57 protein-coding genes and 2 other annotated features (1 of these 59 running past the window's edge) are annotated in these 57671 nt (G+C 34.2%); of the genes, 8 read left to right on the plus strand and 49 right to left on the minus strand.

Going from position 1 to position 57671, the window contains the following annotated elements; translation table 11 throughout:
* The first annotated feature begins 126 nt into the window (after window positions 1-126).
* Window positions 127-978, plus strand: a complete 852-nt coding sequence (locus tag AC3WJF_RS12535; RefSeq protein ID WP_492452642.1) for a VOC family protein — start codon at window positions 127-129, stop codon at window positions 976-978.
* A gap of 131 nt (window positions 979-1109) precedes the next feature.
* On the opposite strand, the gene AC3WJF_RS12540 is transcribed toward AC3WJF_RS12535, so the two are convergent.
* The 11 genes from AC3WJF_RS12540 to AC3WJF_RS12590 all read right to left on the minus strand — a co-directional run bounded on the left by AC3WJF_RS12540 (window position 1110) and on the right by AC3WJF_RS12590 (window position 10173).
* Complete coding sequence (locus AC3WJF_RS12540; RefSeq protein ID WP_492452644.1) at window positions 1110-1373, minus strand: hypothetical protein; 264 nt, start codon at window positions 1371-1373, stop codon at window positions 1110-1112.
* Window positions 1374-1968: 595 nt separating this feature from the next.
* Window positions 1969-2691, minus strand: coding sequence for a DUF4386 domain-containing protein (locus AC3WJF_RS12545; RefSeq protein ID WP_492452646.1), 723 nt, complete (start codon window positions 2689-2691; stop codon window positions 1969-1971).
* A gap of 58 nt (window positions 2692-2749) precedes the next feature.
* Window positions 2750-2974: a helix-turn-helix transcriptional regulator gene (locus tag AC3WJF_RS12550; RefSeq protein ID WP_492452648.1), complete on the minus strand. Its 225-nt coding sequence runs from the start codon at window positions 2972-2974 to the stop codon at window positions 2750-2752.
* Between the two features lie 2 nt (window positions 2975-2976).
* Window positions 2977-3423, minus strand: a complete 447-nt coding sequence (locus tag AC3WJF_RS12555) for a hypothetical protein (RefSeq protein WP_492452650.1) — start codon at window positions 3421-3423, stop codon at window positions 2977-2979.
* A gap of 230 nt (window positions 3424-3653) precedes the next feature.
* A complete protein-coding gene (locus AC3WJF_RS12560; protein WP_492452652.1) occupies window positions 3654-4070 on the minus strand; it encodes a VOC family protein in 417 nt (138 codons plus the stop codon).
* A 49-nt stretch (window positions 4071-4119) separates the two neighbouring features.
* On the minus strand, window positions 4120-4482 hold the full coding sequence (locus AC3WJF_RS12565; protein ID WP_492452654.1) for a VOC family protein: 363 nt from the start codon (window positions 4480-4482) through the stop codon (window positions 4120-4122).
* 57 nt (window positions 4483-4539) lie between these two features.
* The gene (locus tag AC3WJF_RS12570; protein WP_492452656.1) at window positions 4540-5193 is read right to left on the minus strand and encodes an RNA polymerase sigma factor; all 654 of its coding nucleotides are present in this window, start codon (window positions 5191-5193) and stop codon (window positions 4540-4542) included.
* Between the two features lie 43 nt (window positions 5194-5236).
* The gene (locus tag AC3WJF_RS12575; RefSeq protein WP_492452658.1) at window positions 5237-6118 is read right to left on the minus strand and encodes a GNAT family N-acetyltransferase; all 882 of its coding nucleotides are present in this window, start codon (window positions 6116-6118) and stop codon (window positions 5237-5239) included.
* 30 nt (window positions 6119-6148) lie between these two features.
* The gene (locus AC3WJF_RS12580) at window positions 6149-7021 is read right to left on the minus strand and encodes an alpha/beta hydrolase (protein WP_492452660.1); all 873 of its coding nucleotides are present in this window, start codon (window positions 7019-7021) and stop codon (window positions 6149-6151) included.
* Window positions 7022-7365: 344 nt separating this feature from the next.
* The gene (gene metG / locus AC3WJF_RS12585) at window positions 7366-9000 is read right to left on the minus strand and encodes a methionine--tRNA ligase (protein WP_492452662.1); all 1635 of its coding nucleotides are present in this window, start codon (window positions 8998-9000) and stop codon (window positions 7366-7368) included.
* Window positions 9001-9406: 406 nt separating this feature from the next.
* Window positions 9407-9680: a binding site (T-box leader), on the minus strand.
* Between the two features lie 67 nt (window positions 9681-9747).
* Window positions 9748-10173: a DUF1801 domain-containing protein gene (locus AC3WJF_RS12590; RefSeq protein ID WP_492452664.1), complete on the minus strand. Its 426-nt coding sequence runs from the start codon at window positions 10171-10173 to the stop codon at window positions 9748-9750.
* Window positions 10174-10681: 508 nt separating this feature from the next.
* Here AC3WJF_RS12590 and AC3WJF_RS12595 point away from each other — a divergent pair.
* Window positions 10682-11497, plus strand: coding sequence for a pentapeptide repeat-containing protein (locus tag AC3WJF_RS12595; RefSeq protein ID WP_492452666.1), 816 nt, complete (start codon window positions 10682-10684; stop codon window positions 11495-11497).
* 162 nt (window positions 11498-11659) lie between these two features.
* Here AC3WJF_RS12595 and AC3WJF_RS12600 read toward each other — a convergent pair whose 3' ends face one another.
* From AC3WJF_RS12600 to AC3WJF_RS12670, 15 genes are all read right to left on the minus strand, one after another.
* Entirely contained in the window at window positions 11660-12217 is a 558-nt protein-coding gene (locus tag AC3WJF_RS12600; protein WP_492452668.1) for a GNAT family N-acetyltransferase, read from the minus strand.
* A gap of 204 nt (window positions 12218-12421) precedes the next feature.
* Window positions 12422-13975 (minus strand): lysine--tRNA ligase, encoded by a 1554-nt coding sequence (lysS, locus tag AC3WJF_RS12605; protein WP_492452670.1) that lies wholly within the window; start codon window positions 13973-13975, stop codon window positions 12422-12424.
* Window positions 13976-14240: 265 nt separating this feature from the next.
* Window positions 14241-14494: a binding site (T-box leader), on the minus strand.
* 90 nt (window positions 14495-14584) lie between these two features.
* Complete coding sequence (locus tag AC3WJF_RS12610) at window positions 14585-15112, minus strand: DinB family protein (RefSeq protein WP_492452672.1); 528 nt, start codon at window positions 15110-15112, stop codon at window positions 14585-14587.
* A 25-nt stretch (window positions 15113-15137) separates the two neighbouring features.
* Window positions 15138-15344, minus strand: coding sequence for a DUF5316 family protein (locus tag AC3WJF_RS12615; RefSeq protein ID WP_492452674.1), 207 nt, complete (start codon window positions 15342-15344; stop codon window positions 15138-15140).
* A 113-nt stretch (window positions 15345-15457) separates the two neighbouring features.
* Window positions 15458-16738: a histidine--tRNA ligase gene (locus AC3WJF_RS12620; protein WP_492452676.1), complete on the minus strand. Its 1281-nt coding sequence runs from the start codon at window positions 16736-16738 to the stop codon at window positions 15458-15460.
* A gap of 276 nt (window positions 16739-17014) precedes the next feature.
* Complete coding sequence (locus AC3WJF_RS12625; RefSeq protein WP_492452678.1) at window positions 17015-17824, minus strand: class I SAM-dependent methyltransferase; 810 nt, start codon at window positions 17822-17824, stop codon at window positions 17015-17017.
* 20 nt (window positions 17825-17844) lie between these two features.
* Window positions 17845-18252, minus strand: coding sequence for an NUDIX hydrolase (locus AC3WJF_RS12630; RefSeq protein ID WP_492452680.1), 408 nt, complete (start codon window positions 18250-18252; stop codon window positions 17845-17847).
* Window positions 18253-18297: 45 nt separating this feature from the next.
* The gene (locus AC3WJF_RS12635; RefSeq protein WP_492452763.1) at window positions 18298-18915 is read right to left on the minus strand and encodes an NUDIX hydrolase; all 618 of its coding nucleotides are present in this window, start codon (window positions 18913-18915) and stop codon (window positions 18298-18300) included.
* Complete coding sequence (gene murA / locus AC3WJF_RS12640) at window positions 18905-20212, minus strand: UDP-N-acetylglucosamine 1-carboxyvinyltransferase (protein ID WP_492452682.1); 1308 nt, start codon at window positions 20210-20212, stop codon at window positions 18905-18907. Before murA ends, AC3WJF_RS12635 begins: the two co-directional genes overlap by 11 nt.
* The gene (locus tag AC3WJF_RS12645; protein WP_492452684.1) at window positions 20199-21011 is read right to left on the minus strand and encodes a DeoR/GlpR family DNA-binding transcription regulator; all 813 of its coding nucleotides are present in this window, start codon (window positions 21009-21011) and stop codon (window positions 20199-20201) included. The genes murA and AC3WJF_RS12645 overlap by 14 nt, the downstream gene beginning before the upstream one ends.
* 412 nt (window positions 21012-21423) lie before the next feature.
* On the minus strand, window positions 21424-22062 hold the full coding sequence (locus AC3WJF_RS12650) for a FusB/FusC family EF-G-binding protein (RefSeq protein ID WP_492452686.1): 639 nt from the start codon (window positions 22060-22062) through the stop codon (window positions 21424-21426).
* A 105-nt stretch (window positions 22063-22167) separates the two neighbouring features.
* Entirely contained in the window at window positions 22168-22434 is a 267-nt protein-coding gene (locus AC3WJF_RS12655; protein ID WP_492452688.1) for a CD3324 family protein, read from the minus strand.
* 259 nt (window positions 22435-22693) lie between these two features.
* A complete protein-coding gene (locus AC3WJF_RS12660) occupies window positions 22694-23530 on the minus strand; it encodes a DUF2935 domain-containing protein (RefSeq protein WP_492452690.1) in 837 nt (278 codons plus the stop codon).
* Between the two features lie 163 nt (window positions 23531-23693).
* Window positions 23694-24347 carry a type A chloramphenicol O-acetyltransferase gene (catA, locus tag AC3WJF_RS12665; protein ID WP_492452692.1) on the minus strand — a complete coding sequence of 218 codons (654 nt, stop codon included), beginning with the start codon at window positions 24345-24347 and terminating at the stop codon, window positions 23694-23696.
* Window positions 24348-24666: 319 nt separating this feature from the next.
* Window positions 24667-25743, minus strand: coding sequence for an ArsR/SmtB family transcription factor (locus tag AC3WJF_RS12670; RefSeq protein ID WP_492452694.1), 1077 nt, complete (start codon window positions 25741-25743; stop codon window positions 24667-24669).
* A 112-nt stretch (window positions 25744-25855) separates the two neighbouring features.
* On the opposite strand from AC3WJF_RS12670, the gene AC3WJF_RS12675 reads away from it, so the two are divergent.
* Window positions 25856-26791 carry an MBL fold metallo-hydrolase gene (locus AC3WJF_RS12675; RefSeq protein WP_492452696.1) on the plus strand — a complete coding sequence of 312 codons (936 nt, stop codon included), beginning with the start codon at window positions 25856-25858 and terminating at the stop codon, window positions 26789-26791.
* Window positions 26792-27344: 553 nt separating this feature from the next.
* On the opposite strand, the gene AC3WJF_RS12680 is transcribed toward AC3WJF_RS12675, so the two are convergent.
* The 4 genes from AC3WJF_RS12680 to pssA all read right to left on the minus strand — a co-directional run bounded on the left by AC3WJF_RS12680 (window position 27345) and on the right by pssA (window position 31538).
* On the minus strand, window positions 27345-28037 hold the full coding sequence (locus AC3WJF_RS12680; RefSeq protein WP_492452698.1) for an ABC transporter ATP-binding protein: 693 nt from the start codon (window positions 28035-28037) through the stop codon (window positions 27345-27347).
* A gap of 343 nt (window positions 28038-28380) precedes the next feature.
* A complete protein-coding gene (locus AC3WJF_RS12685; protein ID WP_492452700.1) occupies window positions 28381-29265 on the minus strand; it encodes a YitT family protein in 885 nt (294 codons plus the stop codon).
* Between the two features lie 732 nt (window positions 29266-29997).
* Window positions 29998-30951, minus strand: coding sequence for a 2-hydroxyacid dehydrogenase family protein (locus AC3WJF_RS12690; protein WP_492452702.1), 954 nt, complete (start codon window positions 30949-30951; stop codon window positions 29998-30000).
* Window positions 30952-31046: 95 nt separating this feature from the next.
* Complete coding sequence (gene pssA, locus AC3WJF_RS12695) at window positions 31047-31538, minus strand: CDP-diacylglycerol--serine O-phosphatidyltransferase (protein WP_492452704.1); 492 nt, start codon at window positions 31536-31538, stop codon at window positions 31047-31049.
* Window positions 31539-31678: 140 nt separating this feature from the next.
* On the opposite strand from pssA, the gene AC3WJF_RS12700 reads away from it, so the two are divergent.
* A complete protein-coding gene (locus AC3WJF_RS12700; protein ID WP_492452706.1) occupies window positions 31679-32641 on the plus strand; it encodes an FUSC family protein in 963 nt (320 codons plus the stop codon).
* A 42-nt stretch (window positions 32642-32683) separates the two neighbouring features.
* Here the strand turns inward: AC3WJF_RS12700 and AC3WJF_RS12705 are convergent, their stop codons facing one another.
* Window positions 32684-33790, minus strand: coding sequence for a toxic anion resistance protein (locus AC3WJF_RS12705; protein WP_492452708.1), 1107 nt, complete (start codon window positions 33788-33790; stop codon window positions 32684-32686).
* A gap of 17 nt (window positions 33791-33807) precedes the next feature.
* The gene (locus AC3WJF_RS12710; protein WP_492452709.1) at window positions 33808-35418 is read right to left on the minus strand and encodes a YceG family protein; all 1611 of its coding nucleotides are present in this window, start codon (window positions 35416-35418) and stop codon (window positions 33808-33810) included.
* A 123-nt stretch (window positions 35419-35541) separates the two neighbouring features.
* Between AC3WJF_RS12710 and AC3WJF_RS12715 the strand changes: the two genes are divergently transcribed.
* A complete protein-coding gene (locus AC3WJF_RS12715) occupies window positions 35542-35778 on the plus strand; it encodes a hypothetical protein (RefSeq protein ID WP_492452711.1) in 237 nt (78 codons plus the stop codon).
* Between the two features lie 6 nt (window positions 35779-35784).
* On the opposite strand, the gene AC3WJF_RS12720 is transcribed toward AC3WJF_RS12715, so the two are convergent.
* From AC3WJF_RS12720 to AC3WJF_RS12780, 13 genes are all read right to left on the minus strand, one after another.
* Entirely contained in the window at window positions 35785-36870 is a 1086-nt protein-coding gene (locus AC3WJF_RS12720; protein WP_492452764.1) for a cysteine protease StiP family protein, read from the minus strand.
* Window positions 36857-38245, minus strand: a complete 1389-nt coding sequence (locus AC3WJF_RS12725; protein ID WP_492452713.1) for a phosphoribosyltransferase family protein — start codon at window positions 38243-38245, stop codon at window positions 36857-36859. The genes AC3WJF_RS12720 and AC3WJF_RS12725 overlap by 14 nt, the downstream gene beginning before the upstream one ends.
* Window positions 38190-39380: an HpcH/HpaI aldolase/citrate lyase family protein gene (locus AC3WJF_RS12730; RefSeq protein ID WP_492452714.1), complete on the minus strand. Its 1191-nt coding sequence runs from the start codon at window positions 39378-39380 to the stop codon at window positions 38190-38192. Before AC3WJF_RS12730 ends, AC3WJF_RS12725 begins: the two co-directional genes overlap by 56 nt.
* Window positions 39381-39586: 206 nt before the next feature.
* Complete coding sequence (locus tag AC3WJF_RS12735) at window positions 39587-40321, minus strand: TerC family protein (RefSeq protein ID WP_492452716.1); 735 nt, start codon at window positions 40319-40321, stop codon at window positions 39587-39589.
* Window positions 40322-40370: 49 nt separating this feature from the next.
* Window positions 40371-40949: a TerD family protein gene (locus tag AC3WJF_RS12740; protein ID WP_492452718.1), complete on the minus strand. Its 579-nt coding sequence runs from the start codon at window positions 40947-40949 to the stop codon at window positions 40371-40373.
* A gap of 27 nt (window positions 40950-40976) precedes the next feature.
* A complete protein-coding gene (locus AC3WJF_RS12745; RefSeq protein WP_492452720.1) occupies window positions 40977-41558 on the minus strand; it encodes a TerD family protein in 582 nt (193 codons plus the stop codon).
* A gap of 48 nt (window positions 41559-41606) precedes the next feature.
* A complete protein-coding gene (locus tag AC3WJF_RS12750) occupies window positions 41607-42194 on the minus strand; it encodes a TerD family protein (protein ID WP_492452722.1) in 588 nt (195 codons plus the stop codon).
* 179 nt (window positions 42195-42373) lie between these two features.
* A complete protein-coding gene (gene fabF / locus AC3WJF_RS12755) occupies window positions 42374-43612 on the minus strand; it encodes a beta-ketoacyl-ACP synthase II (RefSeq protein ID WP_492452724.1) in 1239 nt (412 codons plus the stop codon).
* Between the two features lie 154 nt (window positions 43613-43766).
* The gene (locus tag AC3WJF_RS12760; protein ID WP_492452726.1) at window positions 43767-44474 is read right to left on the minus strand and encodes an ABC transporter ATP-binding protein; all 708 of its coding nucleotides are present in this window, start codon (window positions 44472-44474) and stop codon (window positions 43767-43769) included.
* The gene (locus AC3WJF_RS12765) at window positions 44474-45253 is read right to left on the minus strand and encodes an ABC transporter ATP-binding protein (RefSeq protein ID WP_492452728.1); all 780 of its coding nucleotides are present in this window, start codon (window positions 45251-45253) and stop codon (window positions 44474-44476) included. The genes AC3WJF_RS12760 and AC3WJF_RS12765 overlap by 1 nt, the downstream gene beginning before the upstream one ends.
* Window positions 45228-46199 (minus strand): branched-chain amino acid ABC transporter permease, encoded by a 972-nt coding sequence (locus AC3WJF_RS12770; RefSeq protein WP_492452730.1) that lies wholly within the window; start codon window positions 46197-46199, stop codon window positions 45228-45230. The genes AC3WJF_RS12765 and AC3WJF_RS12770 overlap by 26 nt, the downstream gene beginning before the upstream one ends.
* Before the next feature lie 15 nt (window positions 46200-46214).
* Complete coding sequence (locus tag AC3WJF_RS12775) at window positions 46215-47093, minus strand: branched-chain amino acid ABC transporter permease (RefSeq protein WP_492452732.1); 879 nt, start codon at window positions 47091-47093, stop codon at window positions 46215-46217.
* An 85-nt stretch (window positions 47094-47178) separates the two neighbouring features.
* A complete protein-coding gene (locus AC3WJF_RS12780; RefSeq protein ID WP_492452734.1) occupies window positions 47179-48354 on the minus strand; it encodes an ABC transporter substrate-binding protein in 1176 nt (391 codons plus the stop codon).
* A gap of 410 nt (window positions 48355-48764) precedes the next feature.
* On the opposite strand from AC3WJF_RS12780, the gene kynB reads away from it, so the two are divergent.
* From kynB to AC3WJF_RS12795, 3 genes are all read left to right on the plus strand, one after another.
* Window positions 48765-49388: an arylformamidase gene (gene kynB, locus AC3WJF_RS12785; protein WP_492452736.1), complete on the plus strand. Its 624-nt coding sequence runs from the start codon at window positions 48765-48767 to the stop codon at window positions 49386-49388.
* Between the two features lie 31 nt (window positions 49389-49419).
* Complete coding sequence (kynA, locus tag AC3WJF_RS12790) at window positions 49420-50250, plus strand: tryptophan 2,3-dioxygenase (RefSeq protein ID WP_492452738.1); 831 nt, start codon at window positions 49420-49422, stop codon at window positions 50248-50250.
* Window positions 50251-50358: 108 nt separating this feature from the next.
* On the plus strand, window positions 50359-51087 hold the full coding sequence (locus tag AC3WJF_RS12795) for a class I SAM-dependent methyltransferase (protein WP_492452740.1): 729 nt from the start codon (window positions 50359-50361) through the stop codon (window positions 51085-51087).
* Between the two features lie 58 nt (window positions 51088-51145).
* On the opposite strand, the gene selB is transcribed toward AC3WJF_RS12795, so the two are convergent.
* The 4 genes from selB to AC3WJF_RS12815 all read right to left on the minus strand — a co-directional run.
* A complete protein-coding gene (gene selB, locus AC3WJF_RS12800; protein WP_492452742.1) occupies window positions 51146-53029 on the minus strand; it encodes a selenocysteine-specific translation elongation factor in 1884 nt (627 codons plus the stop codon).
* Between the two features lie 17 nt (window positions 53030-53046).
* Window positions 53047-53241: a hypothetical protein gene (locus AC3WJF_RS12805; RefSeq protein ID WP_492452743.1), complete on the minus strand. Its 195-nt coding sequence runs from the start codon at window positions 53239-53241 to the stop codon at window positions 53047-53049.
* Between the two features lie 209 nt (window positions 53242-53450).
* Complete coding sequence (locus AC3WJF_RS12810) at window positions 53451-56585, minus strand: SbcC/MukB-like Walker B domain-containing protein (protein ID WP_492452745.1); 3135 nt, start codon at window positions 56583-56585, stop codon at window positions 53451-53453.
* Between the two features lie 4 nt (window positions 56586-56589).
* Window positions 56590-57671: the 3' portion of an exonuclease SbcCD subunit D gene (locus AC3WJF_RS12815; RefSeq protein WP_492452766.1), read on the minus strand. It continues 55 nt past the right edge of the window; only the last 1082 of its 1137 coding nucleotides appear in the window; the start codon falls outside the window, past its right edge; its stop codon occupies window positions 56590-56592.

Raw genomic sequence — 57671 nt, forward strand, 5'->3', positions numbered from 1 at the left:
GTATAGAGTTTTTCTGCTTGACGGAATATAATTATAGAAGTACAACTACTAACATATTGTAACTAACTTACTTATTTAAACTTAAAATTAATTTTACATGAAACTAAAAACATCAGGAGGACTAAAATGAATTTTCACCGTGAACCTAATACATTTGTAGAGCAAGTGAATTTAAATGTGCAAAATATTGATCGTTCATTAGCATTTTACAAAGAAATAATTGGTTTTAAAGTATTAGAGCAAACAGGAACAACCGCAAAATTGAGTGCGGATGGTAAAACAGTGTTATTAACACTTGAACAGCCGGAAAACGTATTACCGAAACAGCCGCGGACTACAGGGTTATATCATTTTGCTCTTTTATTACCAACAAGGCGAGACTTAGGAAAAATTCTATTTCAGTTTATTCAAATAGGCTTTCCTTTACAAGGAGCATCTGATCATCTCGTAAGTGAAGCTCTTTATTTAGCTGACCCGGATGGAAATGGAATTGAAATTTATTCAGACCGACCATCATCTACATGGGATTGGAAAAATAACGAAGTAATGATGTCAACAGATCCATTAGATGCACAAAGTCTTATAGATGAGGCTCAAGGAGAATCATGGAACGGTTTACCGTCTGGCACTGTTATGGGACATATTCATTTGCATGTATCTGAATTAAAAAAGACAGAAGAGTTTTATTCGAAGGGACTAGGATTTGATGTGGTCTGCCGATATGGAAATCAGGCACTGTTTATTTCTACAGGGAAATATCATCATCATATTGGCTTAAATACATGGAATGGCATTGGTGCACCTGAACCACCAGTAAATAGTGTCGGACTTGTCTCTTATACATTAAAATTTCCGAATGATGAAAAGAGAACAAATATTGTTCATCAATTAAAGGATATCGGGGCAACCGTAACTGAAGAGAATGATTATTTTGTTACGGTTGATCCATCCGGAAATCGAATTCTTTTACAAATTTAATAGTAAAAAGTAAAAAAAAGAGTTGCGAATATATCAAGTTAGGTAACAGTCAAAAAACACCGTAAATAAAACGGTGTTTTTTGACTGTCTAAATTAAGTAAATTAATAGTTGAATAATATGGGTTTTATATTCAATGTAACTTACTTTTTAAAATCCATTTCCCATTTTTATAAATAAAAATATAATGATGAGAGCCAACTCCAGTTGATGTTTTCGGGACAACTTCAAAGTCATACGTTCTTTGTTGGATGGATGTCATTTCTGCTTCGTTCCAATCTGCCATTCTACTCTTTGTTTTAAATTTCTTTACTTCCCCTTTTACTCCTGTATCCTTTTCGAAAAGAGTTAGGCAACGTTCTTCTAATTGATTGGTTGTTTCGGTTGAAAAATACATTCTTTTCTCCACAGGTTTATATAAATTATCAACCCCAATAACAACGATAATGAAACCTACTAGAGTAAAAGCTAATGCATTTATCGAAACTTAATATGAAAATTTAAAGTACCTTTGAAGAATATAAAAATAGAGTGCATAAGGCATACAAAAAATTAAAATTGGAAGCCCAAATGTAAAAATAGATAGCAATAACCAGTCATAAAAAAAACCGAGGATATACAATATATCCGATAGAAAAGCTAGTAAAACACTTAAAATAAAAGGTATGCTGTAAAGTAAGTATCCTTTAGCTGTCAGTTTCAAAACTCCCCTCATATCATTTGCCAGTTTTGTACATTATTCTATTCGTCTTAAATTATTTCCTTCTTTTACTAAGCAGCACTTTCTTAAAGCATTACTCCTGTTACTTCAAATGAATTAATTTATAAACATCAGAAAAGACGATACCAACTTTAGGTATCGCCAGTTTTTGTGCTATTCGTTTATCGTACTTATAAATTATCAAACATACTTGAAAGCTTCTACAACTTCAATCCATCTTAATATTCGTTACTTTATTAAGTTTGCTTTTATTGAATCGGCTCTCATTAACTCAAGTGGAGCTTCCAAACGTTTTCTTTATAGTAGACATGTTAGCAAGTGCAGTTTCATTGAATCCTTTAAAGATGAGCCAAACTGCTAAAATCATTTCATTAGCTGCTACTGGAAGCGCCAGTACAGCACCCAAAACTGAAAGTTGTTGGATTACCCCGAACATTTCTAACAATGCTGCCAAAAATATAAGAGTTGCTCCTGCCATACCCAAGATTGATATAAATCTTGGTACGAGCTTTGATTTAAAAAATATATAACTGTACATCATCGTATTAATGCCTAGCATGAAATTGGGACCAAGCAAAAATGTCCAGTCATGTACCGCTTTTAACAAAATTCCGGAAGTTTGATACGAGGCGATATCTGGAGCACCAGCTGCTACATATTCACGACTTAACGTTAATAGGGACAGCACGCTTATTACTCCAACCGTAATGATAATCGCTTCAAGAAATCTGAAACAAACATGCCAAAGTGCAATCGTTTCATTGTACTTTCTTAAAATAGGAAACATTGTTGTTGCTGTACCAACCGCTGAAACGACTAGAATTAACTCCATTATCGCTCCTGTTACCACCTGGTTGGAGTGTTCCGAACCATGAATCAAGTAATCTGAACCATTTAGGATAGGATTGTATAGCATTAGACCAATTACCGCAGTAACTGATGCAAGGATAAATAGTAACCCCACAATTTTTGCTGTTTTTTTATTTGAATTCATTTTTATCCCCTTCTCTTAATAAATTCAATAACGGTAAAGCAAAAAAACATCATAGATCTTACTTATTTGTATTTTCCCCATAGAAGAATACCTCTTCCAACGGTAAGTTAAAAGCGAGAGCAATGCGAAAGGCAAGTTCTAGCGATGGGGAATAGTTGCCCTTTTCGAGAGCAACGATGGTCTGTCTTGTTACTCCTACCTTGTCAGCCAGTTGCTGCTGTGTCATTTCATTATGATCGAATCGTAATCTTCTAATATGATTGCCGACAAGATTTTTGCCCATTATTAGACTCCTTTCCGATAGTGATAAAGTTTCGTAACGGATCCAGTCACATCGGAAATGAACCCTGAAATAATCAGGATAATGAACATCACCTGTGACGGGTGATAGAAAACCAGCGATCCCATTGCAAGTAGAAAGCCGATGATAAATATAAAAAAAGAATTTTGGTACGCTTTCAATTGAATTAACTTATCCAGTTCATCTACAAATTTTGGTTCCTTTTCACCAGTCGTGATTCTAAATATGATGTTAAAAAAAATGCTGATAATGATGTGGGCCACTATTGAAATCAAAGTCAGGATAAGGACGAATGAACCCCAATAATGAAAGGTTTCCAGCGACTCCAGCTCCCCTTTGGGATGCTGCGGGTACATATACAGCCAATAAATCCCGAAAATGAGTATGGCAGTGATCAATGTTACGATGCTTTTCTTTTCTTGATAGGTCATAATTTCCCCCCTTGTTTTTTTAATTTACATTTAGTAAAGTATCTTATACATAATGTAATATAAACTTGACATGAAGTAAAGTGTAAATTACAAAAAAGTTCAAATATTTTCAAATGGGTAGTGATTTGGGGGAATTTTGAAGTGAAGATACCCTAAATTACTCCATAAATCTGAAACACTCGCTCAAAATAAAAAAGACCGCCGCAGCGATCATTAGGTTTTATACAAATTTATTTAATTCCATACTTTTCCTTAAAGGTTGGACTTAACTCACTCCAAACATCAAATTTATTACCATCTATATCGTAAAAGACAAAATTATTACCAGGGTGTCCACGATCTTCGATATCACCTACAGATACTCCCTTGCCCATAAGAAATGAGTGGAAATTCCTTAATTGTTCTAATCCATTAACTTCAAAAGTCATGAAAAAATGCTCTTTCTCATACTGATCCAAAAACATCGCTCGTTCGTCTGTTTTAGCTTTAACTAGAAAGAAACTTTGATTAGCTAACTCTAATATAGCCTTATCCGAGTTTCGAAAATTCTCTTTCGCACCTAACTTCTTTTGATACCACAATGATGAATTTTCAGGGTCGTTTACAGGTATATATGTAGTCCCTACTCTTTCTATAAATGTTTTCATTTTCGTCTCCTCCATTATCTTTTTCCATTCCGTTCGTTTATTGTGTTTCTTAGAAAGTTACAATTCCAAGTCCATTTCCGTCAGGATCATAAAGGTCAAAGAATCGCATTCCGTCTCCACCATGAATTTCACTTACCTTGTAATTTTTATTGGTTAAGTATGAGTGGAAACCATCTACATCTTCGCAATAAAAGTTGAATGCAATATGACCAATCTCTGGCATTTTTTCAACTTTATATAGAGTTAACGCCGTTTTCATTTCTCCTTTTTCATCAAAGCGAAAACCAACATACTGACCGTCACTGCTTCGATATACCACTTTAAAAGGAAAAGTGCTCATATACCATTTTTCTGATCTTTGAAGATCAGTAACAGGTACAAAAACTGTATCAATTCGTTTCACTGATTTCATTACATTCACCTCCTCACTTAAATAACGGAATAAAACGAGGAATGGGTACGATTAATTTTATATTTTTTCTTTTATTAAAAAACGATTACCATCCGGATCGAATAATTCAAATACAAAAAATTCCTCAGCCTTATTTATTTTTACACCTCTTGTAACTAATAGGTGATATGTTGTTACCACTATTTTATAATCATTTCTTTTTAATCCGTTTAACAATCGATTTAGCAACGTGGGAATGGGTTCTTCAATATCGCTTTCACACTGACAAAATTTTGACAACGTGGATCTTCCTCTATTAATAGCAGCTTTTACCCCACCAGTAGTCATATTCAGCATGATTGCTATTTCCGGAGCAGTAAAACCAAAATATTCTTTTAGTAACAGGCTAGCTGCTTGCCTAAAAGGTAATAAAGAAATAAGAATTTCAATTGAATCTAGTAAACTAAAATCAGAAGAAAAGTTATCAATGTCACCGCTTAATCCTACAATCTCACGTTTTGTTTTTCTAATTGTGTCGTACCAATGATTAGATGCAATCTTAAAAATATATCCTTTAGGATTTGGATGTTCCGTTAGTTTAGAAGAATTCCTCATAATTTTAATAACGGTATCTTGAAATAAATCTTCTCCGTCCCAAGAGGTACCAGTAATCATATAACAATATCGTTTTAATTCTATGAGATAGGGATCTACTAAACCATCTATCTGCATTTGATCGACTCCTTATCGGAATTAACAAAAAAAATCCAGTTATTTAAAGCGGTTTTGGAATAACAACTGCATTGCATGCCTTTTCATAAAATTCAATTGGACCCGCTTCCCCTATCACAACATATTCATATCCAATGTCTTTCATCTCTTTTAAGCAACTGTGTACCAGCATATAGCCTATTCCCTGAGTACGGTTTGAAATAGCAGTCCCCATTGGGCCAAATAAGCCTTTCTTTTTCCGAACTACATCAAAGCATGCAAAACCATGAATTTTTCCGTTTTGAATTGCGATATAAATAGGAATTTTCTCTTCTTGAAGCCCATTCTCGATAGACTCCAGCCACCCTTTTCCAAACTCCTCTTCCACGAAGTCTTTTAAAGCAGTTGAATCTTCTAATGCAGCTTTCCTAATAGTTAGATTGTTTGGATTGAATTCCGGTATAGAGTAGTGTCTTAATGAAACAATCATATCTCTTGGAGATGATAAAATTTCTACTATCGGAGAAACTTTCACGCCTTCTAACAGGGCTTCTGTCATCCCATCATTTACATCAAAAATCGCTTTTATCAATAAACCCTCATTAATATAAACTTGTTTGTACCTCTTCATTCTATTGCTTGTATTCACTAATACCTGTGAGGTTGAATTGGTAATTCTCATATTAAAGAATTCATTATTAATACCTTGCTCTTGATCATTGAAATTTATATTTTCCACACGTTCTTTTAAGAAATTATAAAGTTTTGGGTAATGAAGAAAAAGCTCTGCACATACCCCAGTCCGTTCTTTAAAAATCCCCAATAGCAAATGAAATGGATATACGATATTAGTAGAGTTGTATGCTTCCATTTCTGCATATTTAAATATTCTTAATGTACGTTCCGAACATTTCATGTGATTTACATCTGTGTCAAAGCTTAACAACAAAGCATCCTCCTCTCCATGTATTAAACATTAAATTGAAATACTCTTTAAACAATCTATTACAATATCAGGTCTATCTATATGTATATTATGATCGCTTTTTTCAGCAATAATAAGCTTTCCTTTACTTGACATTTGTGATAATTCTATTTGTAAACCGCGCCATACATTTTCATAAAGTACTGCTTCCACATTCGGAATATTGTACTTTATGAAAGATTCCACGGATACATCTTTATCCCGTGCGATTACTATTAGAGGAATATTAGGGAAGTTTCCCAGTTTCTTTATCTCATCACTGCTATTTCCCCAATTTTTAAACTCATTTGCAATCGTTCTAAATAAATTTGGATCTGTAATGTAATCTTCAAATCCAATACCATCCTTTTCAGGTAACATCCTTTTATACTTAACAATCATATCTTTATATTTTTCTCTTAGTTCTTCTTTTGAATTTTTCGAAGTTCTTAAATTGTCTTCTACCATTTTTTCCACTGTAATAAAGGATTTCATTACTGGAATATCAAGATGATATAGTCTATTAAAATTATGAGATGTTGCATCTACAAGGATAAGACCTTTGAGGCTGCTTGGATACATTTTCGCGTAAGCCTGTGCACATAATCCTCCGTAGGAATGTCCCATTAATATAAAACGATCGGTTATTTCAAGTTTTGTTATTAATTTTTGAAGCTCCATTGCTATATTTTTTACTGTTCTTGGTTCAATAGAAACATGACTATTCCCATACCCGGCCCTATGATATAAAACTATTTTATAGTCTTTTTTAATTTTTTGAATAAATGGGTTCCAGTCATAAAAGGATCCACCAATACCCATTTCAATAATAAGGGTTGTTTCACCATTACCAACTACTCGATACTCTAATTCAATTTCATCCAAAAAAATATCCTCCAATAATTGAATCTCAAAGTGTTTAAGCTATTTTGCTTTTGTCTATTTATTCTATTTATGGATCACATATCCCTTCTACATTGAAAAAACTTTGTAATTTCTTGTCTGATAATTTCCCTGTAAAGGAAATCATTCTGTCCTCTTAAAGTTTCCTTTTAAACATCGCATATTAATTAGATGGATTCTTTTATGATTTTATTGGTAAATAAAAAACACCACTTCATGCGAAGTAATGTTTAGAAAATAATTCCTGTATATCCGACTCCTTTTTTAAAAAAAATCATAAAATTTTCCACCAATCATTCTTTATCCTTCTACTCACCATATCTAAGTTAAACACCGTGACGGTTTAACTTTTCCAACTCCTCTTCAATTCTTGAAAGATCTATTCTTTCAAATAATGGTTCCACTTTTGATAATTGTAAAGGATTAACATGAAATGCTTCCCATTCCATTTTGGATATTTCCAACATATCCTTGACCTTATAGCTCGAAATTGGAAGGAATGGCGTCAAGATATGTGCTAAATTAGCAATTAAATATACACAATCTGCCATAGTTTGTTTACAAGACTCGATATCTTCTTTTATTTCTATCCATGGCTTCCTTTCATCAAAGTATTTATTTGAATATCTAACAAGCTCGAATGCTTTTTCCAAGCCTCGTTTGAATGCAGCATTTTCAATACAATATCCAACTTCGCCGTATAAATGAATAATTTTTTCCTCAATTGCAGGGGTAATGATTTTGTCAGGAATGAGTCCATCAAACGATTTTAGAATAAATTTCAATGTCCGATTTACGAAATTTCCGTATCCCCCTAATAATTCACTATTTTGACTATAAATAAAATCTCTCCAAGAAAAATCGGCATCTCGGCTCTCAGGAGCATTTATAGTAAGGAAATACCGTATTGAATCTGGATCATATCTTTCTATGATATCAGGAACCCAGACAGCCCAGTTTTTACTGGTAGATAATTTCTTCTTTTCTAATGTTAAATATTCATTCGAAACGATATGTGTTGGTAATGGATTCTTCCCAATAGCTTCGAGAATTCCTGGCCAAATTATCGAGTGAAAAGGAATATTATCCTTCCCATGAACATAATAAGATTTTGCAGAGGAGCTCCAAAAAAAGGAGTCATCATTATTTGTTTCTTTTGCCCAAAGCTTACTTGCAGAGTAATAGCCTGAGACGGCTTCTATCCAAACATAGATTTTCTTTTCCTCATATCCAGCGACTGGAACGTTTACCCCAATAGGTAAATCCCTTGATACTGCTCTATCTTGCAGTCCTTCCTTTAAATAGCGCTTAGTAAGTGCAATAGCATTCTCTCTCCAAAGCTTCTTATTTTCTGCATCATGTACATAGTTCTCCAAAAAAGTCTGGAAAGAGCTTAGTGCAAAGTAAAAATGCTCAGTGAATTTTGTCATTGGCGGATGTCCACAAATTTTGCACTTTCGTTCAAGTAACTCAAGCGGTTCCAAAATAGCTGAACAATGATCACACTGATCCCCGCGCGCATGCTCTTTACATACCGGACAAAGTCCTTCTACAAAACGATCAGGCAAGAACTGTTCGCAATGTTCACAATAAGTTTGTTCCACTTCTCTTTTGTAAATCAGCCCCTTTTCAAGTAGTTCTAAAAATATCTCTTGTACAACTTTATGATGATGCTCTGTATCTGTTCTTGTATAAATATCATACGAAAATCCTAATCTTGAAAAGCAATCTGCAAATTCTTCATGATAGCGGTCTGTAATCTCTTTTGGAGAAACACCTTCCTGCCTTGCCCTAATCGTAATAGGTGTTCCATTACAATCACTTCCAGAAACATATAAAACCTTTTCTCCTTTTAAACGATAATATCTTGCTAAAATATCTCCCGGAAGCAAACTTGAAATATGCCCAAGATGCAAGGATCCATTTGCATAAGCCCACGCACCACCGATAAAAATACTCATTTTTTACAGCCTCCTTTATACCTCTTTGCCCTGTACTTTGAGCAATTACTTTGTCTTTTATTTCCTTTTAGATTTCTGTTTCTTGCACCTTCCTTACTTTTTGGTTACCCTAGTTCCTCTGCTACTCATGTTTCGGGCATCTAAACCGCTTTTTGATTACCCTGATTTCTCTTCTCTTCATGTTTCGGGCACCTAAACCGCCTTTTGCTTACCATGGTTCCTCCGATCTTCATGTTTCTGGCATCAAACCTGCCTTTTGCTTACCATGGTTCCTCCGATCTTCATGTTTCAGGCACCTAAACCGCCTTTTACTTACCCTAAACCCTCCTCTCCCTGTACTTTTGGTACTAATGTGTATTGCAATTTAATTACAAAAACAAAAAAACCCCGCCCTCAACTAAAAATAGTTAAGGACGAGGTTTGAATACCCACGTGATACCACCTTATTTCACAAATAGTTCACACTATTTGCCTCAGCAAGTACGGAGTAAAACTTTTACTCTTATACTGTGACTTTGATAACGAGAGTCAAAACTCGTCGCAGCCTACTAATACGAAATGTATGTTCAGTACGAAGCTCAGAGACCATTTTTCAAATGTTTGTTTTTGCTTCTTTTCAGCTACCGAAGCTCTCTTTCAAAAAACGAAATCATTTTACTTTTTCTCTTCATTGCCTTTATTTTTTATTAATCATAATTTATTAAATAATTTTCCTAATGTCAATACAAAAAAATTTTTCTATAAATTTTACTGTTCAGGATATGTTTCTTTTATAAATTGTATGGATTGCTTTAATAATGCAATTAGAACTTCAACTTTTATATCTGCTACTTTATTTATGTAAACGCACGCTTTCCCAGTTGTATGTTTTCCAATATCCTTTAATAATTCTTTTTGAGAACCATCTTCACATGGAGCCAAATATAAACTAATTTTCGCTTTTCGCGGTGAATAACCGACAAGTGGTGCATCGCCTTCATGACCAGATTTATATTTATAATGATAAGAACCAAAACCAATGATACTCGTTCCCCACATTTTCGCCTGATGACCAGTTGCCTCGGTAAAAATATCTAATAATGTATAAGCATCTTCCCGTTTCTTAGGGTTTTCAATTTTTTCAATAAAATCAATAACATTTTGATCGGTTTCTTTTGTTTTTAATTCATACATAATTTTTGACTCTCCCTTTTCATATATTTTTATAAGAACTTACATTTGATAAAAAACGAATCCATTCTAATTATTCCCATCATAAATAATAAATTAATTTTCGAATCGTTGACCTTGAGGGCTGCAATATCAGAATTACTTAATATTAAATATTTTATGAAAGTCACCTGATTAAAATGGGTATTATCAGTTTAAATAGATACCTATTATTTTAATTCTCTATCAATACCTAGTAGCAAGCTCATCTATGTAATAGCCTTCGCTATCCAAATGCTTTATAAGATAATTAGAATGCAGATCAACCTAATATTTGCATCGATGTTTTTTTTCATTCTGATATCTCCTTTCTCCAAAATAATTAATTTCATTATACACCAATTGGAAAATTTTTATTATTGAATAGATTCCCTATTCTTTTACAATTCATAATTTTGGTTTATAATATTTTTCATTGAAAATGTATTTATATTATATGAAATAAGGATTGCTATTGAAGGATGTGTAACTATTGTCCGCTGAAGCTTTAAATCACTTAAAACCAGATTGTGAACATTACTTTGGGCTATGCTGTGTTGCATTACCTTATGCTAAATCTGCGGATTTTCCTTTCGATAAAGATAGTGGAACTCCATGTAGAAACTTAAAGCCAAATTTCCAATGTAGCATCCATAATGATCTTAGAAATAAAGGATTTCGAGGATGTGTTGCATATGAATGTTTTGGTGCTGGACAAAAGGTATCTCAGGTAATTTATAAGGGTAATGATTGGCGCAATGACCCAAACCAAGCCAAGGAAATGTTTAATGTATTTCCTATTATTCAACAGCTGCACGAGATGCTTTGGTATTTACATGAAGCTCTGAACTTGAAAGCTGCCAAACCTATTCACCAAGAATTACAAACTATTTATGTTGAAACAGAATTCCTTACTAAACAAAGCCCGGAAATCATATTAAACATCGCTGTTCATGACCATCGAGAAAAAGTAAATTTATTGCTATTGCGTACAAGTGAACTGGTTCGATCAAAAACACTTAACAAAAAGTTTAAAAAGAAAATTCCGTATGACTTAATTAGTGCAAAACTTAGAGGTGCTGATTTGAAAGGTGCTAATTTAAGAGGAGTGCTGCTAATTGCTGCTGATTTAAGAGACGCAGACTTAAAAATGACAGACCTAATTGGGGCAGATTTAAGGGATGCCGATTTAAGTGGAGCTAATCTGACAGGTTGTATTTTTTTAACACAGGCACAAGTGAATGCTACTAAGGGTAATCAAAATACAAAATTACCACAATCTTTAAGAATTCCATCACATTGGAACTAAGTAATTGTAAATAAAATCGTTTATTACTTTCAATTAATCCTATATCTAATTTCAAAAGTAAAAAGCCCCTTACCATTAATTTAAGGGGTTCCATTACAGCTTAATTTTCCTTTAAATTATATAGAGTCATCGAATAATGCACTTGAATGACCCTATTGAACATCAAAACATAATTTCCATATCTATGGTCTGTCTTTTCCAAATCATATGATCGCTTCCCATATCCCAGTAATCTTTTAGCAAAAAATCCGGCTCTCCAAACTTTTTTTTCCATATCGTTTGTGCATTCGAATACCCACTATCTAAACAAAATTCCGTGATTCCTCTACTTTGCAGAGTTAGGAACATTACCTTTAAGAGTAGCGAACCAATACCCTGTTTCTGAAAATCTGGATGAACAAACACTGTACCAATTTCAACAATATCCTTTAATTCACCATCTGTGCAACTATGGATAAGCTCATTCGAAGCGCCGTACTCAATAGTACCGATAATCTTATTTACATTTTTATCAACAGCAATCCAAAAGAAGCACTTTTCCCCTTTGCTTTCAAAATCACATTCTAGCAATTTCTTCTTTTGAGCAATTTCATTATCTATATCATCCACTAATTCAGATAACCCCTCATTAGCAAAAGTTACATTAATGACGTTATGAAAAAAAAGATGTAGTTCTGCTCTGTCTTCCATTTTTGGTCTTCTTATTTCTATATTTCTCATTTGTATTAACTCCTTTTTTTAAATATACTTTTCAACTCTATATCCTTATGGACTTTCCACAAAATATAATACAGGCAGGCACTTTAATGTCCGTATGAAGCATATCCCATAAAAAATATACGCATTAACATAATATTTGTTTCATTTTTCCGCTTATTCACAAAAAAAATTGCCCCCACTTAAAGTAGAGGCTATTAGCATTATCTAAAATGTAAGTAATTCAATCACCTTTTCTCTTCCTATCGCACTAAAAAGTAAAGGTAAGCGTGGTCCATTGCTTTCGTTTAATAATAATTGATATACATCCTCAAATAATTTCTTTTGGCATTCTCGCATACTCTTTTTATTTTCCTGATGACATAAGGAATAAATTCTGTTCAGTAATGGGGTTCCAGACAAAGTTTGCTCTGTTGAAAGAAGCTTTGCTAACAGATCAATTTTTTCTTTTTGCTCATCCGATAAAGTCTTGTAATACCTTGTATTTCTCTCTTGGTTTATTTTTACTAAGCGATGTGGATTCCAATACTTAATCCAATAAGAAACTCTGTCACTTATTGGAGCAATCTCTACTATAGTAAAACTTTCGCCATTTTGTTTTAAAGATGTTTGTAATGCATTCATATTGAAATCAATTAGTGGGAAAATTCCTGCCACTTGATTAAAATTAGGGTGTCTTGTTATTGTTTTCAAACAAGCTATTTCCAATGAACTTTTAATATCCTCATCTAATAACGATCCTCTTTCATTAGACGTTAGATACCGATCAAACTCAGAATAATTTCGTAGTACGTCTTCATCTAACCCAATATTGAATGCAGAACTTGGTTTGTATTTTGCAAACATAAACAGGATAAGTTCAGGAGTATAAACCTTCAATAATTCTTTTGGTGTAATGACATTTCCGGATGAGCTTGACATTTTCTCATTAGTACCTTTTAATCCGATAAAATCATATGCAATATACTCTGGTGCTTCATATTGAAAAATTTCCTTCGCAATTATTTTGGAAACATTGTAGCTGCCTGTTGCAGATGAATGATCCCGTCCTCCTGGTTCAAATATTACATCTTCCACCATCCAACGCATAGCCCAATCGACTTTCCAATTAAGCTTCAGATTGTTTGAGTGGATCAAGTTCTGACTATCATTGTAACCGCAGGTACACTCGTACTCCAGATTACCTGAGATTTCATCATATGAAGTAATGGTCGTATTGTCTTTGTTACAATTTTGACAGTACAAACTGAGAGGATAAAACTTTTCTCTTTCCTCTATTGTTGGTTCCCCAGTTTTAAACCTCATAAGTATGTCATATATCTCTTTTCGCTTTTCCAAAGCTAGTTTTACATAAGGTAAATATCTTCCTGAACGATATTCTTTACACTGATAGATAAACTGTGGTTCAATTCCAAAGACTTGTAATGATTCTTCTAACTCTTTTTCAAAATATTGAGCGTATGAACCTTTTCCAAAGGGACTTGGTACTTCAGAATAAGGCATGCCAATGTATGATTCATACTTAGACTCTACATTTTGCGGAACTTTCCTCAGTCTGTCAAAATCATCCCACGAAAAAATAAATCTTGTTTTTTTGCCTAAACTTTCTAATGCTTTAACAACGAAGTATGTGGTTACGATTTCTCGAAAATTTCCAATATGAACAGAACCTGAAGGACTGATACCGGAAGCACAAGTAAAAACATTTTTGGACGGATACTTTTCTATTAGATTTTTTGCAACTTGAAATGCCCAATGCATTTTTCCACCTCATTTTAAATGTTTTTAAAGGCTCTTTTCTTAAACTTTGTGGCTTTTGTAAAAGAAAATCTTATAAACTTATTCTTTCGTCTTAAGAATAGGTATTTTTTTAAAAAGAAAAGATGCCTCGTAACTAAGTCTAATTTTTATATTTAAAACAAATTACGAAAAGCAATAGGTTAAAATCGGCTTTTGGATTTTAACAATCTATACGAAAACAGACTTTTAAAACAACAAAAAAACTCCCACCCCCAAGATTTTTAATCTTGAGGGCGAGAGTTTGACTTCGCGGTTCCACCTCAGTTTGCTCATTGATCACTCAATAAGCCTCATCAGGTACGGCTATTTTGCGATACCCTATCCCTGTAACGGAGGAAACCGTCGTAGCATCCCTAGTATGTACCTAGTTCCGTACGAAGCTCAGAGGCTTTTTTCAATTAGAATTTCCATCCCTCTTTTCACCAGCCGAGGGTCTCTGTAATGTTCCTTCTAATTTACTTGTCTCTTCATCGCTCAATAGTTATTAGAAATGATAATAACAAATTCATTTATCATTTTCAACGATAAAATTCAAATATATGAACTTTCTGGTTACAGTGGTGCTCAAATTCATTTCCTATTTAAGATTCCCAAATAAGCACTCCATGGTCCGACATCCACTCGATACCTTTCAGCCATTATACGTACAATTTGCCTGATATGCGTTAGATCATGAACTACCCATGTGGATAATAATTCACGTAATTTCACCTGACCGAATTCAGGATGTAGACCCTTTAATTCGAAATGTATTTCAGGATTAATTAGATTCTTTAGCTTTGTTATATTTTGAGTCCTGATGGATTTAAACTCCAGTAATATTTCTTCTAACGTCTTTTCCTTTTTATCATTTAAATGCGAAAAACGATCAAAAGGAGGAAATACTTGATCTTGACCTTCCTGAATAATCCATTCTAATCTTGGTATCCAGTTATTTTTTTCAGCTTCAATTAGATGTAGCACCACTTCCCTAGCATTCCAAGTATCTTTACCCTCATTACATTGCAACCATCCTTCAGACAAACCGGATAAAAAAAACTCTAACGTTTGTGGTGTTCGCTCCAATATTTCAATTGCCTCTTCAAAATTTAGATTCATAACTTATCCCCTTTTGTAAATTATTCTAATTAAAATAAATGATTCCTGCAATCACCAAAGCTAAAACTCCAACTAACCCAAATAGAAGACCACTATTCACTCTTTGATTTCTATTTTTTGGTGTTTCTGAATAAAAATTTGCTCGTTGTCTGTCTCCATCCGTCCATGCTCCTATGAAAATTCCAGAAATAAAAACACAAATGAGTCCTACAACTAGAAAAAAGTAAAACAAGCTAATCTCCTCCCCTTTTGTAGTCTTTTATAATGTATACGCAATGGGATTAACCTAGTTTCATATATAATCAAAAGGAAGATAACTTAAACAATAGAATTTTCTTTGTACTTCTAGTACTGAAAACTCTCCAATGTTTCTTCACCAGAAACCATATCTTTAACCTTGAAATGATTGTTTTTTACCTCGGTATCCCCGATGATAATCACATTGCGAATTTTTTCCTTGTTTGCCTTATCTAAAGCTTTGCCTAGCTTTTTGTTTCCCAATTCCAATTCAACTTTATAACCTTTATTTCTTAAATACGTAGCTACCAATAAGGCTTCTTTTTGGGTATTAATTGGAATGATGTAAAAATCAACATTGGAGTTTTCCAACACTTTTTCAGGGAACATATTCATTGCTGTATAAATGACATCTAGCCCAAATGATATTCCAACCGTAGAAAACCTTTTATCCGATCCGATTAATCCTCCAATAGCATTGTCATATCTTCCACCGCTACCAATACTTGATTTCATTGTTTTGTCTGATAAAAATATTTCATATATTGTCCCAGTATAGATTTCTAATCCTCTCGCCAAAAATGGATTGAATTCACATTGTTTATTGATTCCTAGGAAATCCAAATATGATTCAAGCTCAATTAGTTCTTGTAGTCCCTGCTTAACTTGATCATTTCGGCTAAAAAAAGGCTCAAAATAACGAATTTCCGTATTATTTTTATCAACTAAAAACTGTTTAATTAATTTGATAATATCAGATGGAATATTTAGATCGGATAGTTCTGCAATAACAGAATCCAAACCAACTTTTTCAAGCTTATCTAAGATTAATACGGTTCTATTCAACTTGTCTGCAGGGGTTTCAAAGGCTGCAAGCATACCCACCAACAGTTTTCTGTTGTTATATTGAATGGTTACATTTAAATCCAGTTTTTGAAAAGCATCTAATGCCATCATCATTAATTCCGCTTCAGCAATTTGTGATTCTACTCCAACCATATCGACATCGCATTGAGTAAATTCACGGAATCTTCCTGTTTTTATTGGACCATCCCTGAAAACTTTCCCAATTTCATATCTTTTAAAAGGCATCGCTAACGTTGGATTCATTGCAACTACTTTTGCAAATGGAATGGTAAGGTCATACCTTAATGCTAAATCTCTATTTCCTCTGTCTGTTAATGTATACATTTCCTCCAATATTTCTGCACCACCACCATACTTTGATGCCATTAAATCAGTATAGTTTAAAATAGGTGTTTCTAACGGCTTGCATCCGTATTGAATAAAAACGTCTTCCAAGGTTCTTCTAATTTTTCTTCGTACTGCTTCCTCATTTGGTAAATAATCCTGAGTTCCTTTAACATTTTGATAGTCCATTTTTTTCATTATTCTTACCTCCATTTTTTAAATATAAAAAACCGCATTTGATTAATTATCGAAAATTTAATCAATGCGGTTTCATGAGAAATAGCCTTCCAATATGACGATTTTTAAAAATCGAATAGCAAGGCTACTTGATATGATGATGAAATTGGGTCATGAATATATTAATACTTAGCATTTTTCCCACCTCTAATTTCCAATTAATGTAGCACAAAATGTAATGCTTTTCAATAGATTATTATTTTGGATACAAAAATTAGTAAAGAGAAAGTAGTCCTATTATTTTTTTCTGCCAATATATAATAAGTGAGAGGATATACCAAGTAGATACGGATCGTTTGCTTTTTGGATAAATAATTTTATCATTTTTTCCACTTCGTCTTCCCCATTATCACTCCAATACTTCCAGTTCTCATTATTTAAGATTGCCCCAATATTAGAACTTATTAATTCTAAACTTTCAAATCCATGTGATTCCATAAATGGCTGGATATCTGCAATATTAAAATAATAAGCTCCAGTAAACCGACCTTCATCCTGATGATTAAAGCAACCTGTTTGAGAAAAACGAAGAATATTCTCCATGTTGTCATTTGGTTTCCAATTTTCCGGATAAAGTAGCGAAGTTAATATGTGTCTAATTCTTGGCATAAAGACAACAAATACGAAACCATTCGTTTTGGTCACTCTATGTAATTCTTTTACCGCTTCATTTCGATCATGTTCATCTTGCAAATGATATAAAGGACCGAGCATTAAGGATGCATCAAATTGTTCATCCGAAAAAATAGAAAGATTACGGGCATCAGCTGTAAAAAACCCGTTAAATCGTTCTTTTAATCCTAGCTCCATTGCTTTTTTTTCAGCAATCTGAACTAGATTAGCAGTTAAATCTGTAAGTGTTACTTTATAACCGCTTTTAGCTAATTTCATAGAGTATTTTCCGGGTCCGGCACCATTATCAAGAATATTACCAGCTGGTGGCAAATATTTTTTAATAAAATGCCAATTTACAAGAAATTCAATCGGCTCCCTATCCAATCTTCCCCATTCATCAAATTGATTGTAATAGTTTATTATTTTATCCATGCCCTTCACTCTTTCTGCTTTTAAAATGTCACAAAAAAAGGATGCTCGCTTAAGTTTAAACTTTTCAAAATTCTATCTATAAAAGTCGGCCATGTTACCATCTTTAATGCTTCTTCAATCGTGAAGAAGCCAACCTCTAAGCTCTCACTGGAGGTTTGCAGTTCCCCACCAATGGCTCTACCTAGCCAACAAGTTGCACAAACATTTGCTTGTAAATTTTGATAGATGCCGCAAAACTTTGTTACTTCAATTTCGATCCCAGTTTCTTCCTTTACTTCCCTTTTTACCGCTACTTCTATGGATTCACCTATTTCAACTTGTCCACCCGGTTGCTCCCAACCCCTCTTTGGCCCGCGAATAAGCAAAATCTTCCCTTCATCGTTTAGAACAACTGCACTAGCCGACACAAAATGTTTAGATTCGCTCAAGTTTATCCATCCTTCCTTATAGGAATTGAAGAAGCGGGATTGAAATTAATCCATTATTGTTTCCTTATTCGGATTTCTCAAATACTCAAACATCATTTTGATTTGAGACTTTGTATTTCTTGCCACAGAAAGTTCTGGAAAATTGTCCTCATTGAAAAAGCGAATATCCTTGGTCTCAATGCCGGTTTTCGCCTTGCCGCCAATAATTTCACACTGAATAAAAATTTTATAATAATGAAATCCCAGGGGCGGATGCCCATGTTTTCTCATATCAAACAATGCAAGTAATTTGGTGGGTATAACGTTATAGCCTGCTTCTTCCTTAATTTCTTTTACAATATTTTCTTTAGCTGATAACCCTACTTCACAAAATCCTCCTGGCAAAGCCCATTTATCATCGATCTTTTCCCTAACCATCAGGATTTTATTATCATGAAACACAACTCCACGCACATCTACTTTCGGTGTAGGGTAACCTGTTTCATTTAAAAATATTTCCTTAACTTTCTCCATCTCATGATCTGTATACTTTTCTAATATTTCAGCACTGATATTACTTAATTCTTCATATCGTTCTTTATCAAATTCATTGGTAGAATAGGTTAGACCTGCTTGAGAAATTGCCTGTAATCTTTGTGCCCAATCCAGCCACTTATATTGAATGATAAACACCACCGTATTTCTCGACATCATTATGTGAAATGTTGGAATCCTGTAAAGCAATCCTTGCACCTAGTGATTGAAAGGCTTCTACTACATTTTCGTACCCGCGTTCTATATGATGTACACCAGTTATGGTTGTCTGACCTTCTGCCGCCAAACCTGCAAGAATCAAACAGATTCCTGCCCGAATATCAGATGCGTGAACCACAGAGCCTTTTAAAGAAGTTTTTCCTTTTATAAAGGCAACACCTGAACGTACTTTAATATCTGCTCCCATCCTTACTAATTGAGGAACATGATTAAAACGATTAGGATATATTTTTTCACTTACGATACTCTTCCCACTTGCTTGTGTGAGCAGAGCAGTCATTGGCTGCTGGATATCAGTTGGAAATCCAGGATACATAGCTGTTCGAATTCTAGTAGATTGAATGTTTCCATTTGAATATGAAGTAACAGAATTACCGTCAACCATGAATTCAAAACCAATCTCTTGTAATTTCGACATACAAGTCTTTAAGTGTTCTGGAACAACATCTTGTACTGTAACAGTTCCACCCGCAATTCCAGCAGAAATTAAAAAAGCTCCAGCAATCAAACGATCCGGTATAACCGTATGTGTACAGCCATTTAAATGAGAGACCCCAGTAATACGAATGGTATCTGTTCCGGCACCGCTAATTTTTGCTCCCATTTCATTTAGAAGCATTGCTGTATCCACTACCTCTGGATCACGTGCCGAGTTTAATAATGTTGTAGTCCCTTTTGCGCGAACAGCTGCTAACATGCTGTTGATGGTTGCCCCGGACGTAATAGTGTCGAAATAGATGGTGCTACCTGTTAATTCTGCTGCTTCCACTTCATAATAATCCTCATGAAAAGTAAATTTCGCACCCATTTTTTCTAATGCCTTTACATGTTGATCAATTGGCCTGCTGACAAAATTATCCCCGCCTGGATAGCCAAGTGAGACTTTTCCGAATTTGGAAAGTAATGCACCAATAAAATAATACGCCGTCCTGAAGTCAGATGACTTTTTGGGATCTAAGCATGTATGTACCATTCTATCTGACTTGATATGAACGGCATCTAATGAATCTCGATATATTTCAAGTCCCATTTCTTCACCTATCTCACAAATCACTCGATAATCCCCTATATTCGGAATCCCTATTAATTTAACTGGTTCATCAGCTATGCAAGCTGCAGCAAGCAAAGCTAGAGAGCTATTTTTGGATCCTGGTATTTTTACACTTCCCTGCAATTGTGGTGTTTGTTCTATTTTAAGCCATTTCATTATCTACACTCTCCGTTTCTTTTTCATCGGCAAAAACAATCTCTATATGTTTCCTTTTCATTTCTTGAATGGGTATATCCGGAGCACCTTGATCCGTAATCAATAAATCCATTGATTCTATGGGAACAGACGTGACAAACATTCTGTGCCCCAACTTTTCATGCGGAGCTAAGCAAATATTTTTACGTGAAGCTTCCGAAACCGCACGAATAAAGGAAGCTCCTTCTGGCGTCGACATACTGATGCCATCAGAGTCGATGCCACCACCTGTTAAAAAACTTATATCCAACGTAAATTTACGTATCATTTCAATTGCTAATGTATCAATCATGCTTCCAGCTGATTCATCTCTTAACTTCCCACCTATTAAGTAGGAGGTTATATTTTCTTGTTTCCTAATAAATTCAGCAATTTTTATGGAGTTTGTTATAACAGTAAACGGAAAATTAGATGGGAGATATTTTAACATTCCAAATTGAATTCCTGCTCCACCAATAAAAATCGTATCATGAATCTTAATAAATGAAGCAGCAAATTTCGAAATTGCATTTTGATGAGGCGATCCCGTACCGTACCTAGTTGATTCCGGTTGTGGCAGTGTACGGACCTTTGGAATTGGGGTATTTTCAATCGCACCACCATATGTTTTTTGAAGTAAGCCTTGTTCTTCCATAATGGTGAGATCTCTTCGGATAGTATCAATCGATATCTCAAACATCTCAGCAAGATCTTTGGCAATGATGCGACCTTCCTTTTGAATTATCTCTAATATCTTTTTTCTCCGTTCCTCTGCTAACATATTAACTTCCTTTCTGTCTATAAAGAAGCAATTATTAATTTTATCTTATTCTGTTTGATTCATTATTGTCAATTCAATATTGCATTATTTTTCGTTTTTGTTCATTATTCTTCGTCATCATTCCTAATTTTGCATATCGAACAACTTTATGTAAATTTTCTACACAAAAAATCGATTCCTCATACAAAGGAATCACGACTTATTCATTATTCATAATTTTATTTATGAAATAGAAAAATTTTCCGTAACAAATAGGAATATATGATCATCTACTACAACTCTATCAATTTCAACCAAAATATTGTACTCCATTTGGTCTTTAATTAATATTACGAAAACAAAATCATTTAGTTTCAATTATTCGTTCCTTTTAAAAAAAAAATGCAATCTGCTTTTACAGATTGCATAGTACCTATCCTTTCAGTAACGTTATAAAATCCTCTAATTTTGATAATGATATTAGATTTTCATTACATTTCATACTATCTTGACAAATATAATTGCCTCTTCTGATATAAGTTCCTTGAACAGCACCCTTTGTTTCTGACATAAATAAGCCTACTTGCGAATGGCGATTGCAAAGCATACAAACTCCTTTTTTAGATGTTGGAGTAAAATTTCCATGTAGCCCGATAAGTTTATCATGGTGTGGAGCAATCATAAATTTTTTATTAGTACCTTTATCATCCCATCCAAGATACGTTAATTCCTGGAAGTCAATATCCTTCAATGACGGCAACTTTAACTTTTTAGCTTTAGGAAATAATTTTTTCAGCGTTTGGTCGGTTACTTTTTTAAATGGTATGACGTAGGGCTTTAAGTTATCCAAATATAGTTCCGCATAAGCGGTGTCAACCACTTCGATGATGGATTGTATGAGCTGTTTTTGTTCAATGTTTATATCGGAAAAAAGATCGGACACTTTATCTAATGACAATGATTTAAGAGCACTCAGCACATGCATGTCGTTTACACTTTTATGCCCATTTAACAGAATTTGTGTTTGTGCTTTTATATAATGATACTGATCTACTCGAATAAATGGTTCCATCTTATATACCTCCTAACTACTCCTTTTACTTTAAGCGATCAGGTTGATAATATATATGTAGAGAATGATTGAAAAAATTTTTTACATAAAAAAGCGCTGAGGACCTCAGCGCTTTGAGTATACGATTTTTTTAATTGTTTCAACCGAGAGAAAATATTCATCTGCCAAATCTTGAACAGACTTTCCATAACCAAATGCGGCTTTAATCTCATCATTCCTCTTATCGATGATTTTTCTACCACCGGATTTAGTTCCCCATTTTTTTCGGGTAGATTCCGTTGTTGGGATATATATCGTTTCTCCCTGTATATATTTTTGAATTTCCATAATAAGCTTCTCCGGTAAAACCGTACTTGCTTTTACATATTTCAATTTAGCCAGCCCCTTATTTAATTTGTAGCAAATAAGGTGCAAAGCCTTTATAAAAATGGCGAAAATTATTTGTTTTGCCCCATGCAAAGAATCGCCTTTTCCATTATAGGCTTTGCATGAGTAGCTGAAGTATTAGGCAACAAGATTGTATTTGCCATTTATATACCTCCTTTGTTACCACTAATTTTAGTTACATTATTATTATACTTATAATTAATCTTAATTGCTATGTTTAGTTACCATTTATTCACAAGTATCCTTATTTGCTAGATAAGTATGTTGGTCTTCTAAGCGAACATTGACTTGCATGTTCCTGAATACTTGGATCAAAAAAGCTTAACTTTTTAATGAAATAGCAAGTTTCCGGAAAATGATGTTCTAAAAATCTCAAAGTTGTTTTATTTAAAATTTTATTTTCCTTATACTTTGTAACTATATTGTATATATATCGACACATATCCAAGGTTGTTTGCCCAACCTCATGCCCAAATTCTTGTTGCCATGCAAATCCAGGTTCTTTAAATCTTAAATAGCCTTTTAGATGGTGATTTTGAACAATGAATACTTGATATTTACTTATATATCCTTCTATTACCTTTATTGGAATAACTTCTATTGGATCGACTAAATTTCTAAATAAAACTGCATGACTTAATTGGTCTTCTAACCATAAATCCATAAGGTTTACTAAAGAAAGCGGTTCAGGCTCCACTCCTTGGACTAAGTAATTTAAAATACGTAAGTATTCCTGATTCTCAGCCAATGTTCCGTTTAAATACGTTGGGGATAAATTTAAATTAACATTATTATCGATTCTAAGAGATTGAAGCCTTCCTTCAAATTCAAAATATCCTCTAGAGACTTGCCAAGATTGCTTCGAGAACTCAATCATTAATTCATCTGCAGAGTTACGTGTTTTAGGAATATTTTTTAACATCCCAAGTAAATTTCCAAATAATTGAATATACTGTTGTGCCGTTTGCACATATTCAACCTCGCTCACGGATAGATGATCCCTTACAAAAAAAGCGTGATCCTGCAAAACCTCTAGCCAAAAAAAATGCTCCTCCCAAATAGATATCAACTTTTTAGTCACACCCTTATCCCTCCTTTGCCATTTATATAAAATACGATAACAAGAAGTAAGAAATGATTGATATTAAACAATCTCACATAACTGAAAGGATAATAGGAAAAATAATGAAGAAAAGCCCGTATCATAAGATAACGGGCTTTCTTATTGCAGTATAAAGAAACAATTAATTATGGAGCCATTCTTGACATTGAAAGGTTAACTGTTGCAGCTCTTTAACAAATACACCAGCATGATATCCATCACAAACAGCATGATGCAATTGCAGAGAAACTGGTAACCATATTTTGTCTTCCTGATAAAAATATTTTCCTCCAGTAATGATGGGCAATAAATAATCATTATCATGATGAATATTTAAATTGAAACCTGTAAAACTTACCCAAGGTATACTCGAAATATAGAATGTATTTTCAGGGGTGTTCTCCTTTGTTTCAAGTCCTTTTAAATCACCGTAATAATCAATATCAATTTGATAATTTTTATAAAAAGTAGAAAATTTATCGTTAAAGTTAGTCCAAATGCTTGAGAATGTTTTGCTATCCTGATGAAAAATGGTATAACTCGGAACCATTTGATCCCAATAACCCAAAACACCATATTCGTTAAAACAAGTTCGAAATTCTTTGTAAGAATTGACTGTTTTACTTATCATGTAAATAAAAGCAGGATATAGCTTTAACCCTTTATTACGCAGCTGTTCCAGTAATATCGTAATGTCAATATTTGCTGAAATACTATAATTGCATTTTTGATGTAAATAATGATCAAAATAGAGCTGTCTATCCCAGTTCTTTCGATCAATTGTATGAAATTTCATTTTTTAATACCTCCTAAAATTAATATATGATTTTAAGAGGCTAATTTATCTGCTTTCACCATTTATCTCACCCTTTCTTAAATAATTCTTTATTGGTAACACCGTATATTTATCTACCTATCTCATGAAATTTTCTTCTTGTCATCAACCATGTATCGTTCACTAGATAAGTTAGTCGTTTAGCAATTCTACTTTCAATATAGCTTACAGCAAATATACTTAACTCATATGTTCAAATAAATTGATTTATATCTGGCTTTGGAAATTTAAGCATTATTAATCTTTTCATTCTATTAAAACTGAACATTATCCTTTAATTTTATCTAAGAAATTGCATTAAACCATGTGGAAAGTCTCTAAATGGCTGTTCCAATAATTGATAGAAAACATAATAGCTATCACGTTTAGTCGTTATTACCCCTGCATCCCTAAGTTGTTTTAAATGTTTGGAGATTGCCCCCTCTGTCACTCCAATTAATCCAGCTAACTCACTAGTGGAACGTGGTTTCCCTGCTAAATATTTCAAAATTTGCAGTCTGGTGAAATCACCAACTGCCCGCAAAAATTTTATGAGGTCCTCAGGAGGAATTGGCATTGCTGCTTCAAGCTGATTTTCCATTATCGAATAATTAATACCTATTGGTTTATTACGTTTTACAAATAAATGTGGCCAAGCAAAATACGTAGGGGTTAAAAATAATTCGTCTGTTTCATCGAAATAAATGACATCTTTGGTTATTCTTCTTATTACTGCTTTATTTTCACTTGAATAAACATCGATTTCCGGAGAAAGGGTTGATAACAATTGCAATGGTCCATCCTTTAATAATGTCCGTCCCCTTAAAGATATGTCTTTTACAAAGAGTTCTTCTATCCTTGGCCATTCATCCTTCATACAGACGTTCCAAAATTCATCTAGCATTTTAATAAAACGCTTTCGGCTTTTCTCTGGATGATCCAAAAACTCATTTATCACATTTTCGGATTCAGGATACTTTTTCATGGCGATTTCAAAGAAAGCTTGTTCAGAATTTGAAATATTAAATTCATTCGCTACTTTATCGTTCATAATAATTCCAATTACTGTTCTAGAATAAAAGTCAATCGGTTTACGGACGAATTGATCAAGTTCACGTTCAAATGTAGTAAAAGAAGTATCGCCTTGATTGTCCCAAAATGTAACAATGGGTCTCTTGTAAAAAATACTAAACAATTCAATTTCTTCTTTCAGAGCTGAATTGACCTTTTTCCGTGCATTCAATACCCACGGAATATGTAAAGGATGGTGCTTGCAATCGACAAACACATGAAGAGCTAGAAGTGTTTCATGAGCAGCGGAATATCCAAAAGCAATTTGCTCCGCTGAAAAATTTGAAAAACGTAAAGTAAAGGACATCGTAAACACCTCGAACTGATTTACTTATTACTCAATAAGTAGTTTTGATTATTACCAACATCATATAATAGGTTCATATACTAAACAAATGAAAATTTAAGAGGGTGAATCAATGATGAAAATGGAATTCTCCAGTAAACATTTTACGCTTGAAGAAGTAAAAGATGGCATTTACACAGCGATAGCAAAGGACGGAGGAGGGGCTGTAGGCAATGCAGGTTTTATTGATTTAGGAGATCAAACAATTGTATTTGACACTTTTAACACACAACAAGCTGCGGAGGAATTAAAGCAAATTGCAAGAAAGATAACCGGCCAACCTATTACATGTGTGATCAATAGTCATTGGCATGGAGATCATATTCGTGGTAATCAAGTGTTCAAAGATAGCCGTATTTTTTCCAGCCATACAACATTTGAAAAAATGAAAGAGTTTCAACCTGAAAGAATTTCAAAGCAAAAAAAGGATATTGATGGTCTTTCACAATATATTATTTCATTAATAGAACAAAACTCTTCAGATGATGACATTCAGTTAGCGAATCAAATTAGCTTCTTAAAAGAAATCGAATTTTCATTGCCAACTTTAGAGCTAGTTCTGCCGCAGCAAACTTTCAAAGAGAAAATCACTTTTCATGGAACCAAAAGATGTGCAAAACTATTTACATTAGGTGGGGGACATTCCTTCTGTGATGCAATGCTTTATCTTCCCGACGATAAAGTGATTTTCATGGGGGATTTATTATTTGTTGATACACATCCATCACTATTTGAGGAATCTAATCCTGATAAATGGGTTCATATTTTAAACAAAATTACAAGCCTAGATATTGATATTGCCATTCCTGGACATGGACCAGTCGGAACAATGCACAATATTATTCAGTTAATAGATTATTTTAATAAAATACGTGAAGTTGCAACTGAAATAATTAATTTAGACGCCATAAATATACCTGCTAAATATCAAATGTGGTCTTCTCCGGATAGCTATAAACAGAGTGTAAAAATACTGAAAGATCGTTTTTTATCTATGGAGTCTAATTGATACGCAAATTTTTTATAAAAAATTCGTAATAAACGTATGAAGTCTATAATCCTTCATACGTTTTTGTACCTTTTTTTTATAACTAGACAATCTTAAAAATTAATTTTTATATCCTAATACTTTCCCAATAATATTAATTAATGCTATTTTCTTGGTTTAAACTTATACAAAACTAAAAACAAACCAATAATGAAACAAATAAATCCACCTAAACCAGCAGTTATCAATGAAAATTGTTTTGAAAAGAATAATTTCCCTATTGTTAGGAAAATTATAAACGCCCAACCAATAAGATTTATAATTCGCGTTTTTGTCATATTTTCCATTCCTGACTTTTTCTGATTTTTAATATCTTGTTAAACCTGCCTTGTTAGGAGTTACCGTTTATTTAACACATGTGATTTACTTCTTAAGAATCATAATTGCTGAGTCTATCTACCAAGCTTCCTGTTCACTCATAACCAACCAAATCCGCTAACCAAGTTAAAACCCAAATTAGGGCTACGATAACGCTATTTTCGATATTACTAGGACAGACCTTTCTACTAATGTATCACACACGCTCCCCATGCTTATCAAATAAAACAGTTCCATCCTTCATCGTAATCATTCGATTTGCCTTTGCAGCAAGCTTTGGGTCATGGGTTACGAAAAATACTCCACAACCTTCCTGTTGATTAAGCTCTTGAATCAATTCGAAGATTCTATCTCCTGTTTCTGAATCAAGATTTCCAGTAGGTTCATCAGCAAGAAGCCAATCTGGTTTGTGAACAATAGCGCGAGCAATAGCAATTCGCTGTTGCTGTCCACCCGAAAGCTGAGAAGGTAAAGAGTTTTCTTTATCAGCAAGGCCAACCTGTGCCAATACTTCTTTTGCGCGTTCCACTTTGTTATAGGAAACTTTTCGTGCAAATAATGGTGAGAGGACGTTTTCAAGGGCAGTTAAAGTAGGTAAGAGGTGAAATTGTTGAAAAATAAATCCTATATTTTCAAAACGAAAATCTGCGATACTTTTTTTATTTTTCACCATAATATCTTCCCCATCATACAAAATCTTCCCAGATGTAGGAGAATCAAGAGTTCCTAGTAAACTAAGTAATGTTGACTTGCCTGATCCAGATGGCCCAACAATCGAGGTAAACTCCCCTTTTGTAAAGTTTAAATTAATATTTTGGACAGCATTTGTCGTTATACCGTCACCTGCATAAGATTTTCCAACATCAAGACATTCTATTTTTGATGACATATTAGACCCCTCTATCTCTATAAATTTTAATTATCAATATATTCATAATATTACACAAATCAATAAATATTGTAAATATGTTACAGAGATGTTTGTAATAATGCTATTACCAATATTTGGGGATATACTTATAAAACTATCATAAGCTACCCATTACATCCTGCTAGATAAAAATTGGACGATCTTCTTCCACTTTGTTGTTATTCGGCATATCTAAGACTTGTAGAAATTTGAGGAGCTAATTTCACCTGTTCAAGAAGATCAATTGAAAATCTATTTTTAACACAAAAAAGCTCTACTCCATCATGAAGTAAAGCTTGTAGATTATTATTGTATATTCCCTTTAGTGAATATCCTTCTTTTTAAAATTCCCTCCGCGCACATCGGCAATATCTCCAAATGCCAAGAATGCTTTATCATCAAAATCCTCCACAATCGTTTTTAATTTCGCTTCTTCCAAACGGTTGATGATACAAAATATCACTTGTTTCTCATCTTCTGTAAAGGCACCTTCGCCTTTTAAATATGTAACCCCTCTTCCTAATCTCGCCAAGATGGCGTCACCAATTTCCTTATAATTATCGCTAATAATCCAAACTTGTTTCGATTGGTCCAGACCTTGAACGACGACATCAATTGTTTTCGTAGCAATAATATAGGCGATGATGGAATACATAGCCCGATTCCAGTCAAAAACAAATCCAGCAATTGCTAATATGAATACATTGACGAACATGATGATTTCTCCAACCGAAAATGGTAGCTTTTTGTTCACAAGGATAGCAAGTATTTCTGTTCCATCCATAGCACCACCAAAACGAATAACGATTCCTACTCCAGTACCAATAACCAACCCGCCAAATATGGTAGCTAATAAGATATCTTGCGTAAAAGCAGGTACTGGTGTAAATAAAGCTGTAAAAAATGATAATACTGCGATTCCGAATAAAGTGGAAATTGCGAACGTTTTTCCAATTTGTTTGCGGCCGATAAAAATGAAGGGGAGATTTAAAATGAATAAAAATACACCAAGAGGTATTCCTGTTATATGGGCTAACATAATAGAAATCCCTGTTATTCCGCCATCAATAACACTATTTGGAACTAGGAAAATTTCTAATCCAATTGCTGCAATAATTCCGCCAATTAGAATGGCGATACCACGTTGCAAAACCTTTCTTTTTTTCAATCTTTTGTGTGTATACTTCGATAATTCACTATTTGTCATTTACACTACTCCCTCTAATGATTTGGCTTTTTTCGTATAATTTGTTGTTTAAATTACATTCATATACAAACTGTTATCTGATCAACTTATGTATGTTTCATTTATAAAGATAGTATTTACTGTATAATTTTAATACTTAATACATCAAAGTATACGATAAGAGCCATTCTTATTTATTAAAATTATAACAAAAAATCCACAAACATAAAAAAATAAAGCCTTTTCCATATGAATGGAAAAGGGTTCTTACAATGGGAATCTTTCATTTAAAGATTTTCTATATTGACTAATAAGCGTTTGAATCGCCGCTTGAACTTCTTTATAACCGGTAATTCGGCATATATTGGATTTCATCCAGTCATCAATAGTCTCTTTATTTACTTGAGAAGCACTTGACTGTTTACAATAAGTCTAGGTGTACAAAAACCGCATTGGTACGCAGAGTGTGCGGTAAATCATCTAGTATTAGACTGTGGTGCAACCCTTCAATGATCATTATTTCTTTTTCGTTAATCTCAATCTCTTGTTTTTATCCAAACTGTCCTTTTGACTGCTTCTAAAGGACATTTTCTCTCTTTTTTTCCGAAACTGTCCTTTTGAACTCCTCTAAAGGACATCTTCTCTCATTATTTTCAAGAACTGTCCTTTTGAACACCTCTAAAGGACAGTTTTGACAACTATTCTATATAAACAGTCCTTTAACCAATCACATCTAGCAAAAATAACAATCTCTTAAAACACTGGTGTCAGTGGCTTTTCACCATTTAACACTTGTATGATATTTTTCGCTGTTAATTCTGCCATCGCATTTCGAGCTTCAATCGTTGCATTTCCGATATGAGGAGTCAGAACAACATTCTGCATTTGCTTTAGTTCCTCTGTAATGGACGGTTCAAATTCAAAAACGTCAAGTGCTGCACCTGCAATTATTTTATTTTGCAAAGCGGCAACAAGATCACATTCTTTAACAACAGCTCCGCGTGAAACATTTACAAGAAATGAATCCTTTTTCATCTTTTCCAATTGGCTTAACGTAATTAAGTGATGTGTGGATGCATTATATGGTACATGGATTGAAACAATGTCAGATTGGTGAAGCAGTTCATCCAACGAAACATAAGTTGCATCACATACGTCTTCTATTTCACGACTTTTGCTCCTTGGTGATGTATAAATAATATTCATTCCGAAAGCTTTTGCTCTTTTCGCAACAGCTTGTCCAATACTTCCAAGTCCAATAATTCCTAAAGTTTTATGTGATAATTCCCTTCCAAGAAAGAAAAGTGGTGCCCAGCCATTAAAACCTACAGTCCGGCAAAGTTGATCTCCTTCTGGTATTCTTCTCGTAACAGCTAAGATAATGCCTAGTGTCAATTCCGCTGTTGCCTCTGTCGATACTCCTGGTGCATTTGTAACCACAATATTGTTTTCTTTTGCATATGGAACATCAATATTATTAAATCCAGCTCCAAAGTTTGCAATGATTTTTAAGTTTTTTGCTTTTTCAAGGACAGTTCTTGTAACAGGAGTGGATAGCGGACAAAGAAGTGCATCTGCATACACTATTTTTTCTCCTAATTCTTCTTGCGTTATAAGCTCCGTTCCTTTGTAAATTTCAACTTCATGTTCTTTTAATAAATCATATCCGATTTTCGGTATTTCCCCTGATATATAAATTTTCACCATGTTCCACCCTTTTCTCATTAAAAAAACCGCAAAAAAATGCGGTATTTTTTAACTATAATAGTAACGTTTTCACAAATCCTTATCAATAAATTGTATTAGAACTTTTTCACTTTTATCGGGCTAATCATAAGAATAGCTAGAATTAAAACAATCCAGGTATTTGTATACATGAAAAACTCCATTCCTGCAACAATTAATCCTGCTAGTGTGATGGGGATGCCGATAAAATGGCCAACTGTAGGTTTTGCACTGAATCGAGCCAGTCTTAACGATCCAAATATTGGAAAAAGAATAAAAGCTATCTGAGTAAAAATAGAATGGGGTGTTATCGAATGAAAAATGATAGCTGGAGCTACTCCAAAGCTTACCACATCTGCAAGAGAATCAAGTTCAACTCCAAATTCACTGTTAACTTTAAGCTTGCGAGCTACTCGCCCATCAAATAAATCTAAAAATGCAGCCAAATAAATAACTAAAGCAGCTTCACTTGTAAACCCTTCCATATTCAAAGTGATTGCGCTGACTCCGCAAATTAAATTGCCTATCGTAAATAAATTTGGCAGCGACCTTAATATCAATTGAAACAAAACGGTACCACCTTTCCTACAAAACAGCTACGTACTACTATTGTTCTATGATGTTCAGTATTGTATTCACCAGCAAAATAAATTCGAATGATTTAAGTAACAATAAAAGTGTAAGAAATATTAAAAAGGGGTTCTTGTCTTTGGAGAAAAAAAATAAATTATTATCATCTGAAAAAATCCTCTTTATCCTTAAAATGGCATTAGGGTCCGGAATAGCTTGGCAAATCTCTGATTGGACAGGTTCGAAGTATCCTTATTTATCAACACTTTCCGTTATTTTATGTCTGCAAGCAACTATTCTTAATTCTGTCCGTTTCTCTGTATCACGAATGATTGGAACCATCTTTGGAGTGGCATTTACCATTTTCTTATATGCAGAATTGCCTTTGAATGGTTGGAGCATTGCATTTATCTTGTTAATTTGTACAGCGCTATCTCTTTTTTTTGGTGCAAATATCACATCAATTCATCAAATTGCCTTATCAACGATTCTCATTCTCGTATTTACTCCTAAATTACATGGGTATGGAATGTATCGTGTTTTCGATACAATTATTGGTATTATTGTAGCAATCCTTATTCACGCATTAATATTGCCGCCAAACTTTACTTCTATTGCTAATGAATCTTTTCAAACTGTGAAGAACTTGCTCGTCAAAAAATTAGAGGGGCTTGCTGTCTGGATAGAAAATGGGGTAAGTAACGATAATTTTTTTCAAGCAGAAATGAATGGTATGGTATGGAATCAACTTCAAGATGCTTTTCAAAATGTTAATAAGGCAGAAAATAGTTTGCGTTTTAACCTTTTTAAGAGAAATAGTAAAAGAGAACTTGAAATAATCAAAGCAAATCTAACTATTTTAAGGAAGGAATTCACAATTATTGAACAGTTTTATGAAAATATTCTGCAGTGGAATGCGCAGGAAACTATATCAAAACAAGATGCTCAGCATTGGGCAGCTAACTTTTTACAATTAGCTTGTTCTTTAAAAAAGTGGCAACCTGAGATTCATATAAATAATGTTAAATATTCGACTATTTACCATCAGATTCTTGAAATAGAAGCTAACAGATTTTTACAAAATATTAAAACAAGTGAATAAAAAAAAGCTAACACTTTGTAAGTGTCAGCTCATCCATCTTATTTAACTATTCGAAGCTTTATTTTTAAATTGTTCATAACTAGTTTGCAATTCTTGCAGACGGCGTTTTCCATCTTCACGATTGCGGACATTTTCTTCCTCGATGGAACGTGTTTCCTCCAACCCTTTCATTATTATGCTCCATGTCTCTTCAATCGTTTCTATTTTAATACTGGAACCTCCAGCAAGACGTGCAATTTCTGCAGATTGTGACGAAACATTTTGTGCATTTCTTATCAGCATTTCATTCGTTCTTCTATCTAACTCACTCATGGAATCTGCAACAAGTTTTTGTCGTTTTGCTGCTATAGCGTTAATTAACCCTGTTTTAAAAATAGGAATTGTCGTGACAAATGCGGAATTAATTTTTCCGATAAGCTTTGTATTCCCTCGTTGCAGCATCCTGATTTGTGGAGCTGATTGAAAGGCTACTTGCTTCGCCATTTCTAAATCGTAAGCACGCTGTTCCAATAGCTCAACAGCATTACGAACAGAATCTAATTCCATTTGAGCAAGCTGATCCATATTAGTAGCGCGGCTTTCCAGTTGTGGAAGTACGTTATTCCTGATATCCTCGATTTTCATTTCTGCAGCTACAATATACTTTTCCAACTGCATGTAATAATTAAAATTCTCTTCGTATAATTGTTCCAATGTTACGGTAGAATTTTTCATTTCAGTTTCATATTTTTTGATTTCTACATATACCTTGTCAATTTCGCCGCCCATAGTTTGATACTTCGCCATTATTTTCTCGATGAATTTTTTGCCTTTTCCAAACATCTTAGAGAAAAGACCCTTATCCTCTACAAAGTCCTTGCTGTCAAACTTGTCCATAATTTTGCCTAAGTGCTTTAACAAGGCGCTTGATTCTTCCATACTGCTTGATTTAATCGTGTTTAACACTCGACCGGAAAAGGCAGATATTTGATTTGCTGGTTCTTTTCCAAATTCTAGTAAGGCAAGCTGGTCTTTCGTGTCAATCTCTTGAGCTAAATGAAGGACCTCAGAATCATTCCGTAATTGTAATTTCAAATCGTTTGGATTTTGCAGTGCCTCTTCCTTTTTTTCGAGATTTAGAGCTTGTAATTCATTCACATTTACTGACATTCTATTTTCCCCTTTTTCTAAAATAATTTATGAATAAATTTTTTAATCATAGCACTTGGTTTATGACGATGCTTTTCAATATCCTCGTCAAAACTAACTCCCTCTAGCCAATGAGCATCAAAAAGAGACGAATCGATAAATAATTCGATATCATTTTGTCCAGTAGGATTATAAAGTAAAATATCTATTCCCAGCTCATTTAACAATAAAAGCATCGCTGCATCACTTCGGGATAGTTCTCCACTGTTTCCATTATTATATATCACGATTCTTGGAACCGTCTGTGAATAATCAAATTGTTGAAGCAGTTTTATTATTTCTTCAGGTAGCTCCATTACAGCAGAAAACATAAATAGTTTTAATTGTTCCTCTGTCTCATGCTCCAATTTGGTAAGTCTAGATTTATCTACATATCGCGAAATTGCTGAAGCCAGTCCAAGCTGTAGCCCCTCCGGCATTTGCTTGTATCTCCACCAATTCCCTTTTACCATTTTCATAGGGTCTAATTTCCCATCGGATAATGCATTTTGAAAATGATATAACTGATTTCCTTTTACCGGTTTTGTAATTGGAAAACTTGTATGTACAGATACTAACTCATAATCCGTTACTTCTTGCGCTCTGCTCCAATATTCCTTTTGATTAGTTGATATCCCTAATACTTTTGCAAAAATGCTGGGAATATAAACCGTTTCATTTTTCACTTCAAAGCTTGGCCGTATAAAAGCTTTTTCTCTCATAATAAGAAAAATTTCATCATACGTTGTTTTAAGTGTGATTGAATGCGGTTTATAGGAACGAAATTGCCATGGTCTGTATAATAATGAGTTATCTGAATGAAGCACCCTTTCCATTTCTTGAGAAGCTTTTTTGGCAACTGTTGATTTCCTTAACGGCTTCTCCTCCGGAAATGGCATTAACGGCTTAACAGAAGGATATGTATACACACTAATGGACTCATCTTTGAAATCCATTAAAACATCCTTTCCATCTGGATGAAAAAGCAACACATCATATCCTAATAAAATCAAAAAGTATAAAAAATAACTCTGGCTTTTAGTAGTATCCCCATACCACAAAATTCTCGGGACGCACCTTTTTAAATCCATGTCTTTAACCCACAGATTGATATGATTCCATGACCATTTTACAGTATCTACAATCAATCTGCGAAAATCAGGATGCAATAAATCAGGATGATTACTCTGGAATATTTGCAGAAGTTGAATGTAGGCAGACCTATAATGTCTGTACCAATCCCCTTTGTCTTTTAATGGAAGCAGTCTTTCCCCCTCCATGAATGCTACAAATCGGTTTATAGACAATCCTTTTTGATCATGATGAATATTCATGATCCTTTGGATAGATTGAAACATATCATTGGAGATAGCCTTGTCCAACTCCTTATCCAAATGATGAACTGGAGACTCCGATTCATGTACAAGCATATATAAAAATTCAAGATAATCCTCTTCATCCATAGGACAGCCCATAAATTTTCCCGTTACTTGTATATATTTGACTTGGTCGTCAGTGTCTAAATACTGACCTCTTTCAGATAAAGGGAGGCCAAATAAACTTTGCCAATCGTGTTGTTTAAGGTCAATCTTTATTGGATGAATGTTCACAGCAAGCCCATTCCTTTCAAAAAATCCATATATCAAATTAAAAATTTCAGTAGCATGTCTGTATAATACTTTTCATTTAGACGCATACTAATAAAATATAGACTATTTTGGAGGTCTATTTGTATGTTCAAATACAAAGTCAACCAGAAGATCACAGAAGAAGTAAAAGGATTGGTAAACGAAATGTTTCAATTTAAAATCCTTTTGTTTTTTGAGTTCGTCGGATTTTCCTTATTATTTTCATTTGTAACAGAAACATTGATTAGTCCAAAACCCAACTTCTTTCTTGTATTTTTCCCATTTCTCTTCACCGTTTCACTTCTATACTGGATTACGAAAACTATTAAAGTAAAAAAGTAACCTAGTTTAAATTACTGATTTTATGATCCCGCAGCAGGAGTAGGACATCTCTTGATACTCTTCAATCGGTACCCCACGTTCCTTTGCCAATAATAAAATATGGGTTACATTTTTATCCATTATATCACGAACAAGTATTTTCCAAGGTACCCTTCTTAACAAAACTCTCGTTGTTTCCCCTACTCCTGGTTTTATTAGATTCATATTCTCTATGTCAAACCATTTTTGAATATACTGTACATCCTTTAATCCCTTCCAATTTGATTCATCCATAATGCAAGTAGAAAGTGTTTCATTTCTTAAGATAGAATCAAATTGTTTCGAAATTTCATCTACATAATAATTTGAAACATCATGTTGATAAAGATTCTTATAAAATTTCGCACCGTGAAAATCAATATCGCTTAGAAGTTCTCGATTTAAAACTGTTCTGCTTATTAAGCCTGATACCGTTGCATTTAAACAAGCATTCGGAATTAGAAAATCTTCTCTCGTCCCATAAATATTGGCGCAATGCCCCGGGTCGGCTAAAACAGCTAAAGAAGTAGATATATTCGTTTGGTCGGCTTGATTGATTTTTTGTATCGATTTATCAAGTTCCAGTTTTATTGCTCCTTTACCAGTCCAGCCATCAATAAATTGAAATTCATAGTCAGGATAACTCTTTCTGAGGTACCTAATGGCATTTTCATCAATGCCACGCCCTCTAATAATCGAAATACTATAATGCGGTAATGAAATTCGGTACTTCGCAAAAATATATCTTTTCACTAATATCCCAATTGGTGTTCCTGCCCTTGCTAATGAAACCAAAAGAGTTGTCATCCCTTTTTCTCTTATGATTTGTTCCGCAATAATCTGTACAGCCCCGGCAATTTTCTCTTTATAAGCATGCAATGATGCTAAGAAGAGATTCTTATATTCCTTAGAAGGTTCATATTCAATTGGAAGCATTTCAGAATAATGCTTTCCACCCTGAATCTTTTCTTCCCTATCTAATGTGGATGTCTCATACATTTTATCGCTAATATCTTTAAGCAAAAAAATGACATCATCATTGGAGTAGGTTCCAAAAGGTTTAGTGTGAACCATTTGCATGAACAACATCATCCTTTCTTGTGCTTAAAGTAACAACAAAAACATTCGGTAAAAGAAGAGCTAATTGATTTATAAGCGGTGCCATTTCCCCTTCAACAAGCTCTCTTTCAAAAAAGACAAATACCTCACTATAAAGGTTCTGCTCAATTTGATAAAAATAATTTTGAATAGAATGATCTTCTGGACAAGGAAATGTGTATTTACTCTGTATCAAATAATCCTCGTTACGAGAAACAAATATCGGGCTTCTCGTTGTTGATTGAAAATAAACCTCTTTGCCCATTAGCGCTGCAATTTTCATAGGCAGATACATCAGTTCACCATTTCCTAAGCAAAGCGTTTTCCCACCGGACCGAAATGGAACTAGTTTTTGAGCAATTGAATGTATATATTGGTTAAACTCTTCATTTTCTGAACTATCCAATCCGAACCTTCCTGTTTGCCACAAATAATTTGCGGTTGATGAATAGTTATAAAATGGAGAGGAAGATGTATTTATATCAGATAAATCGATCGGAACAATCTTGCCAATTGTTTCTGATCGTAGTTTATGAAGTTCTTCCTTTATAGTTTCGTCTTTACAATCTACATATATCTCTCCGCTGATTAAGGATACTACATTAATCTCGATTCCTAATTTGTTTTCCATTCGATGAAATTGATCAATACTTTCTTGCTTTCGCCAATCTAATAAGGTAAGAATTGTATAGCTTTTACGAGGAAATTTATTTTGGATAGATTGAATAATGTTTAAAACGGTATTTCCAGTAGTAAGCTCATCATCAATGAATACAATAGGATTCTGATTTTCAATTTGGCCAGGTTCAATATAGCAATAGTGTGAGGTTGCATGTGAATGCTCCTCTTCAAAATGAATGATTGATTCCTTATTTTCGATCTTCTCTCTTGTAGTATGAATGAAAAAGGCATTTTGGAAGTTTTCAAATACACCATGTCCTAAAGCAGTAGCTGTTTCTGCAAATCCGATAAATATTGTTCTTTGTGGTAGCTCATAAGGTTTTATCTCAAATTTAGAATCAAATTGAGTGATAGATTTTAAAAAGCCATTTCGCTTCAACGCAAATTGTTCGTCCTCTATATGTAAAACTTCCTGCATATATTTACTAGCCAACAAGGAGCTGGCAAGTATAGGAGTTATCGGATTTACGGGAAGATGCTTGCCAAGGACCTTGCTGACAAATAAAAATGATCTTTTTTTATTAATTCTAGCAGCCATTTGGAATAAGGTTTCGGGAGATATTTCAAAATCATTCCTTGATATTTTTACATTTATGGATAAATTATTTAGTATTTTATAAGTGTACTCGTTCACTAAACTGGAGGAGTTGGATAAAACTTTGCTGCTCATGTAACACCCCGTATACTTTAGATTTCAACAATATTTTCTTCGCCCAATGATAATGTGGCTTTACTTCATTCATTTTGTTATGAAACTCGCTGGAAATAACCCCATTATGAGAATGCAAATTATTCAAAATGGAAACGGAATCCATGTACTCTTCATGTGTAACAACATTTAATGCATGGACTAGTTTAATATGTGAGGGATGAATAATTGTTTTTCCGACCATTCCGTTGCTTTTATCAAGGAGAATTTCCTGAATAAAAGCATCATGGTATTCATTATCGATAGGAAAGGAGAACTCTAATCGATTTCTGCCATTAGTATTATTGGGTTTCATATTGAGACCAGAAGATTGAAAATACTCCCAAACGGGGCCAGAAACAACATACTCTTGATCCATTCTTCCAAAAATATTAATAATATCTGCAATACAATCACGAATAACCGCAATATCATAAATTGCAGTATTACAGTCTCTCCTAATTCCAAAAAGACCAGAAAAATCGGTTGCACCTATCCTAATATTTAGAATCATTTCATCATATAAATCGAGCAATTTTTTTATATCTAGCAGTGTTTCCATTCTTGATTCTTTATAAATTACCTCTTTTGTCTCTAAAATTGGTAATGCATAAAGAGATAAACCATATGTATTATTTACCATTACGATTTGTTCAAGAAATTCCTTGCCATTTTCGATATTAAACTTTGGTAATACAAATCCACTTATAAGGGTAGAAGCTGCCCCAAGATCCTCTACAAGCTTTTTGATTTGCACTGGATTTCTAACCCGAATAAAAATAAGTGGAAGATGACATCGAGAAAATTGCATATTATGGATTGCTGTATAAAGCGTTTGCAATTGGACAACACTATTAACTTCCGCAAAAACAACCTCATGGTCGCTTATAGAATCTTCTAAGCAAATAATTATAGAAGTAAGTCCTGCATAATTTCCTCTCAAAAATTTACCAGTTAGGATATCATTAGAAATTTGTGTTCTTGTTCCAGGCATATATAGGGTTGCGCCAAGAGCGTTAGCCAGTATTTCCTTTGGTGAATCCTTTGTCCAACTTTCAGGAGAGACTTGAAAGATAGACTTGAATTGATCATCTGAAAGATATTGAAAATGTCTCAATGTAAACTCTCCTATTCTAGTAATATCCTCACTGGTAATAAGAAATCCGCTAGCCCATAGGCATTAGAACTAGACAAGACTAATCTTGTGGAATAATTAATATTTTAAATAACTTATTCTTTCATAATATTTAAATAAGGGATAAAATTTCTTTTATCCCTTTCAAATCTATCAAGGTTGTCTATTTCAAATTACTAAGAAAACAATTATTTGTTTTCCCCTTCTATTGGTTTTCTCTTAAGAAAATGCACAACAAATGTGGCAAGGAAAATGACAACAAGTATGCTAAAGAAGATGATTTCATTTACATCGAAACCAAATGCTGCAGCAACCATTTTGATACCAATAATGGCGATTAATACAAAGGCTGTAGTTTCAAATTCAGGAAATTTCTCAATTAATTTAAGGAATAATTGTGCGACTCCACGCATCATTAGTACTCCTAAAATTCCACCAAGGAATAATACCCATACTTTATTAGATAAACCAAAAGCAGCAATAACACTATCGATGCTGAAGGTAATATCCATTAATTCGACTAAAAGGACAGTCTTCCAAAATCCGTAGCCTTTGTTTTTGACTCCGTCTTCTTCCTCTTCCTTTTTGATTAAGTTCTTTAATGATAACCATAAAAGGTATAAACCACCTATAACCTTAATCCAAGTGAACTTAATAAGAAATACACCTAATCCGATGGAAATAAACCGGAAAAGATAAGCACCTAAGATACCATAAAATAATGCTTTCTTTTGTTGTTTCTTAGGCAAGTGTTTTACCATTACGGCGAGAACTAATGCATTATCTGCTGATAACAATCCTTCTAAAATAATTAAACTGAAAATAACCCCCCAACTAGCGGGATTAGAAAGTTCAGATGTTATGGCATGCAATGAAAAGAACTCACCGTAATTGTGAAATAAATCATGAAAAAATTGTGTCATTTATTTTTACTACTCCTCTGAAATACTTCCCTTATTTAAACTGCTGTTTTTAAACTGTTAAACCGTAGTTTCGGCATAATGCAGCTAATCCGCCTGAGAACCCGCTGCCAATGGCATTGAATTTCCATTCCCCTTGATGTTTATAAAGTTCACAAACCACTACGGCTGTTTCAATAGAGAAGTCCTCTCCTAAATCAAAGCGGAGAATTTCTTGATCATTTTCAGGATTTACAACCCTTACAAAGGCATTGGAAACTTGTCCGAAATTTTGACTGCGTTCTTCTGCCTCATGGATGGTAACAGTAATACCTATCTTTTCAACATGTTGTGACAGCTTTGGAAAATTGATGATAATTTGTTCATCATCTCCTTCACCCTCACCTGTACGGTTATCACCTGTATGCTCCACACCGCCATCAGGACTTTTCAGATTATTATAGAAAATAAAATCAAGGTCATTTATTACCTTTCCATCTGCATCGGCTAAAAATGCTGAAGCGTCAAGATCAAAATCATGACCTCCATTGTATTTATTTGTGTCCCAGCCTAATCCAATGATTGCTTTCGTAAGTCCTGGATTTGTTTTTGTTAAATCGATTCTTTGCCCTTTGGATAGTACGATTCCCATGATATCACCTCAAAAAGTTTAGTAGATTTATTGAACATCTAAGCCAAAATCTCTAACAAGCGCTGCCAATCCACCCTGGTAGCCGCTGCCAATAGCATTAAATTTCCACTCTCCATTATGACGATATAATTCCCCAACAACAACAGCAGTTTCAATAGAGAAATCTTCGCCTAAATCGTAGCGAATTAATTCTTCACCAGTTGCTTCATTTACGATACGTACAAACGCATTGGAAACCTGTCCAAAATTTTGGTTGCGCGCGTCTGCTTCATGGATGGTGATTGTAAATGCGATTTTATGAATATTGCTTGGTACTTGAACAAGATTAACGGAAATGGTCTCATCATCTCCTTCACCTGCTCCTGTACGATTATCTCCATTGTGAGTAACAGAACCATTGCCGCCTTTTAAATTATTAAAGAATACAAAATCTATTTCAGATGAGCATTTACCATCTGCATTAAGTAAAAAAACAGAGGCGTCCAAATCAAAATCATTGCCACCGTCATATTTGTTTACATCCCAGCCCAATCCTACAATAATGTTTTGAAGTCCTGGATTTGTTTTCGTTAAATCTACCTTCTGACCTTTTGCTAAGCTGATTGCCATTTCCATAACTTCCTTTCAATTATTAATCTATTATGTTTCGTAAAAACATTAAACAAGTTTATTTGCTATTTCACCAATGGAACCATCCCTTGTAGCTTGTCCAATCGCATTAAATTTCCATTCTCCATTATGGCGATAAATTTCTCCTGGAATAAGTGCTGTATATCCACTGTAATTCTCAGTTAAGTTAAAATGTGCAAGCTCTACATTTGTTTTATTATCTTCAATTCGAATAAATGCATTTTCAATCATTCCAAAGTCTTGTCTTTTTTGAACTGCTTGATATATATTAACGACAAATTGAAGAGAGTGAATTCTCGAAGGGATTTTATGTAAATCTATTAAAATTTGTTCATCATCACCATCGCCATCACCTGTAAGATTATCACCAGTATGGCGAATACTTCCACATTGACTTGTCAAGTTACCGAAATAGACAACATCATGTTTGCTTTCTAGTTTTCCTGCTTCATTTAACATTATTACAGATGCGTCACAATCAATATCTGGTGTTCTCATGCCAAAAAATCCTTTTTTCTTCACCGGATCCCAGCCAAGACCAATTAATAATGAACTTAAACCTACGTTTCCTTTTGTTAAATCAATTTTTTGACCTTTTGCTAAAGAAATAGCCAACAGAATCACTCCTTATGTACTTTTTTCGACATTATACTATTTATATTTTACTTTATTCATAGACAATTTCCAATTAAAATACCTTAATGAAAGATTTGGTATTTGTTTTGTTAGAAAAATTGGGTTTCCTGTATTTTTTATTACGAATATCAAGAATAAAAAGTTTCACATGTTCATTATTAATCTTTAACCGAACTAAAAATTAAGGCAGAATTATGTCCGCCAAAACCAAGTGCATTGCTAAGTACTTTTTTTACATCTTTTTTTCTAGCAATATTTGGAACATAATCTAAATCGCACTCTGGATCTTTATTTTCCAAATGAATCGTTGGTGGAATAATTCCGTTTCGAATCGTCATTAACGAGAAGATTGCCTCTACTGCTCCAGCTGCACCCATCATGTGACCAGTCATAGATTTTGTAGAACTTATCGGAATATTATAAGCGTTTTCTCCAAATAATTTTTTTATCGCAGCAGTTTCCGTTTTATCATTGTTTTTAGTACTTGTTCCATGTGCATTTATGTAATCAATTTCTTCTTTTCGTAATCTAGCGTCTTTTAATGCCAATTCCATTACCTTGATGCTCCCTTCTCCACCTGGAGCTGGGCTAGTTATATGGTGCGCATCGCTATTTGTGGCATATCCAATAATTTCTCCATAAATATCAGCATTCCTCTTTATTGCTGAATCAAGGGTTTCTAAGAGAAGAGCACCCGCACCCTCTCCCATTACAAGACCATCTCTATTAGCATCAAATGGTCGACAAGCAGATTCAGGGTCTGGATTGTTAGATATAGCCCCCATAGCACAGAAAGCTCCAATACCAAGCGGTGTAATAGATGCCTCAGCTCCGCCAACGATCATCATTTCTGCATCTCCTCTTTGAATGGCCCTATATCCGTCGCCAATCGCATTCGAACTTGATGCACATGAAAGAACCACACAATTATTATATCCTTTTGCACCAAGGGTAATGGCAACTTGACTAGAAGCCATATTACTAATCACCATCGTTGTAGAAAAAGGGTATAAGTTTTGATATCCACCAGTAATTAAACTCTGATAGCTTTCCTCAAAACTTTCGATGCCTCCTATCGCCGTACCAAAACATACTCCTATTTTTTCTGGTAAGACATCCTTTCCAATAGTCAAGTTCGCATTCTTTACAGCCATAATAGAAGAAGCAACTGCATATTTTGTAAAGCGATCCATTCGATGCCTTTCATTTACCTTCATATAATTGGATAAATCGAATTCTTTAACCTCTGCCGCAGTTTTTGCAGATAAATTAGTTGCATCAAATCTAGATAAATATCCAATCCCTGATTTACCATTTATTGCTGAATTCCATATTTCTTCTAGATGATTTCCTATAGGTGTAACTGCTCCTAATCCTGTTACAACAACCCTCTTCATAAATTTGCAGTCCTCCTGTCTATCATAATTCTTATTTTTTGTATAATTTCGACATATATTTGCAAAAACCTCCAATATTTACTAAATCACTTCGTAAAAAAATCCAAATTGACAACTCTGTCAATTTGGATTTTTTTCTTATTTACTGAAAATACTAGTGCCCGCCTAGATATGCACTTTTCACTTGATCACTTGAATTTAATTCTTCCGCTGTACCAGAAAGAACGACTCTCCCTGTTTCAATAACATATGCTCGGTTCGCAATCGATAATGCCATATTAGCATTTTGCTCTACTAGTAAAATAGTTGTACCAGCTTGGCTTATCTCCTCAATGATCCTAAAAATGGTTTTCACTAGTAATGGTGCTAATCCCATAGATGGTTCGTCCAATAACAGGAGGCGAGGTTTTGCCATTAGCGCCCTTCCCATCGCTAGCATTTGCTGCTCACCACCTGATAATGTTCCGGCAGACTGTTTCTTACGTTCATTAAGCCTTGGAAATAATTGATATACTTTTTCAAGATCTTTTCGTATGTCTACTTTATCTTTTCTTAAAAATGCCCCTAGTTCCAAATTTTCCATTACAGTCATATTAGCAAAAATCCGTCTACCTTCAGGTACATGAGAAATGCCTTGCTTCACAATTGCTTGAGCAGCCTTACCTTTTATGGATTTTTTCTCATATAATATTTCACCATTTTTGGGCTTTATTAAACCAGATATAGTTTTCAATAGAGTACTTTTTCCGGCACCATTTGCTCCAATTAATGTTACAATCTCCCCTTGATTAATTTCCAATGATACTCCTTTTAATGCATGAATATTCCCATAAAAGACATCTATATTTTCAACTTTTAGCATTATGAGACCTCCTCGCCTAGGTATGCTTCAATAACTTTTGGATTGTTTCTAATTTCAGACGGAGATCCCTCAGCAATCAGCTGTCCATGATCAAGTACATATATTCTTTCACAAACTCCCATAACTAGCTGCATGTCATGCTCAATTAGTAATACAGTTAAATCAAATTTTTCACGTATAAAGCCGATTAAATTCATTAATTCTTCTGTTTCATACGGATTCATGCCCGCAGCGGGCTCATCTAATAATAAAAGCTTAGGCTGAGTAGCAAGAGCACGTGCAATTTCCAATCGCCTCTGCTGCCCATAAGGTAAATTCTTTGCTTTTTCATGGATATATCTTTCAAGCTTAAATATTTTCAAAAAGTCAATCGCTTTTTCTTCCATTTCTTTTTCACCAGCAAAATAGGATGGGAGTCGAAAGATGGAACTTAGAATCCCATGTTTTGAATTGGCATGGTAGGCAACCTTGACATTATCAAGAACAGATAGCTCATTAAATAGACGGATATTTTGAAAGGTACGACTAATTCCTCTTCTAGTAATTTGATATGGTGCTTGACCATTTAATCTTTTTCCATCAAGAAAAATATTTCCTTCTGTAGGAATATACACACCTGTTAAAAGATTGAAAAATGTCGTTTTCCCAGCGCCATTAGGTCCAATTAGTCCTACTAATTCCCCTTTTTTAATCTCTACATTTGTATTTGAAACAGCTTTTAAGCCACCAAATTGTATCCCTACATTTTCAACCTTAAGCAACATTTTGTTTTCCATCATGCTTCCCTCCATTTGATGGCTTTCCTTTTTTGAAGAAGGAAGTAATCTCTTTTGTACCTAATAATCCTTGTGGACGGAAAAGCATCATTAGAATTAATACTAGAGAGTAAATAATCATTCTTGTTTCTGGGTAATCTTGAAGGAAAGTAGAAACTATGCTTAATAATATTGCCGCAATCACTGATCCTGATAAACTTCCTAAACCACCTAAAACGACAATAATTAAAATATCGAATGACTTCATGAATCCGAATGATCCAGGCGAAATTATATAAAAAGTATGGGCATATAATCCTCCGGCAGCACCAGCAAAAAAGGCGCCAATTACAAATGCCATTACTTTATAGTAAGTGGTGTTAATCCCCATTGCATCCGCCGCTATCTCATTTTCACGAATGGATATACATGCTCTGCCATGTGTAGAGTTAGTAAAATTAAGAATAACCAATATCGATATAACCATACACCAAAATGCCCATGGCCAAGTAGTTAAATTATCGACCATCATTCCACTTGCACCACCGACATACTTAATATTCAGTAAAGTGATGCGGACAATTTCTCCAAATCCAAGAGTGGCAATAGCTAAATAATCCCCTTTTAATCGTAAGCTGGGAATACCAATTATTAAACCGGCTATGGCAGCAGCAATTCCGCCAATTAATAATGAAAGTGCAAATGGTAAATGTAATTTCATCGTAATAATAGCTGCTGCGTATGCACCTATTGCAAGAAAACCGGCATGACCAATGGAAAACTGCCCCGTTATTCCAATTATTAAGTGTAGGCTGACAGCTAAAATAATATTAATGACGATAACATATAAGGTATTGATATAATAATCATTAATGAACTGGCCGGAAATTAAGAACTGTAAGATTGCAAAGACGATAATTGCTGCTATTATATTAATATAAAACCCTTTAAACTGTTTTACTTTCAGCATAAATACGTCTCCTTTCTATACTTTTTCCCTCATATTTTTACCAAATAATCCTGATGGACGGAAAATTAATATAAGAATTAAGACGATGAATGCAGCCCCATCTCGCCATAACGAAAATCCAAATGCACTGACAATTGCTTCAATTACTCCAAGCAAAATACCGCCAACCATTGCACCTGGAATGATACCTATGCCTCCGAGAACTGCTGCGACAAATGCTTTAATTCCCGGAATCATTCCCATTAATGGCTCAATTTTAATGTAATAAATACCAAATATAACACCTGCGGCACCTGCTAGTGCAGAACCAATAGCAAATGTTGCGGATATCGTTCTATCCACATTTATCCCCATCAATTTAGCTGCTTCCACATCAAGAGAGACGGCACGCATTGCTTTCCCTGTTTTTGTTTTATGAACAATAAATTGAAGAATAATCATAAGTACGATAGATGTAACAAGGATTAAAATAGATTGACTGCTAATACTTACTCCAAAAATGTCATATGTTTTATTAGGAAGTACGTTCTGTGGATATGCCTCAGGCTGTGCTCCGTGAATATAGACCATTCCATACTCAATAAATAAAGAAACACCAATTGCCGTAATTAAAGCAGCAATCCTCGTTGCATTACGTAATGGTTTGTAGGCAATTCGCTCAATTAAAACTCCAAAAATCGCACAAACAAGCATGGATAACAGCAATGCAGGCAGAAAACCTAAATGTAAAAATGTAATAGAATAAAAACCTATAAAGGAACCTACCATGAAAACATCCCCATGGGCAAAATTAATCAATTTAACGATTCCATACACCATCGTATAACCGAGCGCGATTAGCGCATATATACTTCCGAGAGATATACCATTTACTAATTGTTGTATGAATTCCATTTTCGCACTCTCCTTGTATATCATTTTCCACCAATGTGTTAAAACTTTAATAGGGGGACAAGTCCCCCTATTAAGCGGTATTTTCTTATGGATTTACTTTTGCTTTAAATTGTTGCTTTCCGTCAACATATTCAAGGATAACAGCAGATTTAACCGGGTTATGTTTATCGTCAAATGTAAATGTTCCGGTTACTAGCTGCAAATCTTTAGTCTCTTCAAGGGCTTTTTTAATTTTAACTGGATCGCCGCTACCTGCACGCTTAATAGCATCTGCAATTAAATAAAGGGAATCGTAACCAAGGGCGTTAAATCCGTCTGGTTCCCCGCCATATTTATCTTTAAATGCTTTTACGAAATCTTGTACCTTTTGATCTTCCGTATTTTCTGAAGAATAGTGATTAGTGATGAAGGTATTATTAAGTGCCTTTGCCCCAGCAATTTCCACTAATTTTGGAGAATCCCAACCATCACCACCCATAATTGGTACAGTAATACCTAGATCACGGGCTTGTTTTACAATTAGACCTACCTCTTCATAGTAACCAGGTACAAAGATTACTTCCGGATTTTTTGCTTTAATACGTGTAAGCTGTGCTCTAAAATCGGTATCTTTTGCTAAATATGCCTCTTCACTTACAACGGAACCGCCATTTTTGATGAAGGTATCTTTGAAGTTACTTGCAAGGCCCTTCGCATAGTCACTCGCACTGTCAATTAAGATTGCTCCATTTTTAGCGTTTAAATTGTTACTAGCGAAATTTGCTGATACAATCCCCTGAAAAGGATCGATGAAACAAGTTCTAAATACAAATTCGTTTAATTTTCCATTATCAAATGTTACATTTGAGGCAGTACCAGATGTTGTAATAAGTGGAACTTTCTTATCATCTACAATTTTAACTTGTGCCAATGTATCTCCACTTGTTGCGGCACCAATAATTGCAGACACTTTATTTTGACTTATTAATTTAAGTGCAGCACTTGTTGCTTCCTGTTGATCTGATTTATTATCGACTTTTACAATTTTTAACTTTTTCCCGTTAATACCTTTTTTATTGATTTCTTCGAGTGCAAGTGCAATCCCTTTGTCAGCTGATTGTCCATATGAAGCAACTTGCCCAGACAGCTCAAGATTTTCACCAATTAAGATCGTATTGGAATCTTTTCCAGATCCTCCCGATGTTGAGGTTCCACAGCCAGCAATGACACCTGTTGACAGCAATAATGACAACATAATTCCTGCAATTTTTTTGTTTTTCATCTTCTGCCCCCCACTTTTTTTAATAATAAACGATATAAAGTATTAACCTCTTTAAATATTATTATTTTCGACTATTTTGATAAACAATAATATTCTGAAAATATTGTACATAATATTTCATTTCCCGTCTATACTATCCGTAGAAAAAGTTCAAAAAATACTAAATTTATTAAAAATAATTCTATCTAATAATAAAAGACTATGATGAATGACCTCTTACAGATTTGTTATAGAAGTGTTTACATACCTAACTTCATTTCACTGTGATTCATTGAAAAAATATTGTATAGTCAAAGAGAGGGAACATTTTAATTATTGTAAATGTTCTTCCGTTTCATTTGCAATTTCTAAAAGTAATGAAATAATATTTTAAAATTTGAAAGCATTACTGTTAAATTAGGAGGAAAAAAATGAATTGGATAGATATATCACAACCATTAACAAATAATATTGCCGTTTGGCCAGGTGATACTCCATTTTCATATGTTGTTGAGGTTACAAAAGAACATAGTGGATCGGTAAATATAGGGAAGGTCACCATGAGCATTCATACTGGCACACATATTGACGCCCCTTTTCACTTTGATAATAACGGGGGAAAAGTGAAAGATTTAGATATATCTATTTATGTAGGAAATGCCAGAATCATAGATGTTACCCATCTACATACGATTGGAGCAAAAGAACTTGAACAGTATGACTTAGACGGAGTATGCAGGTTGCTGTTAAAAACAAAAACATTTACTACTCCAACCGTTTTTCCGAACAGCATTCCTTGTTTGAATACTAATCTAGGACCTTTTCTCAAACAAAAGGGAATCAAATTATTTGGTGTAGATGTACCTTCTGTTGATCCGCTCGATAGTAAGGAATTAGCAACCCACCATTCACTTTTTGAGAACGGGATCCATATTTTAGAAAACGTTGTTTTAGAAAATGTCGAACCCGGGGATTATCATTTAATTGCCCTACCATTAAAAATCGAAGATGCAGATGGCAGTCCTGTTCGTGCAATTATAAGACCAACAAAATGACTAAAAAAAAAGATTTTGAAGGAGTGGGAGTATGGAGGAAAAACAAATAAACGAAGGGATCTATACAGATTTTACAAATAAAATGACTTATGGAGAGTATTTAATGCTTGATGAGCTTCTTTCCAGTCAAAAAAGATTATCGGATCATCATGATGAAATGCTTTTCATAATTATTCATCAAGTAAGTGAGTTATGGATGAAGTTGATTCTCCATGAAGTCACTGCTGCTATTCATTCTATTCAATCAGGGGAACTGGCAGCTGCATTTAAAATGCTGGCAAGAGTTTCAAAAATACAAACACAAATTATACAGGCATGGGATGTCTTATCGACTTTAACTCCATCTGAATACATGGAATTCCGTGATAAATTAGGGCAAGCATCAGGATTTCAATCGTATCAATACCGCATGATAGAGTTTGCCCTAGGATATAAAACGAAACATATACTGGCAATCTATCAAAAGGATCCTGTTCTCCACACTGAACTAACGAAGGCAATAAAAGCACCAAGTTTATATGATGTTGCTATTATGGCACTCGCAAAAGAGGGCTTCTATATCGAACCTCAGATGTTAAAGAGAGATTTCTCAACCCTATATGAGGCTAATCATTCCGTCGAAGCTGCATGGCTAACGGTATACAAAAATGTCGATCAATATTGGGATTTATATCAATTAGCCGAAAAACTGGTAGATATAGAGGATTGGCTGCAGCAATGGCGTTTCCGTCATATGAAAACAGTAGAAAGGATTATCGGACATAAAACAGGAACTGGCGGATCAGCTGGAGTTAGCTACTTGAAAAAAGTTTTAGAACATCGATTCTTTCCAGAGCTATGGGATTTGCGTACTAAATTATAAGGTGAATATCACATTTTGAAAAACTAGGCAAAAACCCAGAGTTTGTCACATATTCACTCCAAATTCATATGATAGTTAAACTAAAAATTGATTTTAGGGGTGAAAAAATTGAAATCTACTTATCAAGATGCATTAGCATCTTATGGTATTGGAGGTGCACATCCTGGGGGATTGCATTTAACAAAGCAAATCTTACAAAACGAAAAAATCCTACCCAGTACAACGATATTAGATGCAGGATGTGGAACCGGGCAAACGTCAGCATATCTTGTCAATGCATATAGTTGTAATGTTACAGCCATTGACCATCATCCAATAATGGTAGAAAAGGCGAAGCAACGTTTTTTAAGAGAGGAGCTTCCCATTCAAGTAATCCAAGGAACCATAGAAGAATTACCTTTTCCCGACCAGTCCTTTGATATGGTTATTGCGGAGTCTGTAACTGCCTTCACCAATATTAATATAACGCTAAAGGAATATAATCGTGTCTTAAAACCGAACGGGATTCTATTAGATCTCGATATGACAGCAGAAGAACCGCTGAGTGACGAAGAAAAAGATACTATTTGTTCTGTTTACGGGATGGAAAATGTCTTAACAGAGGCTGAATGGACCACGCAAATGAAGGAATCGGGATTTTTTCCGATAGAGGTTGTGTCTGGAACATCGATTTTGTCCCACTTACAACAACCGCAACCATTTTCTGACCCAGAATTTAATATGTCCCCTAACGTTTCACCCGAATTAGTTGGAATCTTAATTGCGCATAATGAAGTAACCAATACTTATGGCCACTTAATCGGTTTCCGTGTATTTCGGGCATTAAAAAACTCATAAATAAATTGCCCATCGTTCTTGAAATGGATGGGCATTTGTTTATTTAATATTCTGGAGGTTATTTCCAAATCCTCCCTTTATCTATTCTTACGGTTATCTTTTCTTCATCTAAAGCTTCTAAAAACGGAACTAAATATTTTCTTGAAAAACCAAGAATCGCTTTTGCATCTTGCATTGTAAAAATAGAATTTGTTTGGAATTTTAATTGCTCCACATATTGTTGAAAGATATCCTTATGCCAGTAAATATCTGGTGTTAATGCAACAATATTCCCATTCTCAATCAAAAACTTAATAAGTTCTTCGACTTTACCGTGTTCTATACCAGCCTTTTCCGTATAGGTTAGAAAATTATTCACTTTCCAATTATCTTTTTTTAGAGATGATAGCATGGATTGAATTGGTTCTACCCATTTACTAGGAAGATGCGGGCGAAAATCCTTTTTTAACAAAAACGGTCCTTTCTGAACCCATTTGCCTGTATCTATTCCATTTTTAATACTGAACTCTATTAAGTGAATAGGATAATGTATTTGTATTTCCTGTAATAGTTCTGCTTTATATAGCCCTAATTGCAATGGGTAATTTTGATGAAAATGATTTAATTTATTTTCTATCTCTTTATTTAACCCTTCCAAGATAAAAGTATGAGTTAGGAAATCATTTTGATAGACTATCCATTCATCTTTATCAAAAATTTCTATTTCAAGCTCATCTAAGGAAATGGATAGTTCTTTTAATAAAAGACTTTTTCCTTTAGCTTTTTCTTTTTCTAGTAATGAAAATAGCCTTTCAGATAGACTGCCAGACATTTTCTTCTGTAAAAGCATTATCGTTTCTTTGCCAAATTTATATTTGTCCCCATTCGGATCAATAATCCATCCTCCACCGATCGTTTCATATGGGGAAGGTCTTCTAATAATAATACGGTCCCCGCGTTTTGCAACAATAGGTGAATCTAGTCTTAGTTGACAAAGTATTTCTTTTTCTTTCATTCTTACTTCATTACGATCAAAAAAAACAATTTTTCCTGTCACTTCGGTAGTTCCAATATAACATTTAATAGGCATACGTTGTTTGATGGGAAAATTCAAGTTCCTCACAATCCCTATATTGACATCCAATGTATCGGTAGTTATAAAGTATTTTGTACTAACAAGAGTACATCCTCTTTTAACTTTCTCTTTTGCCACTCCAGTTATGTTAATGGCTGCTCTCTGACCAGCAAAGGCTTTTTTCATTTGCAGATGATGAACTTGGATTTGCCTTACCTTTACTTCGAGATTATTAGGAAGCAGCATCAGCTTTTCCCCTTCCCTTACAATCCCATCATATATAGTTCCACGCACAATCGTTCCTTGCCCTTTCATCGTGAAAACCTGATCTATTGGCAAGCGAAAATCACCATTAACTAGACGCTCAGGTTGCGAAAGTACTTTTTCCATGATAGCAGATTTCAATGTTTCACGGCCTTCTCCAGTTGCATTACTTACCGGCAGAATTGAAACATCTGCAAACATCGTCCCTTTCAAAGTATCACGTATATCCTGTATTGCTAAATTTATTAACTCTCGGTCTACTTTGTCAATTTTTGTAAGTGCAATGATTCCATCTTTAATATTTAAAAAAGATAATATTTCAGCATGTTCCAGCGTTTGAGGCATTACTCCTTCATCAGCTGCAACAACTAGTACAACAAAATCAATGCCAGAGGCACCTGCAATCATTTTTCGAATAAATCGTTCATGCCCTGGAACATCAATGAGGGAGATTTGCATCCTCTCATCTTCATGAAGTGGTGCAAATCCTAACTCTATCGAAATTTGTCTTTCTTTTTCTTCTTTTAATCGATCCGTATCTACATTTGTTAAAGTTTTTGTTAGTGCAGTTTTACCATGATCAATATGTCCTGCCATGCCTACAGTAAAATACCTTTTCATCATAAATCACCCATCAAATACTATGCAGTTTTTCCCTTTTGAAACCATTTTCTTGCAAATACTATATTCATTAAAATAGCGGCAAGAAAAATGATGACAAAGATTATTCCAATCCAAGGATATTTTAAATAAAAAGAAACAATTGCAAAGCAAAAAATAGCCAATGCGATAAAACACCCAAATAAAAGGGTGGCAACATAATACGTTTTTTCCAATGAATAGCACCGCCAATGTAAAAATATACTATTATTATATTATACGCTGATTTCCCATTAATTGTTGCTTTCGTCATTTATTATACATCCTAAGTAAGCTCGGTTTCGGGGCATATTTTCATACCAAGTTTATTCATTTTTAGCCCAAATAACTTTATTACCTAGAATTTTGTTTATAAAAGCAACACAGATTAAGAAAAGAGCCTTTATTAACCTAAAAACTTGAATTCCGTGTAACTGCCATTTTGGGAAGCAATTACTTCTAATCTTGCATCGATTCTTTCCTTTAATTCAGGAACATGTGAAATAATTCCAACCAACCGACCGCTATTTTGAATGTCCATTAATGCTTCAATCGCATGATCCAAAGATTCAGGGTCAAGGGTCCCGAATCCCTCATCAATAAACATCGTCTCTAATGAAACACCACCTGCAAATGCTTGCACAACTTCAGTAAGTCCAAGCGCTAATGCCAATGCTGCTTTAAAGCTTTCACCACCTGATAATGTTTTAACATGTCTTTCTTGTCCAGTATACTGATCGAAAACTAAAAGTTCCAATCCACTTTGAATATTTCCCTTTGAACGATCTGTTTTTCGTAGCAATGAATAGCGCCCGCTAGTCATTTTTGTCAACCGCATATTTGCAACTAGTAAAATATCATCCAGGAAAGATGCGAGGACAAATCTTTCAAAGGTAACACGATACGTATTTTGACCTTTGGCAACATCGGACAGGTGTCCAATCAAATGAAACTGCTCTTCCGCACTTTTAATTTCTTTATTAATTTTGGTAACGCGTATCATGATCGTTTCATTATGTCCTATATTTACTTTTATCGTTGTTAGCGAATCTGATATTGCAGTAATTTCTTCTTCCAACTGAACAAATTCTTTTTGCAATTCTTCGATATTTGGTGGATTGACGGAAAGTAATCTTTCATTCATATCCTTAAGACGATCTGTGACAGAGCGATAATCCTCCCTGTATATCTGAACCTGGACTTCAAGTTCTTTTATCTGCTTTTCTGTACGTATCGACTCGGAAAATTGTTGGTAACCGCTAAAGCCATTTTCCTCTAACATTGCTTTAAATACATCCCGCTCCGTTTGCAGCTTTATCTCAGTATTATTTACTAAAGTATTTTGTTGAAGAATGGAAGCTTCCAATCCAGATAATTGCTCTTTTGCTGCTTGCCATTCATTTCTTGCGTTCACTAATGCCTCTTCCATTTGTTGTTTCATTGCCCCGGCATTGTGTAGCTTTTGTTCAAAATGACGGATGGAACGTAATTCTGCAGGTATTTTCTTCATTACTTGTTCGAACTTTGTTTTCTCTTCAATATATTGAGAGGAAAATTCTTTCTCCTCCTTAAGAAGTTCATCTAACTTAGTGATTTCTTCCTTTTCTTGCAGTTCAAGGATTTCAAATTCTTTTTCCAACTTAGGTAAAAGGGCAATATTATTCTTTTGTTCATTTAAAGCTTCTTGAAGTGTTTTTTGATCATCCCGGTATTGTTTTGCTACTAGAGTTAAATTCTCTATTGAGAAATCGGGAATACTCTCGACGATTTCCTCTACTTTCTCAGTTAGTGATGATTCTGCAGAAATATATTGGGATTTTGCTTCTAACCACTCTGATTCTGCAGCAAGCCTTTCTTTTTCTAAAGTTTCCAGATCCCGTTTTGCCAAATTCAATTCATTTTCTGTTGGAATTTGATTATTACTTTGTGCAGGCATTGGATGATGGTTTGATCCACAAACAGGACAAGGGCTGTTATCAACTAGCAATGTTGCTAAAATACTTGCCTGCCCATTTTGCCAATTTTGCTCTAATACGGCAACAGTGCTTTTTAAATCTTTTAAACGACTATTTGCTTTTTCATTTTTTTGCTGACTTTCAATATATTTCTTTTCTAATAATTTATTGTCTTGCAATAAAGAATAGATTTTTCTTAATTTGTTCAAGTCATCTGTTATTCTTAACAACTTTTTTTCGTTTTCAAATGCTTGGAGACGTACTGCTTCTAATTTTTTAATGTATTTCTTATGCTTAGTTACCTTGTCTGAAATACTTGTTATCTTTTCTTTCGAAGACTTTATATTATTTCCTAAATTATTGTTATCCACATCTAATTTGTCTACTTTTTGTTTACGTAATTGAAGTGAATAGACCTCTTCCTTTAAGTTTAAAAGATTTGTAATTTCTTCAGCTACACTTTCCCGTTCTGCCTTTTTTCCTTCTTGAAGTTGGTATTGCTTTTCAGCCTCCAATAGCTTATTTTTTGCAATTTCGATTTTTTTCTCCATTCCTATTAATTCTTGCTTATATTCATCATATTCCTTTCTTAAACGATGACATAAGCTGTCCTGTTGTTCTAATTTAATTGCTTTATATGCACGCTCAATTTCCAGTTGTTTATTTTTTATTTCATCGTGCTTAGATTCGAGCTCTTCCTTGCTCTTAATCATCATTTCCCGTTCTTTAAATTGCCTCATTAAAGCAGATGCTTCATCCAATTTTCTTTTTGCTTCATCTCTGTTTATTTTTGTATTTTCAAATTGAACGTTTACTTCTTGCAGTGTTTGATGCATTTCTTGAATTTGCTTATCTAATAATGGTAAAACCTTTAAGTCATTCGGGTTTTCTTCGGAAAGCAATTCCTGTAATTCCTCGTGATCAGAATATAGAATCCCTTTTAGATGTTGTGATCGTTCGTTCACTTTGGCTTCTACGACCTTTTTTAAGAGCCCTGATTCTTCTTTTAAACTATCTTCAACTCTTTTGTATAGTTCTGTATGAAATAATCTTTGTAAAATTATTTCTTTATCTTTACTTTCCGAAGTTAACAGTTTCCGAAATTCACCTTGTGGTATCATCAGAATTTGCCTAAATTGATTAGCATCTAATTGAACAATTTCCTTTATTTTTTCATCTGTTTCTCGAACATTTGAGGCAATGATTTTTTTCGTTCCATCCTCATCTAAAACATATAATTCTGCCTTCGCACCAACGACAGTAAATCCTTCACCACGTGATTTCTTTTTCTCCTGCTGTGGCGTTCGCCAAATATAATATGTCTTATTTCTTAACGAAAATTCCAGTGAGACTTCCGTTTGTATATCATCTTGTGCAAATTGACTGCGTAGATCACTGCCACCTCGATCTTCACCACTTGCCTTACCATAAATAGCAAAACTGATGCCATCAAATATAGTTGTTTTTCCGGAGCCGGTCTTTCCTGATATAACAAACATTGTTCTAGTACCAAGCTTTTTAAAATCAACTTCTTCCTTACCTGCATAAGGACCAAATGCTTGCATGATTAATTTTAAAGGTCTCATTGTTCTATACGGCTCCCTTCACCTTATCAATTATGGAAGTCATTAGCTCCTTTTTATCATCCGAAAATTCAAGTGTTGTCATTTCGCGGTAAAAATCTTCAAATAAGGTTAGTTCCGATTTCGTATTTCCTTTAATCGCCTGAAATGAATGCTTGGACACCTTATCAATCTTATCAATCTTTCTTTCTAAATGAAGAACATTAGGATATACTTTCCGAAGTTTATTAATTGGATCAATTAATGCTCCTTCATCCTTAAGGGTAATTTTCATATAGTCATCCAGTTTCTGACTTTGGTAAAAAGCAGGTTCCAATATTTCTTCTAAAAAACCTTCTATTTCTCGCAGGTCTTGCCGAGGCTTCAGTTCTCGTTCCTCAATAGCAATAGCCCCTTTTTCATCAATTGTAACAATGGAAACCGATTTTCGTTGTTTCGCTTCAGAAAAGGAATATTTCAAAAGAGAGCCAGAATATCGAATCCTATCATGGCGAATAGCATCAGGGCTGTGCAAATGTCCAAGTGCAGTATAGGTAAATGGGCTAAAGCATTCGCTTGACACACAACCAGATCCTCCAACTGATAATATCCTTTCCGAGTCAGATGTTTGCCCTCCTAATACAAAGGCATGTCCAATTAATACATTTGGTTCATTTGGATTTAGTGTTTTCTCTATTTCACCTACAATAGTTCTCATCGCATCATCATGGGATTGAATGGCTGGATTATCAAATATTTCACGAACTAAGCCTGGCTCTGTGTAAGGAACCAGATAAAAATTAACACCATTTATTTGAATGGGATCAAGGTTTCTAGATAATTTGCCTTTCATATAAAACTCGCTTTTACGATACCAGGAAGATCCAAATGACAATCGTTCAGCACTATCATGATTTCCTGAAATAGCTAGAATCGGAGTTTTTAACTCGACATTTATTTTATACAGTACATCATTTAATAATTCTACGGCTTCTGTTGGGGGAACAGAGCGATCGTATAAATCACCTGCAATGACAACAGCATCCGGCTTTTCTTCTTCAATCAAATGGACAAACTGCTCTAAAACAAATCTTTGTTCCTCTGTCATAT

Source organism: Heyndrickxia sp. FW510-T9 (genome assembly GCF_058781025.1).

What these genes read in the sequence shown, in the direction of transcription:
- AC3WJF_RS12535 (WP_492452642.1), top strand. Translation starts at nt 127, where the DNA reads ATGAATTTTCACCGTGAACCTAATACATTTGTAGAGCAAGTGAATTTA.
- AC3WJF_RS12540 (WP_492452644.1), bottom strand. Translation starts at nt 1,373, where the DNA reads ATGTATTTTTCAACCGAAACAACCAATCAATTAGAAGAACGTTGCCTA.
- AC3WJF_RS12545 (WP_492452646.1), bottom strand. Translation starts at nt 2,691, where the DNA reads ATGAATTCAAATAAAAAAACAGCAAAAATTGTGGGGTTACTATTTATC.
- AC3WJF_RS12550 (WP_492452648.1), bottom strand. Translation starts at nt 2,974, where the DNA reads ATGGGCAAAAATCTTGTCGGCAATCATATTAGAAGATTACGATTCGAT.
- AC3WJF_RS12555 (WP_492452650.1), bottom strand. Translation starts at nt 3,423, where the DNA reads ATGACCTATCAAGAAAAGAAAAGCATCGTAACATTGATCACTGCCATA.
- AC3WJF_RS12560 (WP_492452652.1), bottom strand. Translation starts at nt 4,070, where the DNA reads ATGAAAACATTTATAGAAAGAGTAGGGACTACATATATACCTGTAAAC.
- AC3WJF_RS12565 (WP_492452654.1), bottom strand. Translation starts at nt 4,482, where the DNA reads ATGAAATCAGTGAAACGAATTGATACAGTTTTTGTACCTGTTACTGAT.
- AC3WJF_RS12570 (WP_492452656.1), bottom strand. Translation starts at nt 5,193, where the DNA reads ATGCAGATAGATGGTTTAGTAGATCCCTATCTCATAGAATTAAAACGA.
- metG (WP_492452662.1), bottom strand. Translation starts at nt 9,000, where the DNA reads ATGAGTATTTTTATCGGTGGTGCGTGGGCTTATGCAAATGGATCCTTG.
- AC3WJF_RS12590 (WP_492452664.1), bottom strand. Translation starts at nt 10,173, where the DNA reads ATGTATGAATTAAAAACAAAAGAAACCGATCAAAATGTTATTGATTTT.
- AC3WJF_RS12600 (WP_492452668.1), bottom strand. Translation starts at nt 12,217, where the DNA reads ATGAGAAATATAGAAATAAGAAGACCAAAAATGGAAGACAGAGCAGAA.
- lysS (WP_492452670.1), bottom strand. Translation starts at nt 13,975, where the DNA reads ATGCATTGGGCATTTCAAGTTGCAAAAAATCTAATAGAAAAGTATCCG.
- AC3WJF_RS12610 (WP_492452672.1), bottom strand. Translation starts at nt 15,112, where the DNA reads ATGAATCTAAATTTTGAAGAGGCAATTGAAATATTGGAGCGAACACCA.
- AC3WJF_RS12620 (WP_492452676.1), bottom strand. Translation starts at nt 16,738, where the DNA reads ATGAAAAAAATGGACTATCAAAATGTTAAAGGAACTCAGGATTATTTA.
- AC3WJF_RS12625 (WP_492452678.1), bottom strand. Translation starts at nt 17,824, where the DNA reads ATGGATAAAATAATAAACTATTACAATCAATTTGATGAATGGGGAAGA.
- murA (WP_492452682.1), bottom strand. Translation starts at nt 20,212, where the DNA reads ATGAAATGGCTTAAAATAGAACAAACACCACAATTGCAGGGAAGTGTA.
- AC3WJF_RS12645 (WP_492452684.1), bottom strand. Translation starts at nt 21,011, where the DNA reads ATGTTAGCAGAGGAACGGAGAAAAAAGATATTAGAGATAATTCAAAAG.
- AC3WJF_RS12650 (WP_492452686.1), bottom strand. Translation starts at nt 22,062, where the DNA reads ATGGAACCATTTATTCGAGTAGATCAGTATCATTATATAAAAGCACAA.
- catA (WP_492452692.1), bottom strand. Translation starts at nt 24,347, where the DNA reads ATGAAATTTCATACAATTGATCGAAAGAACTGGGATAGACAGCTCTAT.
- AC3WJF_RS12670 (WP_492452694.1), bottom strand. Translation starts at nt 25,743, where the DNA reads ATGTCCTTTACTTTACGTTTTTCAAATTTTTCAGCGGAGCAAATTGCT.
- AC3WJF_RS12675 (WP_492452696.1), top strand. Translation starts at nt 25,856, where the DNA reads ATGATGAAAATGGAATTCTCCAGTAAACATTTTACGCTTGAAGAAGTA.
- AC3WJF_RS12680 (WP_492452698.1), bottom strand. Translation starts at nt 28,037, where the DNA reads ATGTCATCAAAAATAGAATGTCTTGATGTTGGAAAATCTTATGCAGGT.
- AC3WJF_RS12685 (WP_492452700.1), bottom strand. Translation starts at nt 29,265, where the DNA reads ATGACAAATAGTGAATTATCGAAGTATACACACAAAAGATTGAAAAAA.
- AC3WJF_RS12690 (WP_492452702.1), bottom strand. Translation starts at nt 30,951, where the DNA reads ATGGTGAAAATTTATATATCAGGGGAAATACCGAAAATCGGATATGAT.
- AC3WJF_RS12705 (WP_492452708.1), bottom strand. Translation starts at nt 33,790, where the DNA reads ATGTCAGTAAATGTGAATGAATTACAAGCTCTAAATCTCGAAAAAAAG.
- AC3WJF_RS12715 (WP_492452711.1), top strand. Translation starts at nt 35,542, where the DNA reads ATGTTCAAATACAAAGTCAACCAGAAGATCACAGAAGAAGTAAAAGGA.
- AC3WJF_RS12720 (WP_492452764.1), bottom strand. Translation starts at nt 36,870, where the DNA reads ATGGTTCACACTAAACCTTTTGGAACCTACTCCAATGATGATGTCATT.
- AC3WJF_RS12725 (WP_492452713.1), bottom strand. Translation starts at nt 38,245, where the DNA reads ATGAGCAGCAAAGTTTTATCCAACTCCTCCAGTTTAGTGAACGAGTAC.
- AC3WJF_RS12735 (WP_492452716.1), bottom strand. Translation starts at nt 40,321, where the DNA reads ATGACACAATTTTTTCATGATTTATTTCACAATTACGGTGAGTTCTTT.
- AC3WJF_RS12740 (WP_492452718.1), bottom strand. Translation starts at nt 40,949, where the DNA reads ATGGGAATCGTACTATCCAAAGGGCAAAGAATCGATTTAACAAAAACA.
- AC3WJF_RS12745 (WP_492452720.1), bottom strand. Translation starts at nt 41,558, where the DNA reads ATGGCAATCAGCTTAGCAAAAGGTCAGAAGGTAGATTTAACGAAAACA.
- fabF (WP_492452724.1), bottom strand. Translation starts at nt 43,612, where the DNA reads ATGAAGAGGGTTGTTGTAACAGGATTAGGAGCAGTTACACCTATAGGA.
- AC3WJF_RS12760 (WP_492452726.1), bottom strand. Translation starts at nt 44,474, where the DNA reads ATGCTAAAAGTTGAAAATATAGATGTCTTTTATGGGAATATTCATGCA.
- AC3WJF_RS12765 (WP_492452728.1), bottom strand. Translation starts at nt 45,253, where the DNA reads ATGATGGAAAACAAAATGTTGCTTAAGGTTGAAAATGTAGGGATACAA.
- AC3WJF_RS12770 (WP_492452730.1), bottom strand. Translation starts at nt 46,199, where the DNA reads ATGCTGAAAGTAAAACAGTTTAAAGGGTTTTATATTAATATAATAGCA.
- AC3WJF_RS12775 (WP_492452732.1), bottom strand. Translation starts at nt 47,093, where the DNA reads ATGGAATTCATACAACAATTAGTAAATGGTATATCTCTCGGAAGTATA.
- AC3WJF_RS12780 (WP_492452734.1), bottom strand. Translation starts at nt 48,354, where the DNA reads ATGAAAAACAAAAAAATTGCAGGAATTATGTTGTCATTATTGCTGTCA.
- kynB (WP_492452736.1), top strand. Translation starts at nt 48,765, where the DNA reads ATGAATTGGATAGATATATCACAACCATTAACAAATAATATTGCCGTT.
- kynA (WP_492452738.1), top strand. Translation starts at nt 49,420, where the DNA reads ATGGAGGAAAAACAAATAAACGAAGGGATCTATACAGATTTTACAAAT.
- selB (WP_492452742.1), bottom strand. Translation starts at nt 53,029, where the DNA reads ATGATGAAAAGGTATTTTACTGTAGGCATGGCAGGACATATTGATCAT.
- AC3WJF_RS12810 (WP_492452745.1), bottom strand. Translation starts at nt 56,585, where the DNA reads ATGAGACCTTTAAAATTAATCATGCAAGCATTTGGTCCTTATGCAGGT.